Source organism: Bacillus cereus group sp. MYBK15-3 (genome assembly GCF_051916765.1).
GTDB lineage: Bacteria > Bacillota > Bacilli > Bacillales > Bacillaceae_G > Bacillus_A > Bacillus_A cereus.
This window is the reverse complement of record NZ_JBQAHG010000007.1, coordinates 1-57671: the sequence shown is the minus strand read 5'-3', so window position 1 is coordinate 57671 and position 57671 is coordinate 1. Positions and strand designations below refer to the sequence as shown.

Genomic DNA, 57671 nt, shown 5'->3' with positions numbered 1-57671 from the left:
TCAATGACGGATGCGATTGACTAAATTGAATGATTTTTGACAAGTTGGCCGGACTAAGCTTCGTTTCCTTCGCTATTTTCATTAGTTCCGGATTATCATTTTTCAAACTTTGTACTCTCTGTTCTTTCGGGAACGGACCAAACAAATCTTTATCACTTGTTAGTATATAAAAACAACGATCTATTGGATTATTCTTTGCAAAACTTTGAGCAATTTTTGCATTTTGCTCCGCCTCTTTCACGGTTTTCCCATAACCAAATCCAATAGCTATCGTTCCTTCTACGCTCGCAAACAAGTTATCTATCGCATTTGTTTTAATAATTGATTCGATATCACCACGAGTTGTATACAAAATGCATGTCATTTCATCCACTTGTTTAAATGAACCACGTAGTTCTTTTGAAATGACATCTAGTTTTTCAAGCAAACTCGCTCGTAATTCTAAGGAAGAAATAATACAAGCACCAACAGTAGCTGAATAGCTTTTTGCTAACTCAGCTTTTATTTTTGCATCTTTTAGACCATGTATAATGGATTGTGTTGGATCAATCATGCGCTCTGAAGGAACACCTATTTTTTGAAGCTCGTCGTAAACAGCGTGAATACTAGTTAAAGCTAAATGAGCTTCTCCAGATTGATATTTAGCTACATGAAAATCGATAACTCTATTTATCTCATCTTTACTCCACAGCATATTTTCATAATCCAACACTTGCGGGCTTTCTTTTATACCAATATCATGGAACACATTTGTAATAAACGAGCGGTCTACTAAATCGATGGAAATGTTATGTGGTTGAATACTTTGATGATACATGATAGAAAGAATTGAAGATGCGACAGTTGTCTCGTCTTGCTGTAAGTATGTACTTGGAATTCGTAATTGTTCTCTTATTTCTTTTGCCATATAATAAGGTAAAGCACCTGAGAAAAAGATGACATCACAAGGCTTTAGACACTTTAATAGTTCAGAAGATTCCGTCGGATGAAGGTAAATATATGGATCAATTTCTATTCCTTCTAATTTTTGAGCAATAGGAAAAAGGTTCTCCATAAACTCCTTTGAACCGACAACTGCAATTTTTATCATCATTTTCTCTAACTCCTTATCATTAATTAACGACTATTTAACGTCAACTATATCAAATGTACAAAACTATTGTAAACAGGAAGGGGTTTCTATTCAATGAAAATTACAGCTATTCATCTTTACGCAATTCGTTTACCGCTTCGCAATCCGTTTGTTATTAGTTATGGCTCTTATTCTGATATGCCCTCTATTATCGTCAAAATGGAAACAGATGAAGGTATTATCGGTTACGGTGAAGGCGTTGCTGATGATCACGTCACAGGTGAATCATGGGAAAGTACTTTCCATACTTTAAAACATACGCTAACCCCTGCTCTAATCGGGAAAAATCCAATGAATATCGAAAAAATACACGACATGATGGACAATACAATTTACGGTGTTCCAACAGCGAAAGCTGCAATTGATATTGCTTGTTTTGATATAATGGGCAAAAAACTAAATCAACCTGTATATCAATTAATTGGCGGGCGCTATCATGAAGAATTCCCTGTCACTCACGTTTTAAGTATTGCCGATCCTGAAGATATGGCTGAAGAAGCTGCTTCTATGATTCAAAAAGGTTACCAATCTTTCAAAATGAAAGTTGGTACGAATGTAAAAGAAGATATGAAACGTATTGAAGCTGTACGAGAACGTGTAGGAAATGACATCGCTATTCGCGTTGATGTAAACCAAGGCTGGAAAAATAGCGCAAACACATTAACAGCACTGCGTTCATTAGGACATTTAAACATTGACTGGATTGAACAACCTGTTATCGCGGACGATATTGATGCCATGGCTCATATTCGTTCTAAGACAGACCTCCCGCTTATGATTGATGAAGGACTAAAAAGTTCTCGTGAAATGCGCCAAATTATTAAATTAGAAGCTGCTGATAAAGTGAATATAAAACTAATGAAATGCGGTGGCATACATCCAGCTGTAAAGCTCGCTCATCAAGCTGAAATGGCCGGCATTGAATGCCAAGTGGGATCAATGGTCGAATCATCTGTTGCCTCTTCCGCAGGATTCCATGTCGCTTTCTCAAAGAAAATCATTACGAGCGTAGAGCTAACAGGACCATTAAAATTCACGAAAGACATTGGAAACTTACATTACGATGTACCATTCATTCGCTTAAACGAAAAGCCCGGACTCGGCATTGAAATAAACGAAGATACGCTACAAGAACTAACCGTCTTTCAAGACGTTGTACGCTAAAGGAGGACTATCATATGACGGTTCTATACAAAGGAACATTAAAACAAAATAACGAATCATTTCACGTTACATTACTATCACTAGAGCACATCGAACAAATTTTATCACTACAAAACATCGTAATTGAAGCACTAGAAGATAAAAGTCGTTTACAACCACTCTCACAAGAAGAATTTCAATACATTCTAGAAGGAAACGGCATGATGATCGGTGCTTTTATCGAAAACAAACTCATCGCATTTCGCGCTCTACTCGTCCCTCCTATCGACGATGAACATTTAGGGCTTGATATTGGTCTATCAGAAAGTGAACTGCACCGCGTCATCTATCAAGAAATCTCAAACGTTCATCCGAACTGCCGAGGAAATGGGATGCAAAAAATATTAGCGAAAGTCATTATGGAAGAATTGCAAAAAGAAGACAGCAAATATGATTACGTATGCTGCACCGTTGCTCCTTTTAACATTCCGAGCTTGAAGGATAAATTTGCGCAAGGAATGGAGATTGCTGCGCTGAAGGAAAAGTATGGTGGTAGTCTGCGGTATGTTTTTGTGAAGAAATTGCGCGGAGATAAAGAAAGCGATTTGACGGATGTTCAAAGTATTCTAATGAGTGATGCTAGTGGACAGCAGGCTTTGCTTTTGGAGGGGTATCGTGGGTATGAGATGGCGAAAGTGGATGGGGATTTTGTTGTGAAGTTTGGACGATAATCTATATACTCGAAAAGAGGAGATGTCTGCTGTGACCTCTCCTTTTACTTTCTCTTCATTGAACATATCGATTGCAACTCCAAATATATCAGCGGTTTTCGAAATATATCGGCGCAACTCCGAATATATCAGCGATTTTCGAAATATATCGACTTACCGACAAAGATTGACAATAATTGCAACCTATACAAAGCGCAACATTAAACCGTCATCTTCCAACTAGATAAAGCTAACCAGTTCTCCATTTCCTTATAATCAGGCATTATCTTCCCGACAAGACGCCAAAAAGATCGATCATGATTTAAATGAACCATATGACACATTTCATGAACAACTACATAGTCAATTACTCGCTGTGGTGCCATTGCTAGCTTCCAATTGAATGTTAGTTGTAAATTCGAATCGCAAGTACCCCAAGTACGACTACTATCTGTAATACGAATAGAACGTGGTTTTGTTTTGAAATTACTTTGATGCACTTTAATACTCTTCTCTACTAAAGATTTACACTGCTTATAGTAAAATCGTTTTAAAGCTTGTTGTATTTTCTCATCCTTAAGCTCTTTCACATAAATATGTAACTTATCCCCTTCAAATACTGCGTTGTCTTGCTCAATGCTTGCATCTTGGGAAATCTGTATCGGATACGTATTCCCTAAATACAAAAAGCCCTCTCCTTGATCATAATCCTTTTCCTGTGGTCCATGCGCTCGTTCCGCCATTTCCTTACGAGTTGTCTGAATCCAATCCCACTTCTCCTCTAGCAACTGGACTAAGTATTCAACAGGTGTCCCTTTCGGAGCCTGCGCTTCCACATTTCCATACGAATCCACAAAAAGACGCACGGACTTTTTCTTCTTATAAGTTATATGAAAATTAATTGTCTCACCTAAATATGTATGTACCATTTCATCACCTAGCGTATTATTTTACAAATAAAAAAGAGTAGGATACAAACGTCCTACTCTACCTATTATATCATTTACTGCTTTAACGAACTCATTATCCTCTATACTTTACACCTAATCCCTTAATGAAATTCCTTGCGTATCTATCGCCGCACTCTTTGTAATTTTTATGACCTTTTTTTCTTAATAGAGCGCCTAACTCTCCTTTTGTTACCGTAACGCCTACGCTATCTAATATATCAAGTACATCCTCACTCGTTAAAGATAGTGCGATTTTCATTTTCTTTAGAAGAAGGTTATTAGCACTCTCCTTGCTTTGTACAGGTGCCGGTTGTCCTGGTTTCGGATCTTGCTTTCCTCTTTTTAAAGTAATAAATCCATTTAAAAATGCCTCTAACATCATCATATCGCATGTTTTTACGTACTCATCTTCAGCTACCTCATCATTTTCAGCTTCGTGCTGAGGAGCTCTCTTTATTTTTGTAAGCATATCAACTACGTCTTCTTTCGTTACTTCCATCCCGCCAAGTTTAAAGATTTCTACCATATCTATATCTTTTATATCTAAAGCGTATCGTACTCTTTTTAATATATCGTTGTTGCTCATTGCCATTGGGTTTCCTCCTGAAATGTTGATTATTTATTCAGCGGTTAAAGTTTATGCTATAACCTGCTTTAAATTATCATGTTTAATCTAACCTTTTAGTTATTGTCCGCTAAATTAATACTTTAACATTTTAAAGATATGTTTTATAGTCTTACCCGAACTTTTCTCTATCATTGTATCTACAGAGCTCTTACATGTTTTTTATATGCCTATAAAAAGATTTCTCTCTTAACATTAACTAAAAGAAAAAAACAGTGTTTTGATTTCTCAAATACACTGTTCTTTTCCAGCTCTGCACTTATTTTCAACTCACTCATGTCATGCACTACATATGAAATGATTTAAGTGCTTAAAAGTTAAACCGTCTCACTATCCTGAGCCTCACCAACACTATCCTCAAACTTATCCAACAAAGCACGCACCTCATCCGTCGACTTCGTGCTCATCAATTGATTTCTCAATTCAGCAGCTCCAGGGAAGCCTTTTACATAAATTTTGAAGAAGCGGTGAAGTCCTGTGATTGAGCGTGGCAGTACTTCTGCATATTGATCTTGAAGATCAAGTTGTAGTCTTAAAAGATCTAGATGTTCTTTACTGCTATGCTCTCTTGGCTCTTTTTCAAACGCAAATGGATTTTTGAAGATGCCTCGTCCGATCATTACGCCATCAATGCCGTATTTTTCAGCAAGTTCCAGCCCCATTTTACGATCAAGAATGTCTCCATTGATTGTTATTAACGTATTTGGTGCGATACGGTCACGTAATTTTTTAATTTCCGGAATTAGTTCCCAATGCGCATCTACTTGGCTCATTTCTTCTCTTGTACGTAAGTGAATAGAAAGGTTTGCAATATCTTGTTTGAAAATGTGCGTTAACCAATCTTCCCACTCGCTTAACTCTTTAAAGCCAAGTCGTGTTTTTACGCTGACAGGTAGTCCGCCCGCTTTTGCTGCTTGGATAAGTTCTGCTGCAACGTCTGGACGTAGAATAAGGCCACTACCTTTCCCTCTTGATGCAACGTTCGGAACTGGGCAACCCATATTAATATCGATGCCTTTAAATCCTAGTTCTGCCATACCAATACTCATTTGACGGAAGTATTCGGGATTGTCTCCCCAAATATGTGCCACCATCGGCTGTTCGTCTTCTGTAAAAATTAAACGGCCACGTACACTTTTCATACCTTCTGGATGACAATAGCTATCCGAGTTTGTAAACTCTGTGAAGAATACGTCCGGACGACCTGCTTCACTTACTACGTGACGGAAAACAACGTCTGTCACATCTTCCATTGGTGCAAGTACGAAAAATGGTCGTGGTAATTCACGCCAAAAATTATCTATCATTTCAAATTCAAATCCTCTCACTATGAATACAATTTCAAAATCTCAATTTATAATTTGTGAAAATCAGCAATATTTATTTTAACTAAAATCGCTTATGAATGGTATTTTTGTAAACCAAAAAGCAGATGGTATAGATTTCCCCTATATCAACTGCTTTCCTATTATACTAACTTAAGCCAAGCCACACACTCCACATGCGTCGTATGCGGGAACATATCAACAGGTTGTACTTCCTGCGTTTTATATCCGCCTTCTTCTAGTACTTTTAAATCACGTGCTAATGTTGCTGGGTTACATGATACGTATACGACGCGGTTTGGCTTCATGTCGATGATTGTATTTAGTAATGCTTCGTCACAGCCTTTACGCGGTGGGTCTACGACCATTGTGTCGGCGATTACGCCTTCTTTGTACCATTTTGGAATGACTACTTCTGCTTCTCCTACGCCAAATTCAGCGTTTGTCATGTTGTTTAGTGCTGCGTTTCGGTTTGCGTCTTCGATTGCTTCTGGGACGATTTCAACGCCGTACACTTTTTTCGCTTTTTGCGCTAGGAATAACGAGATTGATCCGATTCCGCAATAGGCATCGATTACTGTTTCGTTACCATTTAATTTTGCGTATTCTAACGTTTTATCGTAAAGCACTTTCGTTTGCTCTGGGTTTACTTGATAGAATGAACGTGCTGAAATCGCAAATTTAATGTCACCGATAAAGTCATAAATGTATTCTGATCCGTACAGTACTGTCGTTTTGTCTCCGAAAATTACATTCGTACGCTTCGTATTTACGTTTTGAACAATTGATTTTACTTCTGGGAATTTCGCTGCAATTTCTTCAATAATTGCTTTTTTGTTCGGCAATTCTGCTGTACGCGTAATGAAGACAAGCATAATTTCTCCTGTTACTTGTCCGTAACGAGCCATTACGTGACGAAGTGTTCCTTTGTTACGCTCTTCGTTGTACGCAGTGATACCGTGCTTTTCACAAATACGTTTTACTTCTTGGATTAATGTATCGTTTTCTTCTGCCTGAATTAAGCATGATTCCATATTAATGATGTCATGCGTTCCTTGGCGATAAAAACCAGCTACAAGTCCGCCTTCACGTTCTCCGATTGGTACTTGTGCTTTATTACGGTATACCCACGGATTCTTCATGCCAAGTACAGGATGAACAGGAACATCAGCTAGTCCTCCGATACGCTGCATAACGTCACGTACTTGTTTTTCTTTCGCTTGTAATTGTCCTTCATAAGTTAAGTGCTGAAGCTGACAACCGCCGCACTGATTATATACTGGGCATTCAGCATCTTTACGATATGGACTTTCTGTATGAAGCTTCATTAAACGACCAAATGCGAAGTTTTTCTTCACTTTAATAATTTTAATTTGCGCTTCTTCACCTGGTAATCCGTTTTTAACGAAAATAGGATAGCCCTTTACTTTCGCAACACCGGCACCATCATGTGTTAAATCTTCAAATACTACATCTATAAACTCGTTTTTCTCAACTGGTGGCGTCATTTTAGTACTCATTTTCCGACCTCTCTTTTTCATAACACTGCGTTACATTTTATCATACTTATATGGTCTTTTTCTATTGGAAGAAAAAAAGCTATTGACGATACTTCTCTGTTAATGTTACGCTACTACTAATTTAATACGGACGATGTTACCTCATATATACTTGATAATATGGATCGAGAGTTTCTACCCGGCAACCTTAAATTGCTGGACTATGGGGAAAACTAATGAATATTAGCCTATGCGCAAAAAAGGACTCATATTGATTAGCTTTCTCTCATAGATGAAAGTGAATCCATATGGGTCTTTTTTTATTTTTATTTTTCTAAAAGGTCAGACATCTTACGTATGACATAAAACCTCATTCCTTTATTTTTAGTAATATAACGAGCGTTTTATGTACAAACTTTATACGAACTTCTGAAAGGGGCAACTACATGCAATATGTAATGAGCATTATCGGTATTATTGCCGTGTTAGGTTTATGTTTTGCTTTGTCAAACAACAAAAGTAAAATCAACTTCCGTGCAATTGCAATTATGATTGGTTTCCAAATTTTAATCGGTTGGTTTATGTTTGCTACAAAGATTGGTCAACAAATCATTATTTTCATTAGTAAAGTTTTCAACAAACTAATTAAACTTGGTACGACAGGTGTCGATTTTCTCTTTAATGGAATTCACAGAGATTTTGTCTTTTTCTTAAACGTATTATTAATTATCGTATTTTTCTCAGCACTACTTTCAATCTTTAGTTATTTAGGTGTTTTACCATTCATCGTTCGCGTTGTCGGCGGTGCTATTTCAAAAATTACTGGTTTACCACGTGTTGAGTCATTCCACGCAGTAAACTCTGTATTCTTCGGTTCAAGTGAAGCGTTAATCGTTATTAAAAACGATTTACAGCATTTCAATAAAAACCGTATGTTTATCATTTGTTGTTCTGCGATGAGCTCCGTTTCTGCTTCTGTTACAGCATCATACGTAATGATGTTAGATGCAAAATACGTACTGGCAGCTCTTCCGCTAAACTTATTCTCAAGCTTAATCGTTTGTTCGTTATTAACACCAGTTGATACGAAGAAAGAAGATGAAGTGATTCAGAAATTTGATAGAACTCTATTCGGAGACAGCTTTATCGGCGCAATGATTAACGGTGCGCTTGATGGTTTAAAAGTAGCTGGTATCGTTGCCGCATTAATGATCGCCTTTATCGGTGTGATGGAAGTTGTAAACTACGTAATTAGTGCAGCTTCAGGCGCAATGGGACATGCTGTTACTTTACAACAAATCTTCGGTTACGTACTTTCTCCATTCGCATTCTTAATGGGTATTCCAACTCAAGATATTATCCCAGCTGGTGGTATTATGGGTACGAAGATTGTTTTAAACGAGTTTGTAGCAATCCTTGATTTAAAAGACACAGCTACAACATTAGCTCCACGTACAGTTGGAATCGTTACAGTATTCTTAATTAGCTTCGCAAGTATTAGCCAAATTGGTGCAATCGTTGGTACAATCCGTGCCCTTTCTGAAAAGCAAGGAAGCGTTGTTTCTAAATTTGGTTGGAAAATGCTATTTGCATCAACACTTGCTTCTATTTTATCTGCGACAATCGCTGGATTGTTTATTTAATAAAAAAACACCTTACTTTAACAAGTAAGGTGTTTTTTTGATTCTTTATGAAACCGAGTGAAATTCAACTGCTTCTTCTGTATTGATAACCCTATCTTTATATATACCTTTTATTGAAATGTAAATGATAGATTTGTTTATGTTTTTTAACTTTCCTAATGAAAAATGATAAAGTAATCCATCGCTTTTTAAAGTCCACATCTTCCCACTCCATGGACCAGTAGCTTTTTGTTCATCCGACGCCTTTATTTCACCTTCATATTCGCATTCTCCTAAAGGAGTTTTAATTATATTCTTCTCTGTATCAATTCGAATATTTTTAATTAGCTTCAAATTTTCATCAGAGAGAATTTGAATTTCATGATCTTTCTGTTTAAAAAAGAGTTTTCCGTCTTTGGTATTTACATATTCTGCATTATTCATTTTATCTATCATAAAATCATATTCTTCTTTTGTAATACCTAAGTTTTGATGATAAGGAAACGTTTTTTTCGGTATAATTTCTTCTTCGGCATACTTCAAATACCAATCTAAATTATTTGTAATACTATCGCTCATTTTATTTCCGATTTTCTCTAATTTCTCTTTTATCTCATAAGGAAATTCAAGTGTCATAATATCCGCCGTCACTTCCGCATTCATAAGATGCGGTGGAATATACTCTTCCACACTATTCACTTTACTCACTTCACTTTGGCAACCAACTATAAATAGTGATATGAAAAAGATATATATTATTTTTTTATATTTCATTTCTATTCTCCACTCCATACATTATTCTTACTTAGTTTTATAGCGGTTTTCATTATAGTATAAAATCTTTATATTTTAATAAAATAAATATCCTTATGCAAAATTGCATATTAATATGTATTCTTCTTACTTTAAAATTAGCTTAAATAACTTTCCAAATTATACAAATAACAAGTTTAAAATGTTATAATTTTCAAAAAATCATTGGAGGATATTATGAAAGCTCACGCAATTTTCGATTTCTTACATTTACTAGTCTTAACGCTGAAAAGCTATTATGTATGGGGAATGCCTATCTATGTCTTCATTATTCCTCTTATCTTTGTAGTCGGTTATATTATTATTAATTCTAATAAGAAACAAAAAAATACATCTATTCAAAGTCACTAAACTATTACATTAATAGCCTCCTAAAAATCATATTCCCCTCATTTTCTTCAAATGATATGATGAACAAGGGTATATCCCCACCACTCTTATAGCGGTGGGGATTTTAATGTCAATATGCAACATACTACACAATAGAAGGTGATTTTTATGAGAAAATACGCAGCAATTGCTTTATGTACGTCTGCCATTCTAGCAGGCTGTAATACTAACAATGTAAGTCCAGAACCTAAAAAAGAGAAAACGGCTCAAGGGATTAAGAAACAAGGAGAGACTGTGCAAGAACAAGGTAAAATCTCATATAATTCAGTTACACACGAATCTACAAACACAAGTATTCATATTACAGACATAAAAGATTCTTTAAATGAAGTACAATATAAAATTTGGCGCACAGCTGATGGCAAGGAAAGTGCTAAATCTTTTTCTTCTAAAGAAAAAGAGAAACAATTCACACTTCCTTTTGATATAAAGGAATTTGAAGGAAAACGCGGTGAGTTCCAAATTGAAGCAACAGGAATGAAAGAAGATGGGAAAACAATCCCGCTTACGAAATCTACTATTACTTTCGAACAAAAGGTTCCTGTTCTTATGTATCACGCAATTGATGATTATCATGGTCAAGGCATTAAAGACTTATTCGTATCACCAGCTAACTTTGAAGCACAAATGAAACATTTAAAGGACAATGGTTATACGCTTTTAACGTTTGAACGCTGGGGCGATATAAATAAAGTAAATAAACCGATTTTCGTTACATTTGATGACGGTATGAAAAATAATATGAATGCATTTCGCATTTTACAAAAGCTAAAAGATGATACTTTTAAACCGGCAGCAACAGAATATATGATTGTTGATAACGTTGATGTAGAAGGAGCATTGTCTACTTCTGAAATAAAAGAAATGGTTGATTCCGGCATTTTCTCGGTGCAATCTCATACTGCAACACATGCAGACTTACCGAAAATTACAAACTATGAGGAAGAGTTAAAAGGTTCAAAAGAAAAGCTAGAAAAAATAACAGGTAAGCCTGTTATCGCGATTGCTTATCCATTCGGTCATGTAGATGATAAGGTTGTTGCAGAAACGAAGAAGTATTATCAATTTGCGACGACGACAAAGCCTGGGCAATTCATTACGAAGGGTGAACCTGATGAATTGTTAAAGATGAAGCGCGTTCGTATACACCATACAACGACTGTAGAGCAGTTTGCTTCTTCAATTAAGTAAATATAAGGGCTCAATACATTTTGAGCTCTCTTTTTACTTTATATTTATATATATTTTTAGAATTTTCTTGTATTATATATAGTAAGAAATCTTTCAAATTAAAGGAGATTATACATATGTCATTTGAACAAACGTTAGAGAAATATGCTGCTCTTGCAGTTAATGTTGGTGTTAATATTCAACCTGGACAAACTTTATCAATTAGTGCACCTCTTGAAGCTGTACAATTTGTACGCCTCGTTACAGAAAAAGCATATAAATCTGGTGCAAAACACGTATATGTAGATTGGAATGATGAGACGTTAACACGCTTAAAATTCGATCTAGCTCCTGAAGAAGCTTTCGCTGAATTTCCATCTTGGAAAGCACATGCTCGTGAAGAATTAGCAAAAGAAGGCGCTGCATTTATGTCTATCTATGCAGAAAACCCTGATTTATTAAAAGGTGTAGAACCATCGCGTATCGCAACAGCTCATAAAGTAGCTGGAGAAGCAATGAAAGTATACCGTGATTACGTACAAGCAGATAAAGTAAGCTGGTGTGTCATTTCTGTTCCTACGAAAGAATGGGCTGCGAAAGTATTCCCTGACGTAGCGCCAGAAGAACAAGAAGCCAAGTTATGGGATGCTATTTTCAAAGCTACTCGTGCTGATTTAGAAAATCCTGTAGAAGCATGGAAAGAACATGATGAAACATTACATACAAAAGTGGATTACTTAAACGAAAAGCATTATAAAGCTCTTCACTATACAGGTCCTGGAACAGATTTAACAATCGAACTTCCAGAAAAACATGTATGGGCTGGTGCTGGTAGCTTAAATGAAAAGAACGTACCATTTATGGCTAATATTCCAACTGAAGAAGTATTTACAATGCCACTTAAAACAGGTGTAAACGGCCAAGTTTCTAGTACAAAACCGTTAGTATTTGCAGGTAATATTATCGATAATTTCACGTTAACATTTGAAAACGGACGTATCGTAGACTATAAAGCTGAAGCTGGTGAAGAAGCTTTAAAACATTTAGTAGAAACAGATGAAGGTTCTCACTTCTTAGGGGAAGTAGCTTTAGTACCTCATGACTCACCAATTTCAAACACAAATGTTTTATTCTACAATACACTATTTGACGAAAATGCATCTTGCCACCTTGCGATTGGAAATGCTTACGCATTTAACTTAATTGGCGGAAAAACAATGTCTAAAGAAGAACTTGCTGAAAACGGCGCAAACGCTAGTATTACACACAACGACTTCATGATTGGATCAGCTGAGCTTGATATTGACGGTATTACTGCTGATGGCAGACATGAGCCTATCTTCCGTAAAGGTAACTGGGCGTTTTAAATTTATTACCATAAAGAAACACATTGGATAATCCAATGTGTTTCTTTATTTATTTGGTTTCAATTCAAATTTTATTGTTCTATTTTCATGCGTAAACTCTGGTCTATACGTAGCGATATACGTATTTTCTTTCGCTACGTCAAATAGCATGATATCTTGAATTTTTTCTTCTGGTGCTAACTTTTTACTAATAAAGCTATCAGGGTTATTATATTCTTTAAATCTTGTACCTTTCTTATCGGTAATCTCAAATTCATAAAATGCAAAAGGCATTTCCTTTTCACTATTATTTTCCACTTTGAAAATAATCCCCAAAATCTCCTCTTTCTTTTTATCCTCATCATAATTTGGATATCCTAATTTAACTGAATCGATAGTTACTTGCAAACCATCTACGTCTACCGTCTCCCCTATTTTATACACTTTATCTTGAACATCTTCTTGTTTACTTTCATTACTATCTTTAGTCTCAGTGCAAGCACTTAAACTAAAAGCTATGCCAGAAATCAAAAAAATTCGACTCACCTTTTTTAACATACTATTTCCCCCACATAAGACAATATTTCATATGTATCATAACAAAATGCTTTACGCTTTCTTGTCATATTTTGTCGTATTAATTGCTAACTGCACAAATAGAAAAAAGCTATCTTCTACAAAAGATAGCTTTCATGATGCCGATGAAACCTTAAGCCCAATGACACCCAAAACAATAAAAAGAATACAAAATGCTTGAAATAAACTAATATGCTCTTTAAAAAAGTAAACACTAATGATTGTAATAAGTAATGTTCCAACGCCAGACCAAATAGCATAAGCAATGCTTAAATGAATCTTTTTAACGACGATAGCAAATACGCTAAAACAAATACCATAGAATACGAAAATTAGTACACTCGGAACGAGCTTTGTTAAACCATTTGATAGTTTCATCGCAATTGTTCCAGCTACTTCAAAAATAATTGTAACAAGTAATAATAGCCAATATACCATACTAAAATCTCCTTCTCTGTTACCTTATAGAGATTCTAGTATACTACTTATAGTCCCAATGAAATATATTTAATTTCTAAATATTCCTCGATGCCGAAATGGCCTCCTTCACGACCGATACCACTTTCTTTAAATCCACCAAATGGTGCTTGTGCAACTGATGGAAGACCGTCGTTTAGACCGATAATACCGTACTCTAACGCTTCACTAATTTGGAATGCTTGGCTAATGTCTTTCGTGAAAATATACGCAGCTAAACCGTATGGTGTATTATTTGCACGTTCGATTACTTCATCAACTGTTTTAAATTTCGCAACTGGTGCCACTGGCCCAAATGTTTCTTCATTCATACAAAGCATCGTATCATTTGCCAATCCAATTACAGTCGGTTGAATGAAATGTCCCTCTAACTCTGCGACCTTTTGACCACCATATAAAACTGTTCCACCTTTTTGAATAGCATCTTCAATATGTTCTTGTACTTTTGAAACTGCATTCTCATCAATAAGTGGTCCGACAGTCGTTCCGTCACCGAAACCGTCTCCTACTTTCAACTGCCCTACTGCCTTTTGGAACTTCTCTACAAATACTTCGTATACTTCTTCTTGAACGAATACTCGGTTTGTACATATACACGTTTGTCCTGCGTTACGGAATTTCGAACCAATCACCGCTTCTACCGCTTTATCTAAATCTGCATCATTCATTACGATAAACGGAGCGTGACCACCTAACTCAAGTGAAACTTTTTTCATCGTTTGCGCAGCACTAGCCATTAACTCTTTCCCGATTTCCGTTGACCCTGTAAAGGACACTTTTCGAACACGACTATCTTCCATCCACGTATCGGCAATTGCTTTTGCACTACCTGTTACGATATTGATTACGCCCTTTGGAATATCTGCTTCATGAGCTAATTCAGCTAATTTCAATGCAGTTAATGGCGTTTGACTCGCCGGTTTCACAACGGCTGTACAGCCTGCTGCAAGCGCTGGGGCTACCTTTCTCGTAATCATCGCTGCCGGGAAGTTCCAAGGTGTAATAGCTGCCATAACGCCAACTGGTTGCTTCATAACTAAAATGCGCTTATTCGGATGAGAAGCAGGAATCATTTCACCATATACACGTTTCCCCTCTTCTGCATACCATTCAACAAAACTATTTGCATAATTTACTTCACCAAGCGCTTCTGCAAACGGCTTTCCTTGTTCCTTCGTCATAATCGCTGCGATCTCTTCTTTATTTTTATCAATAAGCATGAACCACTTTTTTAACTTCGTGGCACGATCTGCTGCCGTTAACTTAGACCACGTTTTAAAAGCTTCATGTGCAGCATCAACAGCTTGCTTTGCCTCTGTTACTCCGCCTTTTGGTACAGTTGCAAATATTTCCTTCGTCGCAGGATTATTTACTTCAATTTGTTCTTGTAGTGTAATCCACTCACCATTTATATACATCGCCTTTTTATCTATACTTACGAAAGTCGCCTTTTTATCCAATGTTTTCTTCCTCCTCTATGAACTTCTTAATTTTCCTAGTAGCAGCAGATTGACTAATTTGCAAAAACTCAGCTACTTTATAACTTGATCCATACGTTTTATACGCTTTAAGAATAATATTTCTCTCTACCTCTTCCAGCATTTTATAAAGGCTTTGCCCCGATTGTTCAACTGCAGCCTCTTGCATAGAGAGTGGCAAATCCTCTACCGTTACAACATCATCGACAGTAATAACAATTCTCTCAATTACATTCTCTATTTCTCTATTGTTTCCTTCCCACGAATATCCAACAAACATTTGTAACGTACTCGGCGCTAGTTTCACATCACGTCCGTACTTTTTATTAAATTGCTGCAAGTAATGATAAATAAGCGGCAAAATATCTTCTGTTCTTTCCCTAAGCGGGGGAATTGCAATTGGAATGACATTCAAACGATAGTATAAATCTTTCCGAAATGTTCCTTGTTTCACCATCATACTTAAATCTCTATTTGTTGCCGCCACAATTCGGACATCCACTTTTTTTAATTCTCTTCCGCCTATAGGACGAAATGTTTTTTCTTGCAATACTTGCAAAAGCTTCGCTTGAATTTCAATCGGCATTTCACCGATTTCATCTAAAAAAAGAGTTCCTTTATGCGCGGATTCTAATAGTCCCTTTTTCCCTTCACGATTCGCACCTGTAAAAGATCCACCTGAATATCCAAAAAGCTCTGATTCAATTAAATTAGTTGGCAATGCCGCACAATTAATTTCATAGAAACTTTCATTCTTACGGTGACTCACTTCATGTAAATGGCGTACTAATCGACTTTTCCCAACTCCAGTCTCGCCTAAAACGAGAACAGTACTATCCACTACAGATACTTTTTTGATTGTATCGACTATTTTTTGCATAGCTAGACTTTTAAAAATAAGTCCTTCATGCTCATATGTTTCTCTTAATTCTTTTTTATATGTTTTTAGCTGATTATCCATTTCCTCTACCTTTTGACGTAATTGATAGAGTTCAGTAAGGTCCCGAGAATAACTAATCACTCTTCTTAAATTTCCCTCATCATCAAAAACAGGCCTTGTACGAACGTGTAAATACTCTCCTGATTTTGTAGTTTGAACGAGTTCAATTGGCCTCTTTTTTTCAATCACTTCTAATGTCGCTGATGGATAAAAGATTCCATCCTTTTGTAGTTCTTTTACATGCTTACCAACTAACTCTTCGGCAGCTAGTTGGTAGTGCCTTTCACATGTACTATTTACACGCACAACGATCCCTTGCTCATCTGTAACAAAAATTTCGTCAAACGCATATTCAAATACATCTTTTAAATCCATTAACACTCGTTCCTTTTCTGCAACCATCCTAGCCACCCCTAACTTCAAATCCATCGATCCACTTCACTACCTTTATTATAAAGTGAATTTTCTGCATTTAATATAGAGTCAGCTAGAATGTTTGCTATTTATACTTCAGTTTTTAAACGCGAGCGATGTTTGTTTGTTCATAACAAGCTTGCAACGATTCTTCAATTATTGTTAATCCTTCTTCAAGTTGCTCATCTGTAATAACTAAAGGCATTAACACACGGATAACATTTCCATATGTTCCTGCTGATAATAACAGTAACCCACGCTTATTTGCTTCTGTACATAGATTAGCTGTTAACGCTTTGTCAGGTGCTTTCGTCTTACGATCTTGAACGACCTCAAATGCACACATTGCTCCTAACCCACGCACATCACCGATGCAATGATATTTATTTTTCATCTCTTCGAATCGGTTCATTACGACTTTTCCTAATTCTATCGCTCTATCATTTAATTTCTCATTTTCTATTACATCGAGAACAGCTAATGCAGCCGCACATCCTAATGGACTTCCTGCATACGTTCCACCAAGTTCACCTGGTGCAGACTCATTCATAATTTCTTTACGTCCAATGACACCACTTATCGGTACACCAGCACCTAATGATTTAGACACTGTAATTAAATCTGGAACGACATCATAGTGATCAATTGCAAAATATTTTCCTGTACGACTAAAGCCTGTTTGTATTTCATCCGCTACAAATAAGATGCCGTTCTCTGAACAAATGCGGCGTACTTCTTGAACAAATTTCTTACTTGGGACGATAAATCCACCTTCCCCTTGAACAGGTTCCATTACAACAGCTGCAATTGTTTCTGGTGCTACTTCCGATATGAAGAAGTTCTTAAACTCTTCAATAATAAAATCATCATACTGCTCTTCCGTTAATCCCTCTGGGCGACGGTATTCGTATGGAAATGGTGCTTTATATACTTCTGGAGCAAAGGGACCAAACCCAAATTTATATGGCTTCACTTTACTTGTCATCGTCATTGTCATTAATGTACGCCCGTGGAAACCTTTAGAAAATGCGATAATACCAGGTCTCTTCGTATATTTACGAGCGATCTTCACCGCGTTCTCAACTGCTTCTGCACCACTATTTAAAAAGAGGACTTGCTTATCGAAACTTCCCGGTGCCAATGCCGCAAGCTTTTCCGCTAATTCAATATATGGCTCATACATCATGACATTAAATCCAGTATGAATGTATTGATCGACTTGTTTATGGAGCGCTTCTTTAACCGTTGGATGACAATGCCCTACGTTAATTGTCCCAATTGCTCCTGCAAAATCAATGTACTGATTACCATCAACATCTGTTACAAGAGCACCATTTGCAGATTGTACAAACGTTGGGATGCCGTTACTTACTCCTTTTGGTACTATATTTTGACGGCGTTCTAATAAAGATGCCGCTTTCGGTCCTGGAATTTGTTCATTTACTTTAGCAAATTTTTTTGTGTTCATTGCGTACCCCATCCTTTTCTTTACATTGTTTTCTCTTTTTATTGCAAAATGTATGCCAACTTTCTTTTCTAGCATTTATCCTATATTCTTTGTATCCAGGCATAAAAAATAAGTCTATAAAGACTCATTAAGAGTCTTTATAGACTTATTTCCCTTACATATTAGACTTTTCTTTCTCCCAGAAAAACTCACCCGATTGAGAAATAAACTCTTCAACAGAATCTAACACTAAATCAGCAAGTGGTTCTAATGTTGGACGGTCTCCCGTACCAGATAGCACCCCAATTGCATAGCAATCGCCATTTTGGGCTAAATGTAAATCAGTTGGCGTATCTCCAACAACCGCAACCTCACATGATGCTAAATTAAATTTCTCACAAAACACTTCTATAATCTTTTTATCTGGTTTTTGCGCAGGGAATGTATCCGAGGCTATAATATAATCAAAAAAGTTCTCCAACTTATATTGTTTTAAAAATAATTCTGTTGGTGCGAAATCATCCGCCGTGACAACCCCTAATATAAATCCTTTATCTTTTAATGCCTGTAACACTTTCGGTAAATCTGCTGTCATTTTCATATGCGAACGATGCTCATACATAAGGGAAAATAACTTCTCACTTACCCACTGATGCATCTCTTCTTCTCTAGCAGACTCAATATAATTACAAAGCCCCTTCGCTACATCAAGGCTTGTTCCAGCAGCTATTGCACTCCTTGGATTAACAAATGCTCCCTCTACACCAATCTCTTCTAATAAGGTCTGCCGCATTGTACTTGGTAAATGATATAAACTTATACATTCAGCTACAAGTTCTTCAGCTACTTTTATCCATATTGAATGAAAATCCATTAATGTCCCATCTTTATCAAATAATATCGCTTTTACCTTCTCCATAGCACCGATACGATAAACTTAACTAAATCTATACAATTCAATCAAATTCACACAAGTTAGTGCTTCATCGTGTTCTCGCAGCCCCAAAGGGACGAGGGGTATAACACTCCACACGAGGCAGTATCGTTACCTCCTATTATCAAGCTTTTATTTTACCCATCTTGATAAATTTATCGAAGCATTTAAATCTCTATCGTGATGGCTATTACATGAAGCACAACGCCACTCACGTATTTTTAAACTCCACTGTCCTTCTGGTTGAACTGAATGGTCGTATTTCATGCCGCAACATGAACAAATCTTGCTTGAGGCGAACCATTTATCAGCTTTTACATACGCAATGCCATACTTCTCGCACTTGTATGACAAACATTGAAAGAAGAAGTTTAATTTTTGAAATGAAAATGCTTTCGATAGTTTTTTGTTTTTTAACAGGTTTGAAATAGATAAGTCTTCCACAACAATTCTCATTGGTTTGGTTTTCACCAATTTAGCTGTTGCTTGATGGATATGGTTATTTCGGATATTCGTAATTTTCCTAGATAACCGCAGGTGCTCAGCTTTCGCTTTTTCATATCCGGCAGATTGAATTTTTACACCTTTTTTAAATCTCCTAGACATATCTCTTTGTGCTGACTTTTTCCTTTTCAAAAGTTTTTTAACCTTAGCATCTTTGTTTATATTTCGTTCTTTCGTACCATTAGAAGCTACAAACAGCTCTTTTAAACCAACATCCACACCAATCGACTCATTGGTTAGTTCTTGTGATTCAAAGTCTTCTTGGAACCCTACACTAATCCACCAGTGACGACCATCAAAGGTAACTCTTGGATTGGATGGCTTTTTGTTTCTTGGTAGTTGTTGGCTTGTTTTCACTTCTCCAATAGACTGAATATCAACTACTTTCTTTCCTATAATCAGTCTTTCATAATTGGCATAAAACCCTTGAATTAAATCTTTTTTGGATTTATAAGAAGTGTGATAACCATTTTTGTACTTTTTGAACGAATGTTTTCGCGCCTTGTCAAAATCTTTTGAAGCCTGTTTAGGAACTTGTGCGTTGATGTCATGTAACCACTCATATCTCTTTCGCTTCTTGATCTTTGTAAATCGTTTCTGTAAAGCTAACTGTGAAACAGATTTTCCAAATAGCTTATAATATCTATCACTTATTCTTTTACAATAGTTATAAGCAAATCTTGCAGCACCAGCATGGTTTCTAAGCACTTTTTCTTGTTCAGGCGTTGGAATCAGTCTAACTTTCTTCGCCAATATCATCAGAATGTAACTCCTTTAATGAAAGATTTGTTCTTCTGAATCGTAGCGTGTTCCACCAGCATTCTCCTGAGACCACTCGGATGCAAACCTGTTAATTCCGATACTTGACTAACTCGTGAAAATTTCATTATTATTCTCACCTCATCGAACCAAACATAGCACGTACGTTCGATAAAATCAATAAAGTTTGATAGATTCAATAAAATTTATCTTGTTCAACTAAGGGCGCAATTCCTTAGCCAGTTCTCTTATGAACTTCTCATGTTTTCACATGAGCGCAGACTATATGTTTATCTCTTTAGAGATAGAGGATTTTTCCACCACCATAGGCTTGTGATGTACTCTCGTCAGTTATACGAGATAGTCGTTGAACGTTCATCCTATCACTTTTGACTTAGATGATTCGAGGCGGAAGACCCATTGTTCTAGTGTTTAGGATTTAACCTTGCACCATCTGATTGATTTTTTCTGCTTTCGCAACATTCACGCTCGCTATTTCTAGCCACGTTGTAGTTCAATCAGCTTTAGGGATTGCCCGCAGTTAACCCTCACTACTAGCCAATCACTTGACTAGCAGGGCTTACTGATATATTTAATTAACATTGGTTATAATCGGTTAAATAAATCGTAACAGTTAGTTACCCTACCTCTCATTTCTTATCTCTTCCAGTGTATCAATAAAGTATGGATGTAAAATAAAAGAATTGTAAAAATACCATAAAAATCAAACTAACTCCCAATTTACAATTCATTTTAACAAAGTAAAAAAGGATGCCTTTACAGGGCATCCTCTTGATGTTCAGGAACAAATAGTTCTAAACAATGATATATATTTTCGAATTCCATCGGTGCATCTCCACCATACTCACCATCTAAATTAATCATTAGTTTATCTGGTGAATGTACTTTAATTCGGTTCGCTTGTGTATATAACACTTTTGGATTATTAATATGTTCACCACGTTGTGCTTGTGTTGCTGCTTTAATTAAATCAGCGATAGAACCTTTTTTCAGTACTAATAGGTCAAATAACCCATCGTTAATAGATGCATACGGTGCTACCTTTTCAAATCCACCTACTGAACGAGTATTCGTAATTAAAAACATCGTAATTTCTTCTTGTAGTAACTTTCCATCATACTCAATTTCAACATATGTCGGATGCAATGATGGTAACATCTCGATACCTTTTAGGTAATAAGCAAGTTGTCCTAATACTGTCTTTAACTTACTCGGTACTTCGTATGTTAATTCTGTAATACGACCGCCACCAGCGATGTTAATAAAATATGTATCGTTCGCTCTACCGAGGTCTAATGGCACTGTTTTTCCTTCGCAAATAATATCTGCTGCCTCTTCAATAGAACGAGGTACACCAATTGCACGTGCAAAGTCATTTGTCGTTCCAACTGGAATAATTCCAAATTTCGGACGGAATTCATGCCCAACTAAACCGTTTACTACTTCATTTAATGTACCGTCGCCACCAGCCGCAATAACAACATCAAACTTACGATCCGCAGCTTGCCTCGCCGCCACAGTAGCGTCTCCAGGACCCGTTGTCGCATGACAAGATGTCTCATAGCCAGCTTGTTCTAATTTTTGTAATACTTCTGGTAAGCTCTTCTTAAATAGCTCACGCCCAGAAGTAGGATTATAAATAATTCTTGCTCGCTTCATCATTTATTAGCACAGGAAATTTCTTTATGTATCGAAAAAGAACATACTGAACTTCTATTCAGTATTCCCATGCCTACCTCCTCTCATCTTGCTATCCTTCTTTTATCCCGCTCAAACAGGCAGTAAGAACCCGATTCGTGTAGTCCATCAAAAGTAAATATTCATTTCAATGGTTTTTTTATTTGACTCCAAAATTTATCCCGCTATTTGCGGGCAGTAAATGCCCGATTGGTGAGGGCTAATAATCAATGGTGGATGAACCTCCTACTGATTAAAGTTTCACTTTATTTCTATCCATTCTTCCATAAAAATTTACATATAACGAATAATAACTATCTATTATTTCATGAGATGAAAAAAACCTCTATGTTTAGATTTATCATTATTCCCACCTTTTTGCAACTATCATACCATAGTTGCTATACAAACATTTTTCCACTTTTGACAGTTAATCAAACGTTTGTTTAAACGATTTTGTCTCATTTAAACAAACGTTTGATTAACCTAGAAAAACACCCATGTACGGGTGTTTTTCTGCTTAATCTTTAAAAGTCACTACTATTATCGCTTATTAATCTCTTCAAGTAAGATTTTGTTAACAAGTGGTGGATTTGCTTGTCCTTTTGTAGCTTTCATAATTTGACCAACTAAGAAGCCAATTGCACGGTCTTTACCGTTTTTAAAGTCTTCGATAGATTGCTCATTATTATCAAGAATTTCTGTTACAACTTTACGAAGTGTACCCTCATCAGAAATTTGAACAAGACCTTTCGCTTTAACGATTTCTTCTGGGTCTCCACCTTTTTCAATTAATTCATTAAATACTTTCTTCGCGATTTTAGAAGAAATTGTACCTTTTTCAATTAATTGAACCATTTTAGATAAACCAGCAGGCGTTAATGCAACGTCTTTTAATTCTTTTTGTTGTTTGTTTAAGTATGCAAGTACTTCACCCATTAACCAGTTCGATGTTAATTTCGCATCAGCACCGTCTGCAACAGTTGCTTCAAAGAAATCAGACATTTCTTTCGTTAATGTTAACACGTGTGCATCATAAGCTGGTAAGCCTAGTTCTGCAACGTAGCGAGCTTTACGTGCATCTGGAAGTTCTGGAATAGAAGCTCGAACTGCTTCTTTCCACTCATCATCGATGTAAAGTTCAACTAAGTCTGGCTCCGGGAAGTAACGGTAATCGTCAGATCCTTCTTTCACACGCATTAAGATTGTTTTCTTCGTTGCTTCATCATAACGACGTGTTTCTTGTTGGATGATGCCACCAGATAACAGTTCTTTTTCTTGGCGCACTTGCTCATGCTCAAGACCTTTTTGTACGTAAGTGAATGAGTTTAAGTTTTTCAGTTCCGCTTTTGTACCGAACTTCTCTTGTCCAACTGGACGAAGAGAAATGTTCGCATCACAACGTAAGGAACCTTCTTCCATCTTACAATCAGATACACCAGTGTATTGAATGATTGATTTTAACTTCTCTAAGTATGCATATGCTTCTTCTGGCGTACGCATATCTGGCTCAGATACGATCTCGATTAAAGGCATACCTTGACGGTTGTAGTCTACTAATGAACCATCAGCTGTATGCGTTGATTTACCAGCATCTTCTTCTAAATGAAGACGTGTAATACCGATACGTTTCTTTTTACCGTCTACTTCGATTTCAATCCAACCATTTTCACCAATTGGCTTATCAAATTGAGAGATTTGGTAAGCTTTCGGGTTATCTGGATAGAAATAGTTTTTACGGTCAAACTTCGTTTCCGTTGCGATTTCACAGTTTAATGCCATTGCAGCTTTCATTGCAAAGTTAACTGCTTCTTTATTTAAAGTAGGAAGTACCCCTGGGTATCCTAAGTCAATTACACTTGTTTGTGTATTTGGCTCCGCTCCGAATTCTGTTGGACTCGCAGAGAAAATTTTCGAATTTGTTTTTAACTCAACGTGAACCTCTAAACCAATAATTGTTTCTAAATTCATCTATGCTCGCCTCCTTACAGACTTGCTTTTTTTGTATGATAGTCTGTTGCTTGCTCAAACGCATGTGCAACGCGGTAAATTGTCGCTTCATCGAAGTGTTTACCAATGATTTGTAGACCAAGTGGCATGTTGTTAGCACCGAATCCACATGGAACAGAAATCGCTGGAACACCCGCTAAGTTTACTGGGATTGTTAAAATGTCATTTGCATACATTGTCATTGGATCATCAACTTTTTCGCCCACTTTAAATGCCGGAGTTGGCGTTGTTGGTCCAATAATAACATCATAGTTAGCAAATACATTTTCAAAGTCGTTTTTAATTAATGTACGTACTTGTTGTGCTTTCTTGTAATATGCATCATAGTAACCAGAGCTAAGCGCAAATGTACCAAGCATAATACGACGTTTAACTTCATCACCGAAACCTTCACTACGTGTGTTTTTGTAAAGATCTAATAAGTTATTTACATTATCAGAACGAACACCGTAACGCACGCCATCAAAGCGTGAAAGGTTCGCAGATGCTTCAGAAGAAGATAGTAAGTAATACGTTGCTAGAGCGTATTTAGAGTGTGGAAGCGATACTTCCTCCCAAGTTGCGCCCATACCTTCTAATACTTTTAAAGCAGCTAGTACTGACTCACGAGCTTCTTCGCCAACACCTTCTCCTAAGTATTCTTTCGGTACAGCAATGCGTAAACCTTTAACATCGCCTGTTAAACCAGCTAAATAGTTTCCAACTTCAACGTTTGCAGAAGTTGCATCCATGCGGTCAATACCTGAAATAGCTTGTAATAAGTATGCATTGTCTTCTACTGTACGTGTAATCGGTCCGATTTGGTCAAGTGAAGATGCGAATGCTACTAATCCGTAACGAGATACGCGTCCATAAGTTGGTTTTAAACCTACAACACCGCAATATGCAGCTGGCTGACGGATAGAACCACCCGTATCAGAACCTAGAGAGAATAGTACTTCTCCTGCTGCTACAGCTGCTGCAGAACCACCACTAGATCCGCCCGGAACATAATCTAAGTTCCATGGGTTTTTCGTAGCGTAGAATCCTGAGTTTTCATTTGAAGAACCCATTGCGAACTCGTCCATGTTTAATTTACCGATTGTAATCGTGTCAGCAGCTTTTAGCTTTTGCACAACTGTCGCATCATAAATTGGATCGAAGTTTGCTAACATTTTGCTCGCACAAGTTGTACGAAGACCGTTAGTTACAATGTTATCTTTTACACCAATTGGCATACCGAATAATAAACCATTATCTTCAGCGCCGATTTTTGCATCTAATTCTTTCGCTTTTGCGCGTGCATTTTCTTCATCTAATGTAAGAAAAGCTTTTACGTTATCTTCAACATCCGCAATACGTTTGTAAGATTCTTCTACTAAATCCGTAACGGAAATTTCTTTGTTGTTTAACTTCTTATGTAACTCTGATACTGAATGATCAAATAATGACATCGAAATTCCCCTCCTCTATTCTAATACTGCTGGAACACGGATTTGATTATCTTTGTGATCCGGTGCATTTTTTAATACTTCCTCAACTGGTAAACCTTTTTCTGGTACATCTTCACGCATAACATTTTTCATAGTTAATACATGAGTTGTTGGTTTTACATCTGTTGTATCTAATTCATTTAACTGTTCTGCAAATGTAACAATTGCATCTAGTTGTTTTTGAAATTTTTCTGCTTCTTGATCAGTAATTGCAAGACGTGCTAAATGTGCTACGTGCTTTACATTCTCAACGGAAATTCTTGACACGGCTAGGCCACCTCCATAATATATCGTTCAATCTACAATACTATTGATGATACCAAATTTTCAGTACTTCAAGCAAGTCAACACAGAGTACTTACGCCATTTTTACATAAAAAAAGAAAGGCAAATGCCTTTCTTTACAATTTACTCTTTATCTAACGTTTTATTTTTCGGAAATCTCTCGTTATCTTCTTCATTATCACGAATTGTTTTTTGTAATACAAAACAAGACATCGTTAAAAATAATGTTCCAATTAAATAGTATCCTTTTACACTAAGCGTTTCATCTAACGTATAAATCCCAATTAGCATACCTGAAAGCGCACAAACAAATGAAGTCCATGCTAAAAACGTGAACGCTTGCGTATTACGTCTTCTCATCGTTCTCCCCCTCGTTAGCTGTATACCCATTATAGATAAGTATATTTACCATGATGGATTTTTATGTAAATTCTATTTTTATATTTATAAATCTACCATAAAAGAATACTATTTTAAAGAAAGTTTTCTGCCTAATCTGAAAAAACAATTAAAATCATTGACAATTATTTCTATTCTACATAAAATAAAAATAAATATTACGAACCTCGAAATATACGGGAGTGGAATTAATTGTTGCAATATGAACATTTTTTAGACTTACTGCTAGATAACGCCAAGAAACTTTTCTATCCTGAAGAATGGGTAAGCCTAGATTTAACACTTTCTAAAACAGAAGTATTTTGTTTACTTTGGATGGAACGAAATACAGATATTACAATGACGAAAATTGCTGATCTTCTTGATATACCGATGAGTACAACAACGGGCGTTGTAAATCGCCTTGTAAAAAAGGGATATATTGAACGCTACCGTGATGAAAATGACCGACGTATTGTATTAATTCGGTTAACAGAAAACGGCGTAATGCTCGTTCAAGAAGTAAAACAAAATGCGGCCCATTACTTTAGCTTAGTAACAGAAGCATTATCAGAAGAAGAAAAAGCATTCTTACTACAAATCTTCCAAAAAATCATGAATCACATCGCTACGTCACAGCAAAAAACAGAAGAAAAGATTTCTACACCTAAAATGAAAAACATTCCGATTGAATAAAACCCTGTCTGGGTTTTTATTCAACTATTTACTTCGACACTCGTAATATTCGACATTCGAAACAAAGGGGATATGAATGATGAGAATTATCTTGTATACAGGTAAAGGCGGCGTAGGAAAAACTAGCATTTCAGCAGCAACAGCAATTCAAAGTGCGAAACAAGGATTAAAAACATTAGTAATGAGCACAGATCCTGCTCATAGTTTAGGAGATTCATTTGGTATAAAGCTATCTTCTGAACCACTAGAAATTCGTGAAAATTTGTGGGCACAAGAAATTAATACGATTTATGAAATGGAAAAAGGCTGGGGAAAATTACAGAAATATATTACACTACTCTTCACTTCCAAAGCAGCTGATGATATTACAACAGAAGAATTAACGATGTTTCCCGGTATGGAAGATTTAATTAGCCTACTTCGCGTACTCGATTATTATAAACAAAACACATATGATGTTATCATTATTGATTGTGCCCCTACAGGAGAAACATTAGCAATGCTAAGCTTTCCAGACATGCTCGGCTGGTGGATGGAAAAATTATTTCCTATTAAAAGAAAAGTTTTAAAAGTCGTTCGTCCTGTAGCTCAACCACTCCTTGGTGTCCCTCTTCCAACCGACGATATTATGGACGAATTAACAAGTACACTTGAACAGCTCGGAGAAATGAGAGATATTTTATCAAATCGAGAAGTAACAAGTATCCGCATCGTTGTAAATCCTGAAAAAATGGTCATTAAAGAAGCCCAGCGCAGCTTTACTTATTTGAATTTATACGATTATAACGTAGATGCCATTATGATTAACCGCGTCATCCCTAACACTGTCACCGATCCTTATTTTCAGGCATGGAAAGATACACAGAAGAAATATAAAACATTAATTCAAGATAGTTTTCAACCCCTTCCTATTTACGAAGCTCCAATGTTTGAACAAGAAGTTGTTGGCTTGTCTATGTTAGAACGTGTAGGAGATTCTTTATTTAAAACTGATCATTCCCCTACAGAAGTAAAATTTAACGGGCGCACTCAATATGTAAAAAAGGATGGCGATGAGTATGTTTTCGTTCTGTCCATTCCCTTCTCAAACAAAAGTGAACTTTCCTTAAATCAAAAAGGTGATGAACTTATTATTCGAGCGGGTTCTGTTAAACGGAACATCACGTTACCAAAAACATTAACACACCTTTCTATTCAAGGAGCAAAATTTGAAGAAGATGTACTAAATATTCGGTTTGGAGGTGTAGTACATGCATGAGGAATTACTACGAAGGGTAATTCGTACAAAAATAAAAGTCGGGATGCATATATTAGAAGAGCTACCTAATCCAATCCAACAATCAGCTAAGCAAATATTAAATATTTTACAAGAGGAACTAGCTGCTTATCTGAAAGAACGAGAGCATCATGAAGTTAATTTAAAAAATATCATAATTGAATAACCATCTCTGTATAGAGGGCCTTTTTTTAGGCTTTCTATACTTTATTGGAGTGATGTAAATTGATGAAAAAACATTCCACTACTATATTCTGGATCATTCCCTTATTATTTTTCATTCATAACCTTGAAGAAGCTTTCCAAATGCCACAATACCTTGCTAATCAATTTTCAATCCGTCTTATAACTAGCCAACAATTTTTCATCGCCATTTCCGTATTAACAATCTTTGTATTACTTATCGTCTTTCTATATCAACTTAACTTCTTGTCTTCTATATGCTGGATTATTTTTATACAAGGGGCCATCTTCTTCAACTCTGTTCAACATATTATTTTGTTTTTCATTTATCGCTCTTATAACCCCGGCGTAATATCAGCATTTTTCATTACTCTCTTTTCTATTTTCTTTTTTTTATCAAAAAAACACTTAATTCATCCAAAGCAATTCGTAATTACACTCCTTTTCAGCTTATTTTCTTATCCCATTATAATTTGGATCACCTTACTGTTCGCTAGCTATTTTCATTCATAAAAAAAGACCAGGAAAACTCCTGGTCCATTACTCTACTTAACAAACATTGGATTCTACGTTATACAAAATTGGAAGGTACAGAATTAGGGTTTGTTTGTTAAGTTTATATGTTGAACGAACTAACAGCAGAGGGGTTCCTTCTGTTAGTCCATTAAACCCAATGATTATTTTACGATTTTTTCAAGCTCATCAAGTGAAAGATTTACTGAAATGGAACCATCATTTGTTTCTTTCTTAATTGCATCTGTTACTTCTTTTGAATGATATAGTTCAATTACTTTTTTTAATGTTGGATCATCTTTATCTTTCGTACGAGCTGCAAAAATATTAATATATGGCTTCGCATTTTCATTGTTTGGATCTTCTAAGAAAATAGGATCCTTCGCTGGATCTAATCCAGCTTGACCAGCAACACCGTTATTAATAACTGATGCTGCAACATCTTTTAACACACGAGGTGTTTGCTGTGCGATAACCGGTGTAATTTTTAATTTCTTCGGATTTTCAGCAATACCACTTGGATCTCCAAATAGACCAAAGTCTTTTTTAAGCTTTAATAATCCAGCTGCATCAAGAAGTTTTAATGCACGTGCTTGGTTCGTTGGATCGTTTGGAATTGCAATTTCTGAACCATCTGGGATTTCATTTGCTTTCTTATATTTTTCAGAGTATAAACCCATTGGCGCAATTTGCGTTGTACCAACAGCTGTAATATCTAACTTATGCTCTTTTTTAAATTGCTCTAAGAAAGCAATATGCTGGAATGAGTTTAATTCAATATCTCCATCAGCTAACGCTTTATTTGGCGTTGTGTAATCAGAGAACTCCACCAGTTTAATCTTAATCCCTTCTTTTTCAGCTTTTTTCTTCAAAATTTCCCAAGCGTCTCCATCCGTTCCAGTTACACCGACGCGAACTACTTTTTCTTTCGCTCCTGCACCCGTGTCTCCACTTGAGCAGCCGCTTAATGCTGAGACTCCTACAATCGCTGATAATGCAAATGCTAAAATTTTCTTCATTTTCTTTTCCTCTCTTCCTTTTTATGATCTGCGTAACAAGACTTTCGCAAAGTAGTTTCCTAAATTTTGAGCTATCTGTACGAGAATGATAAGTAACACGACCGTTACGAACATAACTGATGTATCAAAACGTTGATAACCATATGTCATTGCCAAGTCACCAAGACCGCCACCACCGACAAGCCCAGCAACTGCAGAAAATTCAATTAAACCAACTGTCATAAATGTGACACCTAAGATTAATGGTGCTAACGCTTCTGGTACAAGGATTTCAAAAACAATTCTAATTGGCGAGGCGCCCATTGCTTGCGCTGCTTCAATTACTCCTTTCGGAACGGAAACAAGGTTTGTTTCAACCATTCTAGCAATACCAATTGATGCGACTAACGTCATCGGGAAAATTGCCGCTGCTGTTCCAATCGTCGTTCCGATAACACTTCTTGTTAGTGGACTTAAGGCTACTAAAAAGATAATGAATGGTACCGGGCGAATTGTATTAATTATGATGTTAAGAATAGAAAAGACCCATTTATTTTCTAAAAAGTTTCCTTTTCTCGTTACATATAAAAGTAAACCTAGAGGTATACCCAGAATTGTGGCGAATATAAGGGTTACAATTACCATTAAGAGGGTATCCCCCGTCGCATCTAGTATGCGCGGCCAAAATATACTCCAATCAACTCGCATGAGCTTCTACCTCCTTCAGCTGCACTTGCAGTCTTAGATGTTGTAATGCTTTTTGAATTTCCCTCTGCTCACCTTGCAACTCTACAAGAAGATTTCCAAATAGCACATTTTGAAGTTCAATAATATTTCCGTACAGTACATTTACATCGACGTTATAGTTTTTTGCGATATATGATAGTACCGGCTGTCCTGTCTCCTCACCAGTAAATGTTAGACGATAAATTTGACCACCATTTTGAATTTTCGCTAGAACACTTTCCGGTAAATGATCATTAATGACAGAACGTACAAAGTTTTGAGTCGTCTTTGTTTTTGGTTGCGTGAAAACATCAAACAGTTTTCCTTCTTCAATAACTTCCCCCTTCTCCATTACAGCTACACGGTGACAAATTTCTTTCACAACATGCATTTCATGTGTAATAAGAAGAATTGTTAAATTGTATTCTCGATTTACTTTCTTTAATAAGTTTAGAATTTCTGTCGTCGTTTCTGGATCTAAAGCTGATGTTGCCTCATCACATATAAGAATATCTGGCGATGTCGCAAGTGCTCTAGCAATGCCCACACGCTGCTTTTGCCCACCTGATAGCTGCTCTGGATAATAGTTTGCTTTATCTTCTAACCCTACAAACTTCAGCAGTTCATTTACTCTTTCTTTTATCTCATTCTTTGGTACTTTCGCTAACTTTAATGGATAAGCAATATTTCCAAATACTGTTCTTGAATTAAATAAATTAAAACTTTGAAAAATCATTCCAATTCTTTGTCTCAGTTTACGTAATTCTTTCGTCGATAATGATGTAATGTCTTTATCATCTATTGAAATCGTTCCTGCCGTCGGTCTCTCTAACATATTTACTAAGCGTAATAACGTACTCTTTCCAGCGCCACTAAAACCGATAATGCCAAAAATTTCGCCTTTCTCAACTGATAATGTTACATCCTCCACCGCATGAACAGATTGCCCAGCTGATTCATACACTTTACTTACGTTGTTAAAAGAAATCATTTTTTCCCCTCCTATATGCTGTAAAAACTTGAAGTAGAGCTTTCGAGGTAAAATAAAAAGTGCTCTCCTTCTTATCAACCATAAAGATAAGAAGGAGAGCACTTATATGTACTCATTCACATCTTCTCATCTTCCAAGCCTTTATATGGCTTGCTGGAGTTAGCACGGTATTAAAAAACCCGTTGCTGAGGTATCGTAGGGCCAGTCCCTCCACCTCTCTGGATAAGAATGTATCGATTTAATTGTCATTTTATTAATTCTCATTATAGAACTCAGAATAATAAGAGTCAATACATTTTTTAGAAAAATATTAATTATTCCTTTATTAAAATTTTCAGATGAAAATTCATGAGAAAATAGTAACTTTCAAGGTTATTTAAAATTCTTCTTCCTCATATTTTTAAACAGGAGAATCCTCTCCACGAATTGAATAAATTTATTTGAATATGAAACTCGGAGGCAGATAAATATATGAAAACAGCTCTTTTACTCGTCGATATTCAAAACGATTATTTTCCAAATGGAAAGATGGAATTGCGTAATCCAGTAGAAGCAAGCGAATATGCTAATCAGTTATTACAATACTTTAGAACAAACAGCGAACCTATTTTTCATATCCAACACGTAGCTATAAAAGAGGACGCTACTTTTTTCCTACCTAATACAGAAGGTGTACATATTCACGAAAGCGTACGTCCACTTAGAGAAGAAACAGTTATAGTCAAACATTATCCAAATAGCTTCCGAGAAACTAATCTTCTAGAGCAATTACAGCGTTTAGACATTGAACATGTCGTCGTATGCGGGATGATGACTCATATGTGTATTGATGCTACAGTAAGGGCTGCATTCGATTTTGGCTTTCAATGTACCGTTATACATGATGCTTGTGCTACAAAAGACCTTTCTTTTAAGAACGCTACTATACCAGCTGTTTATATTCATAATACAATTTTAGCTAGTTTAAATGGTGTATATGCAAATGTAATAAGCACAAAAGAATTTTTAGCTACATAAAAAAACACTCCTTTCAGTGAGCAAAACCGAAAGGAGTGTTCCTTGTCGAACCATAGATTTTCTTTCAAATTGTATTATACAGGAAATTCTCAAAATGAATACTAAAAAATATGACTAATAATTCAACTTTTCTCATCATTTTATTTCTGTTCACATGTTTATCCCGCTATTAATAGGTTTTAGCTCATTCCCTTCGAACGATGGTAATATATAGGATTTTAATTTTAAAAGGAGCTCTTCACATTCTGTGAAGAGCTCCTCTACTATATCTTATAAAGTTTCAGAAGTAGTTTTTGCTTGCATGTGAAGCGCTAAATAATCAGGTCCACCAGCTTTAGAGTCTGTACCAGACATGTTAAACCCACCGAATGGCTGGTAACCTACGATTGCACCAGTACATCCACGGTTGAAGTATAAGTTACCAACGTGGAAGTCTTCGCGTGCTTTTTCAATATGGTCACGGTTGTTAGTAATAACAGCACCTGTTAAACCGTATTCCGTATTGTTTGCAATTGCAAGTGCATGATCGAAGTCTTTCGCTTTACAGAATGCTACTACTGGTCCGAAGATTTCTTCTTTCATTAAGCGAGCATCTTCTGCAACGTCAGCAACGATTGTTGGTTGGATGAACCAGCCTTTAGAATCGTCTCCTTCGCCACCTGCTAAGATTCTACCTTCTTCTTTACCAATTGCAACATAGCTCATTACTTTATCAAATGCAGCTTGGTCATTAACAGGACCCATGTTTGTACCTAATACTGCTGGGTTAGCAACTGTTAATTCTTTTGTTAATTCAACAGCACGATTTAATACGTGATCGTATACATCTTCATGGATTACTGCACGAGAACATGCAGAACATTTTTGTCCTGAGAATCCGAATGCTGATGCAACGATAGACTTAGCTGCTAATTCAAGATCTGCTTCTTTATCAACAACGATTGTGTCTTTACCGCCCATTTCAGCGATAACGCGTTTTAACCAAATTTGTCCTGGGTTTACTTTCGCTGCACGCTCATAGATGCGGATACCTACATCACGAGATCCCGTGAAGCTTACGAAACGTGTACGAGGATGATCTACTAAGTAGTCACCAACTTCAGAACCGTTACCTGGAACGAAGTTTACTACGCCAGCTGGTAAGCCAGCTTCTTCTAATACTTCCATAAATTTCGCTGCTACTACAGGAGTTGTACTAGCTGGTTTTAGTAATACTGTGTTACCAGAAACTAAAGCAGCTGTTGTCATACCTGCCATAATTGCGAATGGGAAGTTCCAAGGAGAAATGATAACACCTACTCCTAATGGAATGTAAGAGAAACGATTATATTCAATTGGACGGCTTTCTACTGGAATACCGTCTTTTAATTTTAACATTTGACGACCATAATATTCCATAAAGTCGATTGCTTCTGCTGTATCAGCATCTGCCTCATTCCATGGCTTACCTGCTTCTTTTACAAGAATAGCAGAGAATTCATGTTTTCTGCGACGAACGATTGCTGCAGCACGGAATAAAATGTCTGCACGCATTTCTGGCTTTGATTTTCTCCAAGTTTGGAATGTTTCATCCGCTACTTGCATTGCTTTTTCAGCTAACTCACGGCTTGCTTTTGAAACACGACCAACAAGTTCCTCTTTATTTGCAGGGTTTACAGAAACAATTTTGTCTTCTGTAGTGATTTTTTCTCCCCCGATAATTAATGGATAGTCTTGTCCAAGATAAGATTCTACTTTCTTTAAACCTTCTTCAAACGCTAATTTGTTAGCCTCCACTGAAAAATCTGTAAATGGCTCATGTTTGTATGCTACTACCATTTTTTTAGCCTCCCCTTAGAAAAACGTTTACATTTTACAACATTATTCTACACGATAATTTAGATTTATTCAAATATTCCTAGACTTATATTTTAAAAATTAATAAATTTTTAAAATATAATAAAAAAAGAGATTCATACATGCGTATGAATCTACAAAATATGAGTATATTCCAAAACATTTTTCCCGATCAATAATATAGTAACTAATAAAAATAAAGTCCTTACATATCCAACACCTTTTTGAACCGCAAACTTCGATCCAAAATAAGCACCTAAGATCATTGATAATCCCATGATAATACCGTATTCAAAATGAATTATGTCTAAGAATAAAAAAGTAATTAAAGATACAATATTACTAACAAAGTTCAAAAGTTTTCCAGATGCTGCCGCTTGAATAAAATCCAAGCCAATTAATAAAAATGCAAAAATTAAAAACGACCCTGTCCCTGGTCCAAAAAACCCATCATAAAATCCTATCATTAAAATAGCAAAGAAAAATATTAATGTTTTTCTTTGCGTCATCTTCTTATAGGTAGACACACTTCCCCAATTCTTTTTTGCAATAATATAAATAGCAATAAATACCAACATCACAAGTACTAATGGGCGTAAAATATCCGATGGAATAAATTTTACTACTAAAGCACCTGCAACAGCTCCAACAATAGTTAACGGGATTAACTTTCCTACAATTTTAAAATCAACTTTTCCTGATCGAATGAAATACATCGCACTCGTAAACGTCCCCATTGTTGCCGCTAATTTATTCGTTGCAATTGCCGAAGCTGGCGATAGGCCAACAAACATAAGTGCAGGAAGTGAAATTAACCCTCCTCCTCCAACAACGGAATCAATAAAAGCTGCTAAAAAACCGAATGCAATTAATAAAATAATGACTTGAAAACTTAATTCTTCCATGAGCTTTACCCCTCACCCCTATTTTTTACAACATTTTAAATTATAACAAAATTACATAAGAAAAAAAGCTGTTCCATAGAGGAACAGCCTTCATATTTAATCTAAAATTTTCACAAGTGGTTCATCTTGTTTTGCTTCACGTATAATAATAGCTTCTGGGCGTTCTACAGATTTAATCGTTACTTGTACTTTCATATAATTCGGGAAGTATTCCATAACAAGCCCTGCCACATATTGTGTAAAACCAACTATTTCAGCTTTTCCATTAAACTGGACAGGAATATCAAGCTTCATTTCTCTTAATTCATCATCTCTATACATACCAGTACCAATAACAGCTGTATAGTCGCCTTGGAAATAATCGCTTAGTTTTGCCTTAAAGTTGGATACTCTTGCAAGATCTTCACGTTTATTATCTGTTTTCGCTTGCTCTGATGGGAACAAATAATATTTTTCATTAATTTGTTTCCAATCTTCAACCGTTTCACTACCTTTTTCGACATTTGCATAAGAAACAAAATTACCTGGCACGAGCGAAGACTTTGGAGCTTGGCGATAAATCGCAAATGTTATCGGAATATTTTTTGTTTCAGGTTCTTTTTGATGTATGACTTTCAAAATTTCTTGCGCCATTTTTTTCCCTTCAGCTAACATCTTTTCATCTGGGATTGCAGTTTCACGTGGGTAACCATGCTCTTCGTTAAAATATTGAACAGAATTCATCGCTAATCCAACTACCATACCAACACGTTCCTCGCCGTTATCGCCTTTTTTCACATAATAATCATGCTCTAAAATATTTGAAATATATATTGGATTTTTTTTATTTTTCACTTCTAGTGATTCGGATCCTGTTCCTAATGCAGGATTTAATCCTATATTAGGAAATTTAACTGCATCTTTTTTTAATTTTTCCTCTAGTTCCTTTTGTTCAGCATCTGTACGTTTTCTTTTAACAAGCATCTGTATAGTTTGAGTATCTAGAGCTTTTCCGCCTTTTAAAAAATTATCTTTCGTACTAAATGATTCTTTTGCAATTCGCATTAATCCTGTTTCAAATTCATCTATATCAAGGCGACTATTTAACCCTTGCACCACTAAACCACGTGCCTTTCCACCATCAAATGGAATAGTCGTCTTATAATATTCATCCGAAATAGCGTATTTTGGAACAACTGATTGTTCTTTTGCTTTCCCCGATTTCCCAGCCACTTTTTCATCTTTGTCGGCACCTGCACTACACCCACTTACAAGTAGGCCAAGGCTTAATACCGCTAATGCTATTTTTTTCATGGTAAGTTTGCACCTCTTACTTATTTAGCTCTTGTAAGAACCTCTCTTCATTCCAAACCTCAACATTATGTTTCTCCGCTTGTGCTAATTTCGAACCAGCTGCTTCACCTGCAACAACTAAATCCGTACTCTTACTAACACTTCCTGTTACTTTTCCACCTAATGCCTCAATCTTCTTCTTCGCTTCACTTCGTCCCATAACTTCTAGCTTACCTGTTAAAACAACCGTTTTTCCTGCGAAGTAAGATTCAACATTTTGTAAATCTGCAATTTTTATACCTTTGTATGTCATATTCACGCCATACTCTTTAAACTGCTGTAATAACTCTAATACATCTTCATTATCAAAATATGTCACAACAGATTGAGCCATTTTTTCGCCAATTTCATTAATTGCTTTTAGTTCTTCTTCCGTTGCTTTTACAAGCTCATCCATCGTTTCAAAGTGCTCTGCAAATGTACGTGCTGCTTTCGCTCCAACGTGGCGAATTCCAAGACCAAATAATAATCGCTCTAACGAGTTTTCTTTAGAATTTTCAATTGCTTGTATTAAGTTTGTTGCTGATTTTTCACCAAAACGTTCTAACTGTAATAATTGCTCTTTCGTCAATGCATATAAATCAGCAAATGTACGAATGTAATCAGCATCAAAGAGTTGTGTAATGACACGTTCTCCAAGTCCATCAATATTCATCGCATTTCTTGAAACGAAATGGATTAATCCCTCTCGAATTTGAGCAGGACAAGTTGGATTTATACAACGAAGTGCTACTTCTTCTTCTAAACGAACAAGTTCACTCTCACATGCTGGACAATGAGTTGGCATGCGGTATTCTTCTTCCTCACCAGTACGCTTATCAAAAATAACGTTCACAACTTCAGGAATAATATCTCCAGCCTTCTTCACAACAACGTAGTCACCAATTCGAATGTCTTTTTCACGAATTAAATCTTCGTTATGTAAAGAAGCACGACGAACAATCGTACCAGCAACTCTCACTGGCTCTAGTTCTGCAGTCGGTGTTACAACCCCTGTTCGGCCAACACTTAATTCAATGCCTGTTAATCTCGTTACAACTTCTTCAGCCGGAAATTTATAAGCAATCGCCCACCTTGGACTCTTCGCTGTAGTTCCTAGACTTTCTTGAAGAGCAACATCATCTACTTTTATAACGATTCCATCAATCTCATAATCAAGATGCGGACGTTTTTCTTGCCATTCTTCTACATAAGCTATAACTTCTTCAATTGTTTCACATGTACGGCGATTTGGATTTGTCTTAAATCCGAGTTCACCTAAGAAATCCAGCGATTCACTATGTGATGAAATTGTTTTTTCTTCTACATTCGCAAGACCATACACAAACATAGATAAGTTACGCTTCGCTGCAATTTTCGGATCAAGTTGACGTATTGAACCAGCTGCTGCATTACGCGGATTCGCAAATACATCTTCTCCATTTTGCTCTTTTTCTTCATTTAGTTTAACGAATGAACGCTTCGGCATATAAGCTTCGCCTCTTGCTTCTAACGTTACTTCTTCATTTAAACGAAGTGGGATAGCTTTAATCGTTTTTAAATTTTGAGTAATATCTTCACCCGTTACACCATCACCACGTGTCGCCCCTTGAATGAAGCGTCCTTTTTCATAATGAAGCGAAACGGCAAGCCCGTCAATTTTTAATTCACATATATATCTTACATTCGCACCATCAATTCCTTGACGTACTCTTCTGTCGAAATCACGTAAATCTCCTTCGTTAAATGCATTTCCTAAACTTAACATTGGTGACTTATGTGTTACTTTTTCAAATATATCAAGAACAGTCCCCCCAACGCGAACGGAGGGAGAATCTTCACTCATAAACTCTGGGTTCTCTGCTTCTAATTTTATAAGCTCCTGCATATTACGGTCATATTCCGCATCAGAAACAGAAGGATTGTCTAATACGTGATATTGATAGTTAAATGTATTTAACAAGTCACGTAATTCTTCTATACGTTTTTTTACTATCTCTTTTGACATATCCTCATTCCTTTCCTATTGTTTCGTCACAGGTGCAAATTTTGCTAACAAACGTTTAACACCAATTGGGCTTGGGAACGCAATATCTAATTCTTTTGCATCACCTTCACCTTTTACACTTACAACTGTACCGACTCCCCATTTTTGGTGGGAAGCTTTATCTCCTACTGCCCAGCCAATTTGTTCGCCGCCTGTCGTCTTAGCTGCAGGGCGCGCGAAAGCTGAACGAGAGCGTGTTGCTGTTGTGATTGTCGTTTTGCCGCTACTTGCCGTTCTGCCTTTTGTACCAAACGATGTTTCACGCTTCGGCGCTGTTTCATTTAATGATTCCACTAGTTCTGTCGGGATTTCTGTAATAAATCGAGACGCAGCGTTCATACTTGTTCTACCAAATAATGTACGCATTTGCGCGTTAGATAAATATAGCTCTTCTTCTGCACGAGTAATACCTACATAAGCAAGACGACGTTCTTCTTGCATTTCATCCTCTTCCATAAGAGAACGAGTATGAGGGAATATCCCTTCCTCTAAGCCAACAATAAAGACAACCGGGAACTCTAATCCTTTCGCCGAGTGCATCGTCATTAAAATAACTTCTTCACCAGCAGTTGGGTCTTCATCTACACGATCAATATCAGCAACAAGTGCTAAATCTGTTAAGAATGCAACAAGGCTCTTATCTTCGCTTTGAGATTCAAATGTTTGCGTAACAGATAAGAACTCGTCTAAGTTTTCTAAACGACCTTCCGCTTCTAAAGAACGTTCATTTTTCAACATATCGCGATAGCCTGTTTTTTCAATAACTTCTTCTACTAATTCTGTAACAGATAAATACTCTTGCATATTTACCCAGTTATTTAATAAATTCGCGAATTCTTTTACTGCCTTTGTAATTTTTGCACTTACTCCAACATGCTCAATCTCATCAAATACAGCAGTTAATGAAATTCCATTTTGCACACCGTAATTAATAATTTTATCGATAGAAGTCGCACCAATGCCACGCTTTGGCACATTTATAATACGTGCAAAACTAATTTCATCATCTGGATTACCGATTAAACGTAAGTACGCCAAAATATCTTTAATCTCTTTACGATCGTAGAACTTCGTACCCCCGACAATTTTATATGGAATGCTAGATTTAAGGAAAATCTCCTCGACCATACGAGACTGAGCATTCGTACGATATAGCACTGCAAAATCAGTATATTTTCGTTTCCCCATTTGAATATCGTCACGAATTTTTTTTGCAACAAAATACGCTTCGTCCTTTTCAGTTGCAGCACGATAATACGAGATTTTACTTCCAACTTGATTGTCTGTCCATAATTTCTTCGGCTTACGATTCGTATTTTTTTCAATAACAGCATTCGCTGCATTTAAAATATTTTGTGACGAACGATAGTTTTGTTCTAACAGAATTACTTGTGCATTCTCATAGTCTTTTTCGAATGACAAAATGTTAGAAATATCTGCACCACGCCAGCGATAAATAGACTGGTCAGAGTCACCCACAACGCAAAGATTTTTAAAACGCGCTGCCAAATGTTTAACAAGAAGATATTGCGCTTTATTCGTATCTTGATACTCATCAACATGAATATATTGGAACTTACGCTGATAAAACTCTAATACTTCTGGAACACGTTCAAATAGCTGAATCGTCGTCATAATTAAATCATCAAAGTCTAATGAATTATTTTTCAAAAGACGCTTTTGATACTCTGTGTATACATCGCTCGTTAATTTTTCATATGGATCAGCCATTGTAATTTTTTTTGCATATTTATCCGCAGATAACAGTTCATTTTTCGCATTACTAATACCCGCTAAAATAGAGCGCGGCTCAAATTTCTTCGGATCAACATTGCGCTCTTTCATAATTTTTTTGACTACAGTTAGCTGATCACCTGAATCTAAGATTGTAAAGTTACGATTAATACCAATACGATCGATATCGCGTCGTAAAATACGTACACACATAGAGTGAAACGTCGAAATCCAAATATCTTCTGCTTCTGGTCCCACAAGTGTATCAATACGCTCACGCATTTCACGAGCTGCTTTATTTGTGAAGGTAATAGCTAGTACATTCCATGGTGCTACACCTTTTTCACCAAGTAAATACGCAATACGATGTGTTAACACACGTGTCTTACCACTACCTGCACCTGCCATTAATAGAAGTGGTCCATTCGTTGTTTGTACTGCTTTTTGTTGCTGTGGATTTAAACCGTTTAATAACTTATCTGTCATACTCATATACGCCTGCACCTACTCTCCTTTTACTGCTTTAACTGTTTTTAACGCCGATTTTATATCATCATAAATAATATTTCCAACAACTACTGTATCAGCATATTGTGCCATTTCTTTCGCCTGTTCTGCATTAGAAATACCACCGCCATAATATAACTTAGCTTGTTTCAATTCTGCTTTTACATTTTTAACAAGTTCAACATCTCCATACGTACCGCTATATTCTAAATAAAATATCGGTAAACGTAATAGCTTGTCTGCTAAACGAGCATATGCAATAACGTCATCTTCTGTTACATCACATTTCGCTTCTGTAAGCTGGGCTACTTTCGCCTCTGGATTTAAAACACAATACCCTTCCATAAAAATTTCGTCCCAGTCCATAATATCCCCAAATTCTTTCAATGCCTCATGATGAACACCTGTTACCCATTCTACTTTTCGGCTATTTAAAACACTTGGGATGTAATAAAAATCAAATCCTGGTGTAATTGCTTCTACATCAGAAACCTCTAATACACAAGGAACTGCATATCTACGAATGCTAACTAGCATGTGTAATACGTTATCAATTGTAACTCCATCACTTCCGCCTACAATAACCGCATCAGTTCCAGACTCACAAATCATTTCTAAATGTTCATCGCTTAACTCCTTATTTGGATCAAGCTTAAATACATGTTTCCATCCGGAAATATCGTACATGAAAACACCCTTCCTTTTCTCTAGTTATATATATTTCTGTTCAAAATAACAGTTTATTTTCATCATTATTGTTTTAACTTCATCTTAAATATTTGTTTAAAACGGAGAATTAAGTTTGGAATTACCTCTTCCATATTTTTTAAACTAGAGGATTTAATTTTGAAGTTCCTTTTATGCATTCTTTCATTATAACAAAAAAAGTTACTTACACACACGCACATTCCAACATCTTTTTCCACGTCAAATGTTGGATTACATATCCCAAAAATCAAACGGGATACTAATAAAAGAAATAGTATTATCTATTTCAACTTTCATAAAAAGGAGTGTTTTTCTAATGAAGCAAAATATCGGGACAATAAACGCTCTAATTCGAATTACACTTGGGCTCGTCCTCTTCGGATGTAGTGCAACTAAACTTGTACGCAAGCCGTGGTGCACTTGGTCTAACATTTTTCTATGGATTGGTGCAATGAAAGTTGCAGAAGGAATTGTTCGTTTCTGCCCTGTTGTTGAAATGTGGAAATTCGGAAAATACATGAACATGGGGGCATTTAAAATGCCTAGCATGAATTTTGCTGAAAAAGGACATGCTAAAGAAGAAGTGAATCAAACTTCCACTCATGACAAGCCAGAGTCAAAAGGAAGTTATGACGCTTCTGACAAAGAGATTGAGTCAGCGATTGAAGATATAATCCTGGCAAAACCGCTTTGAATCATTTGTCACGATGTAAGATGCTCTCAAAGGGACTTAGCTGCTGCAGTGGGCGGTTAAGTCTTCTTTATTTTACCATAAAACAGAACATATATTCTCTTTTTGAACCTTAAAATGTATATAAAAGATATCAACCAATAAAATTCAGAAAATTAGATGCATACCTCTTGCTTAAAATGATATAAAAGTGATATCATTTTTATATCAGGAGGCGATCATATGAAAGAAAAACAAGTATTTTATGTAAATGGTTTTCTCGGTATTATTGGAATTTTGATTTTAGCTGCTATCGGTGTATTTTTCCTTGCACAAGAAATTTTCATAGGAGCGGCACTAACTATTATATTAGCCGCAGTTCTCGCTACAGGTATCGGTATTGTTCAACCGAATCAAGCGAAGGTTATTACGTTCTTCGGTAATTATTTAGGAACAATTCGTCAAAACGGTTTATTTTTAACGATTCCGTTCGCATTCCGTCAAACTGTATCTTTACGTGTTGAAAACTTTAACAGTAAAAAATTAAAAGTAAATGACGTTGATGGAAATCCAATTGAAATTGCAGCTGTTATCGTATATAAAGTTGTTGATTCTGCAAAAGCAATGTTTGGTGTTGAACATTATGATCGATTTGTAGAAATTCAAAGCGAAACGGCAATCCGCCATGTTGCAACAAAATATCCTTATGACAATTTCCAGGATGAAACCTGCGTTACGTTACGCGGAAATACTGAAGAAATCTCTGAAGAATTAAAACGTGAGTTAGAGGCGCGTCTTGAAATTGCTGGTGTAGAAGTATTAGAAACTCGTTTAACGCACTTAGCTTACGCAACAGAAATTGCCCATGCAATGCTACAACGCCAGCAAGCAAAAGCAGTATTAGCTGCTAGAAAAGAAATTGTTGAAGGTGCTGTGAAGATGGCGAAAGATTCCATCCATATGTTAGATGAAGAAGGCGTACTAGAACTCGATGACGAGCGTAAAGCAAATATGGTAAACAACTTATTAGTTGCCATCGTTTCAGATAAAGGTGCGCAGCCAGTTATTAATACAGGAAGCCTATACTAAGGGCTATAAGTAATTATGGCTAAAAAGAAAAGCTTTCCATTACGTATTGATCCTGAATTACACGCAGTCATCGAAAAATGGGCAAATGATGAATTTCGTAGCGTCAATGCACACATCGAGTATTTACTTCGAGAAATGGCAAAGCAAAAAGGGAAATTAAAAAAAGATAAAGATGCATAAAAAATCCCGCTGATTCCTCAGCGGGATTTTTACATATTAACTTTTCGTCATCTCATGCCCAATTGCACGATATCCTATATCACTTCGATAAAATAGACCATCACTCTCAATTTTACCGATTTCTTTATATACTTTATCTTTTGCTTCTTGTAAACTATTTGCCTTACAAGCAACAAATAATACACGGCCACCGTTCGTTACAAAGTCCCCATGTTTCATTGCTGTACCTGCATGGAAAACAATCACATCTTGCAGTGCATCTAGTCCGCTAATAATATCACCTTTTTTATATGCTTCTGGATATCCTTTAGAAGCAAGTACAACACCGATTACCGCTTCTTCTGACCATTGTAACGTTAGTTCACTTTCATCTAATACAGCGTTACATACATCAACTAAATCGTTTTCTAATCGAGGTAATACAACTTCTGTTTCAGGATCACCGAAGCGTGCATTAAATTCAATTACCTTCGGACCATCATTTGTTAAAATAAGACCTGCGTATAAAATACCTGTAAACGAACGGTTTTCTTCAATCATCGCCTTAGCAGTTGGATGCAATACGGTTTGAATCGCTTCTTGAACTGCTGATTCTGGAATTTGTGGTACTGGAGAATATGCACCCATTCCACCCGTATTTGGACCTTTATCACCATCAAAAGCTCTTTTATGATCTTGGGCGATTACCATTGGATGTACAGTTGTTCCATTCACGAATGCCATTAATGAAAATTCTTGTCCATCTAAAAACTCTTCAATAACAACCTTCTTACTTGCCGCGCCGAATTTCACATCTTGCAGCATTTCTTTCACAGCTTGTAATGCCTCTTCAAGCGTCATCGCTACCGTTACACCTTTACCAGCAGCTAGGCCGTCAGCTTTAATAACGATTGGTGCACCAACTTTTTGAATGTACTGTACTGCTTCTTCATAATCTGTAAAAGTTTCGTACGCCGCAGTTGGAATATCATACTTTTTCATAAGCTCTTTTGTAAAAGCTTTACTACCTTCAATAACAGCAGCCGCTTTATTCGGACCAAATACGCGAAGTCCCTCTTCTTTAAAACGATCAACAATTCCATTCATAAGCGGAATTTCTGGTCCAACGAAAGTTAACTCAACATTATTCTCTTTTGCAAATAAAACTAATGCATCAAAATCATTTTCATCAATATCAACTGGTGTTGCAACATCTCTCATACCTTCATTACCTGGTGCTACATATACCTTTTCTACTTTTTCAGATTGTGCAAACTTCCAAGCTAAAGCATGCTCACGCCCACCGCGGCCAATTACTAAAACATTCATATTTCATCCCCCAATAATTAAATAAGTACAAACTAGAAGCTATGCTCCTAGTTTGCTTTTTCATATCAATAAAAGGTTATCTCGACCGGACTTTTTAAACATCCATATCAAGAAAGGTTTAAAAAGGAGGATTAAGAGAACCGAGCAGGTCGAGGCGCATTTGCCAGGAGGACACGGAGTGTAGCTTTCCTACATGAGTACCGCACTGGCGATGCAACGACGACATGCGAAGGTTCTCTTAACCGGACTTTTTTAACATCCTCTATTAGTGTTTGAAATGACGTACGCCAGTGAACACCATAGCAATCCCATAAGTATCTGCCACTTTAATAGAATCTTCATCACGGATTGATCCGCCCGGTTGAATGATTGCTGTAATTCCTGCTTTTGCTGCTTCTTCTAATGTATCTGGCATTGGGAAGAAAGCATCAGATGCAAGTGCGCTACCTTGTGCTTTTTCACCAGCTTGTGTAATTGCGATTTTTGCAGAACCTACACGGTTCATCTGTCCCGCACCAACACCAATTGTCATATCATCTTTCGCTAAAACAATTGCGTTTGATTTCACATGTTTTACAACTTTCCAAGCTAGTTTTAAATCTTTCCATTCTTGCTCTGAAGGTTCACGTTTCGTTGGAATTGAAATTGTACTTTCATCTAATGATAACGTATCTTCCTCTTGAACGAGAAGTCCACCTTGTATAGAAGTTAGTTTTTTGCTTGCACTTGTCGCTTTTTCAATATTTATAGTTAATAAACGTAAGTTCTTCTTACTTTGCAACACCTCTAAAGCTTCTTGTGAGAACGAAGGTGCGATAACAATTTCTAAGAAAATTTCATGTAACTTTTCTGCTGTAGCTTTATCAATTTCACGATTTGCTGCGATAATACCGCCGAAGATTGATACTGGATCTGCTTCATAAGCACGAGTATATGCTTCGTGAATATTAGTTCCTACTCCAACACCACATGGATTCATATGTTTTACTGCTACTACTGCTGGTTCTGTAAATTCTTTTACGATGCTAAGCGCTGCGTCTGCATCATTAATATTGTTATACGATAATTCCTTACCGTGTAATTGTTCTGCGTATGCAACAGAAGAAGTTGCTGCAAATGGCGCTTTATAGAAAGTTGCTTTTTGATGTGGGTTCTCGCCATAACGTAAGTCTTGCTTTTTCTCAAATGTCACAGTTAATGTTTCTGGACTTTCTTCACCCATTTGCTCTGTTAAGTAGTTAGAGATTAACGCATCATATGCCGCTGTATGACGGAATACTTTCGCTGCTAATTTACGTTTCGTTTCTTCTTTTACTTCACCGTCTTCTTTCAGTTCTGCTAATACAACATCGTAATCTACTGGATCTACAATTACCGATACAAATTTATGATTTTTCGCAGCAGAGCGAATCATTGTCGGGCCACCGATATCAATATTTTCAATTGCATCAGCAAATGTTACATCAGGCTTAGCGATTGTTTCTTTAAATGGGTATAAGTTAACAACAACAAAGTCAATTGGCTCTATACCTAACTCATTCATTTGTGTTACATGTGTTTCATTATCACGAACTGCTAATAGACCACCATGAATATTTGGATGTAATGTTTTCACACGGCCATCCATAATTTCAGGGAAACCAGTTACTTCAGAAATGCCGATTACTTGTAAGCCATTTTCTTCTAGTAACTTTTTCGTACCACCTGTTGAAATAACTTCAATCCCTTGTTCTAGTAACCCTTTAACAAATTCTACTACTCCTGTTTTATCTGAAACACTTACTAATGCACGCTTTTTCATTTATCCTTCACCCCTGGTTGTATGTTAGTTAACAGTTGATTCTTTCACAGACTGAACAATTTGATTCACTGTATTTACGTATAATTTATGTTCAACTTGTTGAATTTTCTTTTGTAAGCTTTCTCTCGTATCCCCTTCAGAAACAACCACTGCTTCTTGTGCAATAATTGGCCCTGTATCCATACCTGCATCTACATAATGAATTGTTACTCCAGTTACTTTCACACCTGCTTCTAACGCTTGACCGACAGCATCTTTACCCGGAAAGCTCGGTAGTAATGATGGATGAATATTAATAATCTTCCCGCCGTATGCTTCTAGTAACGTCGGCCCGATTAAACGCATATATCCAGCTAAGATAACATAATCAATTTCATATTCTTCTAGCTTCTTTAATATCTCTTTTTCAAACGCTTCTTTTGACTCATATGCTTTCGCTGAAAAAGCAAAACACGGAATATGATGATAATTTGCCCGTCCAACAGCTCGTGCTTCTGGTTTATCACATACTAATAAACTAATTTCTGCACCCAATCTTTTTTCTTCTACCGCATTAACGAGAGATTGAAAGTTAGATCCACTTCCAGAAGCAAAAACTGCTAATCTACTCATAGTGCTGTGCCCCCATTAAAAGTAACGCCAGCTCCTTGTATAGTACGTCCAATAATACGAGCCATTTCTCCTTGCTCTTCAAGAAGACGAACAACATCTTTTGCATCTTCTTCCTTCACTGCTACTACCATACCAATACCCATGTTAAAAATATTGAACATTTCTTTCTCTTCCAGTTTTCCAACTTCTTGAAGCAAACTAAAGATCGGCTGAATTTCCCAAGATCCTAGTTCAATCTCAGCACCGATTCCTTCTGGCAACATGCGTGGAATATTTTCAATAAATCCACCACCTGTAATATGCGCCATACCGTATACTTCATGTTTCTTCAATAGTTCTAAAATAGGTTTGACATAAATTTTCGTTGGTTTTAATAATTCTTCACCAAGAGGTAGTTCTAAGCGGCCATAAATACGCTCTAAAGATAGTTCCCCATCTTCTAATAACACTTTTCGTACTAAAGAGTAACCATTGCTATGAATACCGCTAGATGCTAAGCCAATTAGCACGTGACCAGCTTCAATCTTTTCACCTGTTACAATTTTCTTTTTATCAACAATCCCAACTGTAAAACCAGCTAAATCATATTCTTCCGTAGAATACATTCCTGGCATTTCAGCTGTTTCTCCACCGATTAATGCACAACCAGCTTGGCGACAGCCCTCTGATATACCTTTGACGATGTTTTCAATTTTACTAGGTTCAGCTTTACCACAAGCAATATAATCAAGGAAGAAAAGCGGCTCTGCTCCTTGGACAACAATATCATTTACACACATTGCTACTGCATCAATACCAATTGTGTCATGTTTATCTGCCATAAAAGCGAGCATCAATTTCGTTCCCACGCCATCTGTTCCAGATACTAATACAGGTTCTTCTAATGCAAATTTTGATAGATCAAACATACCTCCAAAACCGCCTAAACCGCCTAGTACTTCTTTTCTCATAGTTGTTTGTACGTGTTTTTTCATGCGAGATACCGCTTCATATCCAGCTTCAATATCTACTCCTGCTTGCTTATATGCATTCGCCATCGTTATTTACACCTCGTCTTTTAATTTCTCCCCATCCAGGGCGGGCTATTTTAAGAAAGGATCTAGCTTCTACATCAAAAGAAGTAGAAGCTTTTCTCACTTTTCTTATTTCATGCTTTCTAAAAGCTCTTGCTCATAATCATAAAGAGCTGTTGGATAGTCCCCATTAAAGTAAGCCATGCATAGGCCGCCATATTTCCCTTCATATGGACGTCCAATTGCATCTACTAATCCATCTTCGCTTAAAAATGTTAAAGAATCTGCTCCGATCATTTCACGGATTTCTTCTACTGTATGATTTGCTGCAATTAATTCTTTTCTCGTTTGAATATCAATGCCATAGAAACATGGATATTTCAGAGGTGGTGAAGCAATTCTTACGTGAACTTCTGTCGCTCCAGCCTCACGAAGCATACGAACAATTCGTTTACTTGTCGTTCCTCTTACGATAGAGTCATCAATCATAACAACTCGTTTCCCTTCAACTACACCTCTTACTGCGGAAAGCTTCATCTTAACCCCTTGCTCGCGCAGTTCTTGAGAAGGTTGAATAAACGTACGTCCAACGTAACGATTTTTAATTAATCCTAACTCATATGGAATACCTGTCGCCTCCGCATAGCCAATCGCAGCTGAAATACTAGAGTCTGGTACACCAGTAACAACATCTGCTTCAATAGGAGCTTCTGCCGCTAAACGTTTCCCCATATTCTTACGTGCTGCATGAACATTAACGCCTGCAATATTAGAATCTGGTCGTGCAAAGTAAATATATTCCATACTACAAATTGCATGTTCTACATCGTTTGTGAAACGATCTACGTGAATTCCTTCATCATTAATGATAAGTAATTCACCCGGTTCTACATCACGAATGTATGTTGCACCTACTACATCAAAAGCACATGTTTCAGATGCTACAACGTAAGCATCCCCCATCTTTCCAATTGAAAGCGGACGGAACCCATTCGGATCTAATGCAACGATCATTTCATTTCCAGTTAGTAAAAGATACGCAAACGCACCTTTCACTTTATTTAAAGCCTCTTTTACACTTTCAATTAAAGAATCTTTCGTGCTACGTTTAATAAGATGTAAAAGTACTTCTGTATCTGAACTAGTTTGAAAAATACTGCCCTCTGCTTCTAATTCACGACGAAGCATTTTTGCGTTAATTAAATTTCCGTTATGAGCTAACGCCATACTATGATCGGAAAAACGGAACAACAATGGTTGAACGTTAGCAACTTCACTTCCACCAGCTGTTGCATATCGTACATGTCCGATTGCTGATTTTCCATTTAATCCTTCTAGCTCACCTCTTGAAAACACTTCTGATATTAAACCTAACCCCTTGTGACCGACGATTTTTTCCCCATTATTTACGACAATGCCTGCGCCTTCTTGCCCACGGTGCTGTAAACTGTGCAATCCGTAGTATGAAACTTGTGCTGCATTTTCATGCCCCCAAATTCCGAAAACGCCACATTCTTCGTTTAACCCCTTTATTTCAGCAAGCATGGGATTGCCCCTTTCCAAGCCTTTCTCATTTCATCTACATTTGCTGTAAGTAATACTTCATTTTCTTCATTATGAATTGTTACTTCATTTGTACTTGTTACTTCTCCAACTTGGATTGCTTCTACCACTTTCTCAAACGCCTCTTTATTTTCACGTTTTACAGTTATCACGAAGCGAGACTGTGATTCAGCGAATAATGCTGCTGTTGCTTCTCCATCTAATTTCACAGTAGCACCTAAGCCTTTAGCACCAATTGCACTTTCTGAAATCGCAACTGCTAAACCACCTTCAGCAACATCATGTGCAGATTGAACAAGACCAGCTTGAATTGCTTCTAATACTTGTTTTTGGCGTTTTAATTCTACATCTAAATCGATACTTGGTGATTGACCGAAAATTTTGCCGTGAATCATTTTCTGTAATTCACTTCCGCCAAACTCAGCTTGCGTCTCACCAATTACATACACTAAATCACCAGCTTGCTTAAACTCTTGTGTTGTTACATGTTTTAAGTCATGCACAAGTCCGACCATCCCAACAGTTGGTGTTGGATATACAGCTTCACCACTACGCTCGTTATACATCGATACGTTTCCGCCGATAACTGGTGTTTGTAATGTGCGACAAGCTTCACTCATACCGTCTACTGATTTCTCAATCTGCCAGAAGATTTCTGGTTTTTCTGGGTTACCGAAGTTTAAGCAATCTGTAATTGCAAGTGGCTCTCCTCCAGAACATACGATATTACGCGCTGCCTCTGCTACTGCAATTTTACCGCCCATCTCTGGGTCTAGATAAATGTAGCGAGAGTTACAATCTGTCGTCATTGCTAATCCTTTTTCTGTACCGCGTACACGTACAACTGCAGCATCTGAACCTGGCGTAACAACTGTGCTTGTGCGAACTTGGTAATCGTATTGATCGTATACCCACTCTTTACTTGCAATTGTTGGTTGCTGTAATAAAGCGAATAACGTTTCTTTATAATTTTCTACTTTTGGCGTTTCCATTTTCATTGCTTGGAATTCAGCAAAGTATGCTGCTTCTTTTGATGGCTTATGATAAATTGGTGCTTCTTCTGCTAAAGCATCTGCTGGAACTTCAGCTACCTTTTCACCTTTATGGAATAAACGAAGCATTTTATCTTCCGTTACTTTCCCCATCGTAACCGCTGCAAGACCATACTTCTCAAATAAATCTACTATTTCTTGTTCTCTACCTTTTTTCACAACAATTAACATACGCTCTTGTGATTCAGATAGCATCATTTCATATGGTGTCATTCCTGTTTCACGCTGTGGTACATCATCTAAGTACATTTCAATACCCATTCCTGCTTTACTTGCCATTTCTGCAGATGATGATGTTAAACCAGCCGCACCCATATCTTGAATTCCAACAAGTGCATCGGATTGAATTAATTCTAAACACGCTTCAATAAGAAGTTTTTCCATAAATGGATCCCCTACTTGAACCGCTGGACGTTTCGCTTCTGAGCTTTCAGATAGTTCTTCCGACGCGAATGTTGCACCGTGAATACCGTCACGACCAGTTGATGCTCCTACGTACATTACTGTGTTACCAGCACCGTGCGCTTGCCCTTTTTTAATGTCTTCGTGGTTAATCAAACCTACGCACATTGCATTTACAAGTGGATTTCCTTCATAACATGGATCAAATTGTACTTCGCCGCCAACAGTCGGAATACCGATGCAGTTACCGTATCCTGCAATTCCTGCTACTACTTCTTCGAATAAATATTTCACACGTGGTGACTGTAATTCACCGAAACGAAGTGAGTTTAATAGAGCTACCGGGCGTGCTCCCATAGAGAATACGTCACGAATAATACCACCAACACCTGTTGCAGCTCCTTGATATGGTTCAATAGCTGAAGGATGGTTATGACTTTCCATTTTAAATACAACTGCTTGATTATCACCGATATCTACAATTCCAGCACCTTCTCCAGGTCCTTGCAGAACGCGCTCACCTGTAGTTGGAAACTTACGAAGAACTGGTTTCGAATTTTTATAACTACAATGTTCAGACCACATTACAGAGAATAACCCTGTTTCTGTATAATTTGGCAGACGACCTAAAATCTTTTCAACCATGGCAAACTCTTCGTCTGTTAGCCCCATTTCCGCATATATACGCTCTTCTTTAATTTGTGTTGGATTTGGTTCAAGCATTAACGACATATGTTTCCCTCCACTGTTTTAAGATAGATTGAAAGACTTTTAACCCTTCAGCACCGCCAAGTAATTCATCTACAGCACGCTCTGGATGTGGCATCATACCAAGTACATTTCCTTTTTCATTTACAATACCAGCAATATCTGAAACGCTACCGTTAGGGTTTTCTACGTAACGGAATGCGATTTGATTGTTCTCTTCTAATTGTTTAAGCGTCGCTTCATCACAATAGTAATTCCCCTCACCATGCGCGATTGGAATATTAATTACTTCATCTTTTCCATATTGTGATGTAAACATCGTTTCATTATTTTCAACACGCAACTGAACAGTGCGACACATAAATTTTAAGTTTTCGTTTCTCATTAACGCTCCTGGTAGTAATCCTGATTCAACAAGAATCTGGAATCCATTACATACACCTAAAATCGGCTTTCCTTGCTCAGCAGCTTTTTGCACTGCTTTCATTGCATTAGCAAAGCGAGAGATAGCACCGCAGCGTAAGTAGTCACCATAAGAAAATCCACCTGGTAGTAGAATTGCATCATATTCATCTAGATTCTCTGTATCGTGCCAAACGTAATCTACTTCTTCGCCAAGCTCATCTTTAATTGCATGGAACATATCGACATCACAGTTCGAACCCGGAAATACTATTACGGCAAATTTCACTGTGCGACAACCTCCTCAACTTCATAACGGAAGTCTTCCATTACAACGTTCGCTAATAGTTTTTCACACATTTCCTTTACCTTGCTATCTAAATCAGATACAGATTTATCAATTGTTAGTTCCATGTACTTTCCGATTCGAACATCTTGTACTTCTGTGAATGAAAGACTATGAAGTGCTCCTTTTACTGCTGTTCCTTGTGGATCTAATACGCTTTCTCTTAATGTTACATATACCTTAACTTTATACATGTGAAATTCCCCCTAAACGTTTTAAAATCTCTTCATAAGCATCTGTTAAATTTCCAAGATCGCGACGGAATACGTCTTTATCAAACTTTTCATTGCTCGTTTCATCCCATAAACGGCAAGTATCCGGTGAAATTTCATCCGCTAAAATGATTTCTCCTTCTTCCATTACACCAAACTCTAATTTGAAATCTACTAATCTTACACGACAGCTTGCGAAATGATCAATCAACACTTGATTGATTTGTAGAGCCATATCTCGTAATACACTTACTTGCTCTGGTGATGCAACGTTTAATACACGAATATGATCTTCCGTTACAAGCGGATCTCCTAAATCATCATCTTTGAAGTAAAATTCTACGATTGGTTCTGCAAGTACAGTTCCCTCTTCCATTCCTAATCGTTTTGAAAGACTTCCTGCAATTACATTTCTTGTGACAACTTCTAAAGGAATAATACTCACTTTTTTAACAAGTTGTTCTGTTTCAGATAACTTCTCAACAAAATGTGTTTTAATTCCCACTTCTTGTAACTTTCTGAACAATAAAGTTGTAATTTCATTGTTCAAACGACCTTTTCCTGTAATCGTCTCTTTTTTCTCCCCATTGAAAGCAGTCGCACTATCTTTGTACTCTACCCAAACCATATCTGCTGATTCTGTACGATAAATTCTTTTTGCCTTACCTTCATACAGCAATTCTAGCTTTTGCATTTCGCAAGCCCCCTGTAGTTTGAAAAATGTGAATAATGTTTTTATAAAGAATGGCACAGAATGACTCTATTCTGTGCCATATGAAATTTTACGCTTCGTTTAATCCAAGGCGTTCAAAGATTGTATCAACGTGTTGCATATGATGCTCATAGTTGAAGCATTCATTAATTTCTTCTTGTGTTAACTTGCTTGTAATACGCTCATCAGCTTCTACAAGCTCTTTAAATTGTACTTGTGTTTCCCAAGCTTCCATCGCTTTAGGCTGTACGATATCATAAGCTTCTTCACGTACCATACCTTTGTCGATTAGTGTAAGCATTACGCGCTGAGAATAAATTAAGCCGTATGTTCTTGTCATATTGCGTTTCATATTCTCTGGGTATACAGTTAAGTTTTTAACGATATTACCAAAGCGATTTAACATGTAATTTAATGCGATTGTAGCATCTGGTAAAATTACACGTTCTGCCGAAGAGTGAGAAATGTCACGCTCATGCCATAATGGAACATTTTCGTAAGCTGTCATCATATAACCGCGGATAACACGAGCTAAACCAGTCATATTTTCAGAACCAATTGGATTACGTTTATGTGGCATTGCAGAAGAACCTTTTTGACCTTTTGCGAAAGCTTCTTCAACTTCACGTGTTTCACTCTTTTGTAAACCACGAATCTCAACTGCCATCTTTTCGATAGATGTTGCAATTAGTGCAAGTGTTGACATGTAGTGTGCGTGACGATCACGTTGCAATGTTTGTGTTGAAATTGGTGCTGCTTCTAATCCTAAGTTTTCACAAACATATTTTTCTACGAATGGATCGATATTTGCATATGTACCAACCGCACCAGATAGTTTACCAACACGAACTGTATCAGCAGCTTGTTTGAAACGCTCTACGTTACGTTTCATTTCTTCATACCAAAGACCAAGTTTTAAACCAAATGTTGTTGGTTCTGCATGAACACCATGTGTTCTTCCCATCATGATTGTGTATTTATGCTCTTTCGCTTTGTTAGCTAAAATGCTTACAAAGTTCTCTAAGTCTTTTAATATAATTTCATTCGCTTGTTTTAAGATGTAAGATAATGCTGTATCTACTACGTCTGTAGATGTTAAACCGTAATGAACCCATTTACGTTCCTCACCTAATGCTGGCGTTTCTGATACAGCACGAGTGAATGCAACTACGTCATGACGTGTTTCTTTTTCAATTTCATAAATACGATCAATATCAAATGATGCATGCTCACGAATTTTCTTAACATCTTCTTTTGGAATATCGCCAAGCTCAGCCCATGCTTCACAAGCTAAAATCTCAACTTCTAACCATGCTTTAAATTTGTTCTCTTCCGTCCAAATTGCACCCATTTCTGGGCGTGTATAACGACTAATCATCTTTTTCCCTCCAACAGTTGTTCTTGATGGTCCCAAATATGCAAACTCTTCGCTTTTTCTAGAGCGACTTCAATATTATCATTTAAAATATTAACATGCCCCATTTTTCGCTGTGCTTTTGCTTCTTCTTTTCCATACAAGTGTAAATAGCACCCGGTTAATCTATTCACTTGTCTTAGGACCCCTTCTATATGTTCGCCTAAAATGTTTACCATGACAACTGGTTTTAACAAATTTGTTTCTCCTAGAGGTAAATTACAGATTGCTCGAATATGTTGACCAAATTGACTCGTCTCACATGCATCCTGTGTATAGTGTCCTGAATTGTGAGGTCTTGGCGCTAATTCATTAATATAAATCTCACCATTATCTGTAGCAAACATCTCTACAGCTAGTGTTCCCACAAGTTCTAATTCATCCGCAAGTACCTTTGCATAAGCAATTGCTTTTTGAGAAAGCTCTTCTGTAATGCGAGCTGGAACGATAGATTCATGTAAAATGTTATTTACATGAATATTTTCTGCTACTGGAAACACTTTTGTTTCACCACTTACACTACGAATCACAATAACTGATACTTCTTTTTCAAAAGGCACCCATTTCTCTAAAATACATTCTGCTTTATCCACAAGATTTCTTGCTGTCTCAACATCAGCTTCACTTCTTAAAACAACTTGTCCTTTCCCATCATATCCACCTGTCGTCGTTTTTAAGACGGAAGGGAATGATAACTCAGCAATTGCTTCTGTAAGCTGATCTTGATTTTGAACTAATCTATACGTTGCTACTGGTAACCCAGCCTTCTCAATCGCATTCTTTTCTGTAAAACGATTTTGCGTTGTATTTAACAACTGACTACCTTGTGGTAAGTACGCATGTTTTTCAAGCCATTGTAAACATCTATAATCAATATTCTCAAATTCATATGTGACAACATCACTTATCTCTGCTAAATGCTGAATTGCTTTTAAATCATCATATGGTGCAACAATTTCAATATCAGCAACTTGTGCACATGGTGAATGCTTTGTAGGATCTAAAACAGCAATTTTATATCCCATTTCCTTAGCTGCCAATGCCATCATTCTTCCTAGCTGGCCGCCTCCAATAATACCGATTGTTTTTCCAGGTAAAATGATTCTCGTCATACTAGCTCACTACCTTCACGCACATCTTTTTCAATCGCTTCTCGTCTCAATTCTAATGCATCATGTATATCATCATGGAATGATCCAAGTATTTGTGCGGCAAGTAATCCAGCATTCGTTGAACCAGCTTTACCAATTGCAACAGTTGCAACTGGAACACCTCCTGGCATTTGGACGATGGATAATAATGAATCTAAGCCGTTTAATGCTTTTGATTGAACTGGAACTCCAATTACAGGAAGATTTGTCTTCGCTGCAACCATTCCTGGTAAATGTGCTGCTCCACCAGCTCCAGCAATAATAACTTTCAATCCACGTTCACGAGCCGTCTCTGCATATTCAAACATATAATCCGGAGTCCGATGAGCGGATACAACTTTTTTCTCATACGGTATATTTAATTCATCTAAAATGTCACAAGCATATTTCATTGTTTCCCAGTCTGACGTGCTTCCCATTATGACTCCAACTAGTGATTTCATATTAGAATCCCCCCGATTCAAATAAAAAAAGCCTGAAATAGAACAGTTTCTCTTTTACTATGAGAGAAAGCGCTCTACTCAGGCATACGTATCCCTTGTGAATAGAAAAATACCGAGTGACTTTCCCTCATAGTCTAACGAATAACGGTCGTTAGGTAGAGACTTGCAGGCCATATCCCCGCGATTATATGAGGTCTTATATTATTGTTTCTATGGCTATATTAACAATATTTCATAAACAATGTCAATAAATAATCGAATGTTTTTTTATTAGTAGTCAATAACGTTCGTGTTTTAGTTATATTCAAAAGAAGAATTGCAACTATATGCAAGAAGAAAAGGGAATTAGAATATATATTTCTAGACATCTATTTTACGTATAATCGTTTAAATGGCACTTCAGTATGTTTTAAATCAAAATATATATACTCTTGTATTATTATAACGATTTAATTTCTAAGGAGGATAACTGTTAAAGAAAGAACTATGCTATCATCCTATTTATTTTTCTCTATTGCAGTAATTTCTGTAATTATTAAATACTTATTTATAGCATCTCATTATTTAAAATATATACTTATGATAGAAATAATGTGTCCTATTTTAAGTATTACTTTAGTGGCATTAGGAAAATCAGGAACACTAAAAGTTATTGCTATTATTTTAAACAGTCTCTATTTCATTCTTTTTTCGTCTTTAGCTTTATTAAATTTATGGATTATAACATTCGGTAAATAGAAATAAACACAAAAAAACCTAAGTCAAAATGACTTAGGTTCTTGCTTGGCGACGTCCTACTCTCACAGGGACAAGGTCCCAACTACCATCGGCGCTAGAGAGCTTAACTTCCGTGTTCGGTATGGGAACGGGTGTGACCTCTCTGCCATCATCACCAAACTATGAAGGCATATTCCTTCAAAACTAGATAACATTGCTACATATTATATGGTTAAGTCCTCGATCTATTAGTATTCGTCAGCTCCACATGTCACCATGCTTCCACCTCGAACCTATCAACCTGATCATCTTTCAGGGATCTTACTAGCTT

54 protein-coding genes, 2 rRNA genes, 1 pseudogene and 3 riboswitches (1 of these 60 running past the window's edge) are annotated in these 57671 nt (G+C 36.7%); of the genes and pseudogenes, 15 read left to right on the top strand and 42 right to left on the bottom strand.

Going from position 1 to position 57671, the window contains the following annotated elements; all coding sequences use genetic code 11:
• Positions 1-1093: the 5' portion of a hypothetical protein gene (locus ACTFR8_RS24945; RefSeq protein WP_000972818.1), read on the bottom strand. Its footprint begins 179 nt before the window's first position; the window shows 1093 of its 1272 coding nt (coding positions 1-1093); it begins with the start codon at positions 1091-1093; its stop codon lies off the left edge, out of view.
• A 93-nt stretch (positions 1094-1186) separates the two neighbouring features.
• Here ACTFR8_RS24945 and ACTFR8_RS24940 point away from each other — a divergent pair, with 93 nt between their 5' ends.
• Entirely contained in the window at positions 1187-2296 is a 1110-nt protein-coding gene (locus ACTFR8_RS24940; RefSeq protein WP_000704489.1) for a mandelate racemase/muconate lactonizing enzyme family protein, read from the top strand.
• 14 nt (positions 2297-2310) lie between these two features.
• A complete protein-coding gene (locus ACTFR8_RS24935; RefSeq protein ID WP_000217576.1) occupies positions 2311-3006 on the top strand; it encodes a hypothetical protein in 696 nt (231 codons plus the stop codon).
• Positions 3007-3206: 200 nt separating this feature from the next.
• Here ACTFR8_RS24935 and ACTFR8_RS24930 read toward each other — a convergent pair whose 3' ends face one another.
• From ACTFR8_RS24930 to rlmD, 4 genes are all read right to left on the bottom strand, one after another.
• Positions 3207-3914: a M48 family metallopeptidase gene (locus ACTFR8_RS24930; protein ID WP_000233734.1), complete on the bottom strand. Its 708-nt coding sequence runs from the start codon at positions 3912-3914 to the stop codon at positions 3207-3209.
• A 94-nt stretch (positions 3915-4008) separates the two neighbouring features.
• A complete protein-coding gene (locus ACTFR8_RS24925; RefSeq protein WP_001251702.1) occupies positions 4009-4527 on the bottom strand; it encodes a DUF1456 family protein in 519 nt (172 codons plus the stop codon).
• Between the two features lie 350 nt (positions 4528-4877).
• Positions 4878-5867 (bottom strand): tRNA dihydrouridine synthase, encoded by a 990-nt coding sequence (locus ACTFR8_RS24920; protein WP_000566706.1) that lies wholly within the window; start codon positions 5865-5867, stop codon positions 4878-4880.
• A 161-nt stretch (positions 5868-6028) separates the two neighbouring features.
• Positions 6029-7405, bottom strand: coding sequence for a 23S rRNA (uracil(1939)-C(5))-methyltransferase RlmD (gene rlmD / locus ACTFR8_RS24915; RefSeq protein WP_000105019.1), 1377 nt, complete (start codon positions 7403-7405; stop codon positions 6029-6031).
• Between the two features lie 121 nt (positions 7406-7526).
• Positions 7527-7628: riboswitch (purine riboswitch) on the top strand.
• 202 nt (positions 7629-7830) lie between these two features.
• Here rlmD and ACTFR8_RS24910 point away from each other — a divergent pair.
• A complete protein-coding gene (locus ACTFR8_RS24910) occupies positions 7831-9027 on the top strand; it encodes a NupC/NupG family nucleoside CNT transporter (protein WP_001200484.1) in 1197 nt (398 codons plus the stop codon).
• 45 nt (positions 9028-9072) lie between these two features.
• Here ACTFR8_RS24910 and ACTFR8_RS24905 read toward each other — a convergent pair whose 3' ends face one another.
• Positions 9073-9780, bottom strand: a complete 708-nt coding sequence (locus tag ACTFR8_RS24905) for a hypothetical protein (protein WP_048567403.1) — start codon at positions 9778-9780, stop codon at positions 9073-9075.
• 216 nt (positions 9781-9996) lie between these two features.
• Here ACTFR8_RS24905 and ACTFR8_RS24900 point away from each other — a divergent pair, with 216 nt between their 5' ends.
• From ACTFR8_RS24900 to ACTFR8_RS24890, 3 genes are all read left to right on the top strand, one after another.
• Complete coding sequence (locus tag ACTFR8_RS24900) at positions 9997-10170, top strand: hypothetical protein (RefSeq protein WP_000643592.1); 174 nt, start codon at positions 9997-9999, stop codon at positions 10168-10170.
• Between the two features lie 147 nt (positions 10171-10317).
• Positions 10318-11400 carry a polysaccharide deacetylase family protein gene (locus ACTFR8_RS24895; protein WP_001233715.1) on the top strand — a complete coding sequence of 361 codons (1083 nt, stop codon included), beginning with the start codon at positions 10318-10320 and terminating at the stop codon, positions 11398-11400.
• Between the two features lie 116 nt (positions 11401-11516).
• Positions 11517-12746 (top strand): aminopeptidase, encoded by a 1230-nt coding sequence (locus ACTFR8_RS24890; protein WP_252209766.1) that lies wholly within the window; start codon positions 11517-11519, stop codon positions 12744-12746.
• A gap of 45 nt (positions 12747-12791) precedes the next feature.
• Here the strand turns inward: ACTFR8_RS24890 and ACTFR8_RS24885 are convergent, their stop codons facing one another.
• From ACTFR8_RS24885 to ACTFR8_RS24825, 13 genes are all read right to left on the bottom strand, one after another.
• Positions 12792-13283 (bottom strand): DUF4352 domain-containing protein, encoded by a 492-nt coding sequence (locus ACTFR8_RS24885; protein ID WP_000915112.1) that lies wholly within the window; start codon positions 13281-13283, stop codon positions 12792-12794.
• Between the two features lie 132 nt (positions 13284-13415).
• Positions 13416-13739 (bottom strand): DMT family transporter, encoded by a 324-nt coding sequence (locus ACTFR8_RS24880; protein WP_000263262.1) that lies wholly within the window; start codon positions 13737-13739, stop codon positions 13416-13418.
• A gap of 47 nt (positions 13740-13786) precedes the next feature.
• On the bottom strand, positions 13787-15238 hold the full coding sequence (gene gabD / locus ACTFR8_RS24875; RefSeq protein ID WP_000358127.1) for an NADP-dependent succinate-semialdehyde dehydrogenase: 1452 nt from the start codon (positions 15236-15238) through the stop codon (positions 13787-13789).
• Positions 15231-16598: a sigma-54 interaction domain-containing protein gene (locus ACTFR8_RS24870; RefSeq protein ID WP_252209765.1), complete on the bottom strand. Its 1368-nt coding sequence runs from the start codon at positions 16596-16598 to the stop codon at positions 15231-15233. Before ACTFR8_RS24870 ends, gabD begins: the two co-directional genes overlap by 8 nt.
• A 115-nt stretch (positions 16599-16713) precedes the next feature.
• Entirely contained in the window at positions 16714-18078 is a 1365-nt protein-coding gene (gene gabT, locus ACTFR8_RS24865; protein WP_033667321.1) for a 4-aminobutyrate--2-oxoglutarate transaminase, read from the bottom strand.
• 154 nt (positions 18079-18232) lie between these two features.
• A complete protein-coding gene (locus ACTFR8_RS24860; RefSeq protein ID WP_252209764.1) occupies positions 18233-18976 on the bottom strand; it encodes an HAD family hydrolase in 744 nt (247 codons plus the stop codon).
• Between the two features lie 147 nt (positions 18977-19123).
• The gene (locus ACTFR8_RS24855; RefSeq protein ID WP_000599308.1) at positions 19124-20254 is read right to left on the bottom strand and encodes an RNA-guided endonuclease InsQ/TnpB family protein; all 1131 of its coding nucleotides are present in this window, start codon (positions 20252-20254) and stop codon (positions 19124-19126) included.
• On the bottom strand, positions 20254-20382 hold the full coding sequence (locus ACTFR8_RS24850) for a hypothetical protein (RefSeq protein ID WP_000672782.1): 129 nt from the start codon (positions 20380-20382) through the stop codon (positions 20254-20256). Before ACTFR8_RS24850 ends, ACTFR8_RS24855 begins: the two co-directional genes overlap by 1 nt.
• A gap of 649 nt (positions 20383-21031) precedes the next feature.
• A complete protein-coding gene (locus ACTFR8_RS24845; RefSeq protein ID WP_000977679.1) occupies positions 21032-21937 on the bottom strand; it encodes a diacylglycerol kinase in 906 nt (301 codons plus the stop codon).
• A gap of 558 nt (positions 21938-22495) precedes the next feature.
• Positions 22496-23923 (bottom strand): Asp-tRNA(Asn)/Glu-tRNA(Gln) amidotransferase subunit GatB, encoded by a 1428-nt coding sequence (gene gatB, locus ACTFR8_RS24840; protein ID WP_001047685.1) that lies wholly within the window; start codon positions 23921-23923, stop codon positions 22496-22498.
• A gap of 14 nt (positions 23924-23937) precedes the next feature.
• Entirely contained in the window at positions 23938-25395 is a 1458-nt protein-coding gene (gene gatA / locus ACTFR8_RS24835) for an Asp-tRNA(Asn)/Glu-tRNA(Gln) amidotransferase subunit GatA (protein ID WP_000051441.1), read from the bottom strand.
• A 15-nt stretch (positions 25396-25410) separates the two neighbouring features.
• On the bottom strand, positions 25411-25701 hold the full coding sequence (gene gatC, locus ACTFR8_RS24830; RefSeq protein WP_000086999.1) for an Asp-tRNA(Asn)/Glu-tRNA(Gln) amidotransferase subunit GatC: 291 nt from the start codon (positions 25699-25701) through the stop codon (positions 25411-25413).
• Positions 25702-25842: 141 nt separating this feature from the next.
• On the bottom strand, positions 25843-26079 hold the full coding sequence (locus tag ACTFR8_RS24825; protein WP_001254395.1) for a YiaA/YiaB family inner membrane protein: 237 nt from the start codon (positions 26077-26079) through the stop codon (positions 25843-25845).
• A 231-nt stretch (positions 26080-26310) separates the two neighbouring features.
• Between ACTFR8_RS24825 and ACTFR8_RS24820 the strand changes: the two genes are divergently transcribed.
• The 4 genes from ACTFR8_RS24820 to ACTFR8_RS24805 all read left to right on the top strand — a co-directional run bounded on the left by ACTFR8_RS24820 (position 26311) and on the right by ACTFR8_RS24805 (position 28765).
• Positions 26311-26793, top strand: a complete 483-nt coding sequence (locus ACTFR8_RS24820) for a MarR family winged helix-turn-helix transcriptional regulator (RefSeq protein ID WP_000942481.1) — start codon at positions 26311-26313, stop codon at positions 26791-26793.
• A 76-nt stretch (positions 26794-26869) separates the two neighbouring features.
• A complete protein-coding gene (locus ACTFR8_RS24815) occupies positions 26870-28051 on the top strand; it encodes an ArsA family ATPase (protein WP_002098891.1) in 1182 nt (393 codons plus the stop codon).
• The gene (locus tag ACTFR8_RS24810; protein ID WP_000544102.1) at positions 28044-28235 is read left to right on the top strand and encodes a DUF3926 domain-containing protein; all 192 of its coding nucleotides are present in this window, start codon (positions 28044-28046) and stop codon (positions 28233-28235) included. The genes ACTFR8_RS24815 and ACTFR8_RS24810 overlap by 8 nt, the downstream gene beginning before the upstream one ends.
• A gap of 62 nt (positions 28236-28297) precedes the next feature.
• Positions 28298-28765 carry an HXXEE domain-containing protein gene (locus tag ACTFR8_RS24805; protein WP_001986283.1) on the top strand — a complete coding sequence of 156 codons (468 nt, stop codon included), beginning with the start codon at positions 28298-28300 and terminating at the stop codon, positions 28763-28765.
• Positions 28766-28929: 164 nt separating this feature from the next.
• Here the strand turns inward: ACTFR8_RS24805 and ACTFR8_RS24800 are convergent, their stop codons facing one another.
• Genes ACTFR8_RS24800 through ACTFR8_RS24790 form a run of 3 tightly spaced genes read right to left on the bottom strand, consistent with a single transcriptional unit; the run spans position 28930 to position 31480 of the window.
• Positions 28930-29784: a MetQ/NlpA family ABC transporter substrate-binding protein gene (locus ACTFR8_RS24800; RefSeq protein WP_000721597.1), complete on the bottom strand. Its 855-nt coding sequence runs from the start codon at positions 29782-29784 to the stop codon at positions 28930-28932.
• A gap of 21 nt (positions 29785-29805) precedes the next feature.
• Positions 29806-30471 carry a methionine ABC transporter permease gene (locus tag ACTFR8_RS24795; protein WP_001261865.1) on the bottom strand — a complete coding sequence of 222 codons (666 nt, stop codon included), beginning with the start codon at positions 30469-30471 and terminating at the stop codon, positions 29806-29808.
• Positions 30461-31480: a methionine ABC transporter ATP-binding protein gene (locus ACTFR8_RS24790; RefSeq protein WP_252209762.1), complete on the bottom strand. Its 1020-nt coding sequence runs from the start codon at positions 31478-31480 to the stop codon at positions 30461-30463. The genes ACTFR8_RS24795 and ACTFR8_RS24790 overlap by 11 nt, the downstream gene beginning before the upstream one ends.
• A 123-nt stretch (positions 31481-31603) precedes the next feature.
• Positions 31604-31709, bottom strand: a riboswitch (SAM riboswitch).
• Between the two features lie 242 nt (positions 31710-31951).
• Here ACTFR8_RS24790 and ACTFR8_RS24785 point away from each other — a divergent pair.
• Positions 31952-32517 (top strand): annotated as a pseudogene (locus tag ACTFR8_RS24785) (cysteine hydrolase family protein).
• A gap of 250 nt (positions 32518-32767) precedes the next feature.
• Here ACTFR8_RS24785 and pruA read toward each other — a convergent pair.
• The 6 genes from pruA to ACTFR8_RS24755 form a co-directional block, all read right to left on the bottom strand.
• Entirely contained in the window at positions 32768-34315 is a 1548-nt protein-coding gene (gene pruA, locus ACTFR8_RS24780; RefSeq protein WP_000259555.1) for an L-glutamate gamma-semialdehyde dehydrogenase, read from the bottom strand.
• 152 nt (positions 34316-34467) lie between these two features.
• Positions 34468-35238, bottom strand: a complete 771-nt coding sequence (locus ACTFR8_RS24775) for a TSUP family transporter (RefSeq protein WP_000391975.1) — start codon at positions 35236-35238, stop codon at positions 34468-34470.
• Positions 35239-35334: 96 nt separating this feature from the next.
• Positions 35335-36531 (bottom strand): CamS family sex pheromone protein, encoded by a 1197-nt coding sequence (locus ACTFR8_RS24770; protein WP_044584071.1) that lies wholly within the window; start codon positions 36529-36531, stop codon positions 35335-35337.
• 16 nt (positions 36532-36547) lie between these two features.
• Positions 36548-38557 (bottom strand): NAD-dependent DNA ligase LigA, encoded by a 2010-nt coding sequence (gene ligA, locus ACTFR8_RS24765; RefSeq protein ID WP_000031613.1) that lies wholly within the window; start codon positions 38555-38557, stop codon positions 36548-36550.
• Between the two features lie 15 nt (positions 38558-38572).
• Positions 38573-40822, bottom strand: coding sequence for a DNA helicase PcrA (gene pcrA / locus ACTFR8_RS24760; protein ID WP_252209761.1), 2250 nt, complete (start codon positions 40820-40822; stop codon positions 38573-38575).
• Between the two features lie 12 nt (positions 40823-40834).
• On the bottom strand, positions 40835-41524 hold the full coding sequence (locus ACTFR8_RS24755; protein WP_000272103.1) for a heptaprenylglyceryl phosphate synthase: 690 nt from the start codon (positions 41522-41524) through the stop codon (positions 40835-40837).
• Positions 41525-41861: 337 nt separating this feature from the next.
• On the opposite strand from ACTFR8_RS24755, the gene ACTFR8_RS24750 reads away from it, so the two are divergent.
• From ACTFR8_RS24750 to ACTFR8_RS24740, 3 genes are all read left to right on the top strand, one after another.
• On the top strand, positions 41862-42239 hold the full coding sequence (locus tag ACTFR8_RS24750; RefSeq protein ID WP_000812345.1) for a YgaP family membrane protein: 378 nt from the start codon (positions 41862-41864) through the stop codon (positions 42237-42239).
• A 219-nt stretch (positions 42240-42458) separates the two neighbouring features.
• Complete coding sequence (locus ACTFR8_RS24745) at positions 42459-43304, top strand: SPFH domain-containing protein (RefSeq protein WP_000660669.1); 846 nt, start codon at positions 42459-42461, stop codon at positions 43302-43304.
• 15 nt (positions 43305-43319) lie between these two features.
• Entirely contained in the window at positions 43320-43484 is a 165-nt protein-coding gene (locus ACTFR8_RS24740) for a toxin-antitoxin system HicB family antitoxin (protein ID WP_001085171.1), read from the top strand.
• Between the two features lie 36 nt (positions 43485-43520).
• On the opposite strand, the gene purD is transcribed toward ACTFR8_RS24740, so the two are convergent.
• The 12 genes from purD to purE form a co-directional block, all read right to left on the bottom strand.
• Positions 43521-44792 carry a phosphoribosylamine--glycine ligase gene (gene purD / locus ACTFR8_RS24735; protein WP_001101977.1) on the bottom strand — a complete coding sequence of 424 codons (1272 nt, stop codon included), beginning with the start codon at positions 44790-44792 and terminating at the stop codon, positions 43521-43523.
• 265 nt (positions 44793-45057) lie between these two features.
• Positions 45058-46593 (bottom strand): bifunctional phosphoribosylaminoimidazolecarboxamide formyltransferase/IMP cyclohydrolase, encoded by a 1536-nt coding sequence (purH, locus tag ACTFR8_RS24730; protein ID WP_000745436.1) that lies wholly within the window; start codon positions 46591-46593, stop codon positions 45058-45060.
• Between the two features lie 24 nt (positions 46594-46617).
• Positions 46618-47205 (bottom strand): phosphoribosylglycinamide formyltransferase, encoded by a 588-nt coding sequence (purN, locus tag ACTFR8_RS24725; RefSeq protein WP_000088596.1) that lies wholly within the window; start codon positions 47203-47205, stop codon positions 46618-46620.
• Positions 47202-48242 carry a phosphoribosylformylglycinamidine cyclo-ligase gene (gene purM / locus ACTFR8_RS24720; RefSeq protein ID WP_001262439.1) on the bottom strand — a complete coding sequence of 347 codons (1041 nt, stop codon included), beginning with the start codon at positions 48240-48242 and terminating at the stop codon, positions 47202-47204. The genes purN and purM overlap by 4 nt, the downstream gene beginning before the upstream one ends.
• 105 nt (positions 48243-48347) lie before the next feature.
• Complete coding sequence (purF, locus tag ACTFR8_RS24715) at positions 48348-49763, bottom strand: amidophosphoribosyltransferase (RefSeq protein ID WP_000879025.1); 1416 nt, start codon at positions 49761-49763, stop codon at positions 48348-48350.
• Positions 49748-51967, bottom strand: a complete 2220-nt coding sequence (gene purL / locus ACTFR8_RS24710) for a phosphoribosylformylglycinamidine synthase II (RefSeq protein WP_000055565.1) — start codon at positions 51965-51967, stop codon at positions 49748-49750. The genes purF and purL overlap by 16 nt, the downstream gene beginning before the upstream one ends.
• Positions 51951-52634 (bottom strand): phosphoribosylformylglycinamidine synthase subunit PurQ, encoded by a 684-nt coding sequence (purQ, locus tag ACTFR8_RS24705; protein WP_000666787.1) that lies wholly within the window; start codon positions 52632-52634, stop codon positions 51951-51953. Before purQ ends, purL begins: the two co-directional genes overlap by 17 nt.
• A complete protein-coding gene (gene purS / locus ACTFR8_RS24700; protein WP_000278823.1) occupies positions 52631-52885 on the bottom strand; it encodes a phosphoribosylformylglycinamidine synthase subunit PurS in 255 nt (84 codons plus the stop codon). Before purS ends, purQ begins: the two co-directional genes overlap by 4 nt.
• Entirely contained in the window at positions 52878-53597 is a 720-nt protein-coding gene (gene purC, locus ACTFR8_RS24695; protein ID WP_252209760.1) for a phosphoribosylaminoimidazolesuccinocarboxamide synthase, read from the bottom strand. The genes purS and purC overlap by 8 nt, the downstream gene beginning before the upstream one ends.
• Before the next feature lie 88 nt (positions 53598-53685).
• Positions 53686-54993 (bottom strand): adenylosuccinate lyase, encoded by a 1308-nt coding sequence (gene purB, locus ACTFR8_RS24690; RefSeq protein WP_000625682.1) that lies wholly within the window; start codon positions 54991-54993, stop codon positions 53686-53688.
• On the bottom strand, positions 54990-56141 hold the full coding sequence (gene purK, locus ACTFR8_RS24685; RefSeq protein ID WP_000196770.1) for a 5-(carboxyamino)imidazole ribonucleotide synthase: 1152 nt from the start codon (positions 56139-56141) through the stop codon (positions 54990-54992). Before purK ends, purB begins: the two co-directional genes overlap by 4 nt.
• Positions 56138-56623: a 5-(carboxyamino)imidazole ribonucleotide mutase gene (purE, locus tag ACTFR8_RS24680; protein ID WP_000839367.1), complete on the bottom strand. Its 486-nt coding sequence runs from the start codon at positions 56621-56623 to the stop codon at positions 56138-56140. The genes purK and purE overlap by 4 nt, the downstream gene beginning before the upstream one ends.
• Positions 56624-56733: 110 nt before the next feature.
• A riboswitch (purine riboswitch) is annotated at positions 56734-56835 on the bottom strand.
• Between the two features lie 274 nt (positions 56836-57109).
• On the opposite strand from purE, the gene ACTFR8_RS24675 reads away from it, so the two are divergent.
• Positions 57110-57361 (top strand): hypothetical protein, encoded by a 252-nt coding sequence (locus ACTFR8_RS24675; protein ID WP_000953258.1) that lies wholly within the window; start codon positions 57110-57112, stop codon positions 57359-57361.
• Positions 57362-57404: 43 nt separating this feature from the next.
• On the opposite strand, the gene rrf is transcribed toward ACTFR8_RS24675, so the two are convergent.
• Together rrf and ACTFR8_RS24665 are read right to left on the bottom strand one after the other, a co-directional pair.
• Positions 57405-57520: ribosomal RNA gene (rrf, locus tag ACTFR8_RS24670) — 5S ribosomal RNA — on the bottom strand.
• A gap of 48 nt (positions 57521-57568) precedes the next feature.
• Positions 57569-57671 (bottom strand): 23S ribosomal RNA (locus ACTFR8_RS24665); the annotation flags it as partial.

Bases quoted from the DNA above. Each gene is read 5' to 3' on its own strand.
- ACTFR8_RS24810 (WP_000544102.1), top strand. From the start codon at position 28,044: ATGCATGAGGAATTACTACGAAGGGTAATTCGTACAAAAATAAAAGTC.
- ACTFR8_RS24850 (WP_000672782.1), bottom strand. From the start codon at position 20,382: ATGAAATTTTCACGAGTTAGTCAAGTATCGGAATTAACAGGTTTGCAT.
- purB (WP_000625682.1), bottom strand. From the start codon at position 54,993: ATGATTAGTCGTTATACACGCCCAGAAATGGGTGCAATTTGGACGGAA.
- purE (WP_000839367.1), bottom strand. From the start codon at position 56,623: ATGAAATCACTAGTTGGAGTCATAATGGGAAGCACGTCAGACTGGGAA.
- purK (WP_000196770.1), bottom strand. From the start codon at position 56,141: ATGACGAGAATCATTTTACCTGGAAAAACAATCGGTATTATTGGAGGC.
- rlmD (WP_000105019.1), bottom strand. From the start codon at position 7,405: ATGAGTACTAAAATGACGCCACCAGTTGAGAAAAACGAGTTTATAGAT.
- purF (WP_000879025.1), bottom strand. From the start codon at position 49,763: ATGCTTGCTGAAATAAAGGGGTTAAACGAAGAATGTGGCGTTTTCGGA.
- ACTFR8_RS24890 (WP_252209766.1), top strand. From the start codon at position 11,517: ATGTCATTTGAACAAACGTTAGAGAAATATGCTGCTCTTGCAGTTAAT.
- ACTFR8_RS24885 (WP_000915112.1), bottom strand. From the start codon at position 13,283: ATGTTAAAAAAGGTGAGTCGAATTTTTTTGATTTCTGGCATAGCTTTT.
- purH (WP_000745436.1), bottom strand. From the start codon at position 46,593: ATGAAAAAGCGTGCATTAGTAAGTGTTTCAGATAAAACAGGAGTAGTA.
- ACTFR8_RS24740 (WP_001085171.1), top strand. From the start codon at position 43,320: ATGGCTAAAAAGAAAAGCTTTCCATTACGTATTGATCCTGAATTACAC.
- ACTFR8_RS24930 (WP_000233734.1), bottom strand. From the start codon at position 3,914: ATGGTACATACATATTTAGGTGAGACAATTAATTTTCATATAACTTAT.
- ACTFR8_RS24895 (WP_001233715.1), top strand. From the start codon at position 10,318: ATGAGAAAATACGCAGCAATTGCTTTATGTACGTCTGCCATTCTAGCA.
- purD (WP_001101977.1), bottom strand. From the start codon at position 44,792: ATGAATGTTTTAGTAATTGGCCGCGGTGGGCGTGAGCATGCTTTAGCT.
- ACTFR8_RS24775 (WP_000391975.1), bottom strand. From the start codon at position 35,238: ATGGAAGAATTAAGTTTTCAAGTCATTATTTTATTAATTGCATTCGGT.
- pruA (WP_000259555.1), bottom strand. From the start codon at position 34,315: ATGGTAGTAGCATACAAACATGAGCCATTTACAGATTTTTCAGTGGAG.
- ACTFR8_RS24940 (WP_000704489.1), top strand. From the start codon at position 1,187: ATGAAAATTACAGCTATTCATCTTTACGCAATTCGTTTACCGCTTCGC.
- pcrA (WP_252209761.1), bottom strand. From the start codon at position 40,822: ATGAGTATGACAGATAAGTTATTAAACGGTTTAAATCCACAGCAACAA.
- ACTFR8_RS24845 (WP_000977679.1), bottom strand. From the start codon at position 21,937: ATGATGAAGCGAGCAAGAATTATTTATAATCCTACTTCTGGGCGTGAG.
- ACTFR8_RS24755 (WP_000272103.1), bottom strand. From the start codon at position 41,524: ATGTACGATATTTCCGGATGGAAACATGTATTTAAGCTTGATCCAAAT.
- purC (WP_252209760.1), bottom strand. From the start codon at position 53,597: ATGCAAAAGCTAGAATTGCTGTATGAAGGTAAGGCAAAAAGAATTTAT.
- purS (WP_000278823.1), bottom strand. From the start codon at position 52,885: ATGTATAAAGTTAAGGTATATGTAACATTAAGAGAAAGCGTATTAGAT.
- ligA (WP_000031613.1), bottom strand. From the start codon at position 38,557: ATGTCAAAAGAGATAGTAAAAAAACGTATAGAAGAATTACGTGACTTG.
- ACTFR8_RS24935 (WP_000217576.1), top strand. From the start codon at position 2,311: ATGACGGTTCTATACAAAGGAACATTAAAACAAAATAACGAATCATTT.
- purL (WP_000055565.1), bottom strand. From the start codon at position 51,967: ATGTCGTTAATGCTTGAACCAAATCCAACACAAATTAAAGAAGAGCGT.
- gatB (WP_001047685.1), bottom strand. From the start codon at position 23,923: ATGAATTTAGAAACAATTATTGGTTTAGAGGTTCACGTTGAGTTAAAA.
- ACTFR8_RS24805 (WP_001986283.1), top strand. From the start codon at position 28,298: ATGAAAAAACATTCCACTACTATATTCTGGATCATTCCCTTATTATTT.
- ACTFR8_RS24750 (WP_000812345.1), top strand. From the start codon at position 41,862: ATGAAGCAAAATATCGGGACAATAAACGCTCTAATTCGAATTACACTT.
- ACTFR8_RS24925 (WP_001251702.1), bottom strand. From the start codon at position 4,527: ATGGCAATGAGCAACAACGATATATTAAAAAGAGTACGATACGCTTTA.
- ACTFR8_RS24860 (WP_252209764.1), bottom strand. From the start codon at position 18,976: ATGGAGAAGGTAAAAGCGATATTATTTGATAAAGATGGGACATTAATG.
- gabT (WP_033667321.1), bottom strand. From the start codon at position 18,078: ATGAACACAAAAAAATTTGCTAAAGTAAATGAACAAATTCCAGGACCG.
- ACTFR8_RS24675 (WP_000953258.1), top strand. From the start codon at position 57,110: ATGCTATCATCCTATTTATTTTTCTCTATTGCAGTAATTTCTGTAATT.
- ACTFR8_RS24815 (WP_002098891.1), top strand. From the start codon at position 26,870: ATGATGAGAATTATCTTGTATACAGGTAAAGGCGGCGTAGGAAAAACT.
- purM (WP_001262439.1), bottom strand. From the start codon at position 48,242: ATGGCGAATGCATATAAGCAAGCAGGAGTAGATATTGAAGCTGGATAT.
- purN (WP_000088596.1), bottom strand. From the start codon at position 47,205: ATGAGTAGATTAGCAGTTTTTGCTTCTGGAAGTGGATCTAACTTTCAA.
- ACTFR8_RS24825 (WP_001254395.1), bottom strand. From the start codon at position 26,079: ATGAGAAGACGTAATACGCAAGCGTTCACGTTTTTAGCATGGACTTCA.
- ACTFR8_RS24900 (WP_000643592.1), top strand. From the start codon at position 9,997: ATGAAAGCTCACGCAATTTTCGATTTCTTACATTTACTAGTCTTAACG.
- ACTFR8_RS24905 (WP_048567403.1), bottom strand. From the start codon at position 9,780: ATGAAATATAAAAAAATAATATATATCTTTTTCATATCACTATTTATA.
- ACTFR8_RS24855 (WP_000599308.1), bottom strand. From the start codon at position 20,254: ATGATATTGGCGAAGAAAGTTAGACTGATTCCAACGCCTGAACAAGAA.
- ACTFR8_RS24745 (WP_000660669.1), top strand. From the start codon at position 42,459: ATGAAAGAAAAACAAGTATTTTATGTAAATGGTTTTCTCGGTATTATT.
- ACTFR8_RS24795 (WP_001261865.1), bottom strand. From the start codon at position 30,471: ATGCGAGTTGATTGGAGTATATTTTGGCCGCGCATACTAGATGCGACG.
- ACTFR8_RS24790 (WP_252209762.1), bottom strand. From the start codon at position 31,480: ATGATTTCTTTTAACAACGTAAGTAAAGTGTATGAATCAGCTGGGCAA.
- ACTFR8_RS24910 (WP_001200484.1), top strand. From the start codon at position 7,831: ATGCAATATGTAATGAGCATTATCGGTATTATTGCCGTGTTAGGTTTA.
- gatA (WP_000051441.1), bottom strand. From the start codon at position 25,395: ATGTCATTATTTGATCATTCAGTATCAGAGTTACATAAGAAGTTAAAC.
- ACTFR8_RS24770 (WP_044584071.1), bottom strand. From the start codon at position 36,531: ATGAAAAAAATAGCATTAGCGGTATTAAGCCTTGGCCTACTTGTAAGT.
- ACTFR8_RS24880 (WP_000263262.1), bottom strand. From the start codon at position 13,739: ATGGTATATTGGCTATTATTACTTGTTACAATTATTTTTGAAGTAGCT.
- ACTFR8_RS24870 (WP_252209765.1), bottom strand. From the start codon at position 16,598: ATGGTTGCAGAAAAGGAACGAGTGTTAATGGATTTAAAAGATGTATTT.
- ACTFR8_RS24800 (WP_000721597.1), bottom strand. From the start codon at position 29,784: ATGAAGAAAATTTTAGCATTTGCATTATCAGCGATTGTAGGAGTCTCA.
- ACTFR8_RS24920 (WP_000566706.1), bottom strand. From the start codon at position 5,867: ATGATAGATAATTTTTGGCGTGAATTACCACGACCATTTTTCGTACTT.